Origin of the sequence: Streptomyces djakartensis, assembly GCF_014651075.1 — a bacterium.
GTDB lineage: Bacteria > Actinomycetota > Actinomycetes > Streptomycetales > Streptomycetaceae > Streptomyces > Streptomyces djakartensis.
Genome location: NZ_BMWE01000007.1, coordinates 56640 through 112054 on the forward strand (window position 1 = coordinate 56640; position 55415 = coordinate 112054).

56 protein-coding genes and 1 pseudogene (2 of these 57 cut by a window edge) are annotated in these 55415 nt (G+C 72.5%); 25 read left to right on the forward strand and 32 right to left on the reverse strand.

Annotated elements, in window-relative coordinates; translation table 11 throughout:
• Positions 1-511 carry the final stretch of a hypothetical protein gene (locus tag IE212_RS13555; protein WP_190198057.1) on the forward strand. 551 nt of this gene lie to the left of the window's left edge, so only the last 511 of its 1062 coding nucleotides appear in the window; the start codon falls outside the window, past its left edge; its stop codon occupies positions 509-511.
• A gap of 112 nt (positions 512-623) precedes the next feature.
• Here the strand turns inward: IE212_RS13555 and IE212_RS13560 are convergent, their stop codons facing one another.
• Entirely contained in the window at positions 624-794 is a 171-nt protein-coding gene (locus tag IE212_RS13560; protein ID WP_190198058.1) for a hypothetical protein, read from the reverse strand.
• A 115-nt stretch (positions 795-909) separates the two neighbouring features.
• Here IE212_RS13560 and IE212_RS13565 point away from each other — a divergent pair, with 115 nt between their 5' ends.
• Positions 910-2253 (forward strand): helix-turn-helix domain-containing protein, encoded by a 1344-nt coding sequence (locus tag IE212_RS13565; RefSeq protein ID WP_190198059.1) that lies wholly within the window; start codon positions 910-912, stop codon positions 2251-2253.
• Positions 2254-2425: 172 nt separating this feature from the next.
• Positions 2426-3217: a GAF and ANTAR domain-containing protein gene (locus IE212_RS13570; protein WP_190198060.1), complete on the forward strand. Its 792-nt coding sequence runs from the start codon at positions 2426-2428 to the stop codon at positions 3215-3217.
• A 13-nt stretch (positions 3218-3230) separates the two neighbouring features.
• On the opposite strand, the gene IE212_RS13575 is transcribed toward IE212_RS13570, so the two are convergent.
• Positions 3231-4019: a hypothetical protein gene (locus tag IE212_RS13575; protein WP_190198061.1), complete on the reverse strand. Its 789-nt coding sequence runs from the start codon at positions 4017-4019 to the stop codon at positions 3231-3233.
• Between the two features lie 232 nt (positions 4020-4251).
• Between IE212_RS13575 and IE212_RS13580 the strand changes: the two genes are divergently transcribed.
• Positions 4252-5211, forward strand: a complete 960-nt coding sequence (locus IE212_RS13580; protein WP_190198062.1) for a nucleoside hydrolase — start codon at positions 4252-4254, stop codon at positions 5209-5211.
• Between the two features lie 63 nt (positions 5212-5274).
• Here IE212_RS13580 and IE212_RS13585 read toward each other — a convergent pair whose 3' ends face one another.
• A complete protein-coding gene (locus IE212_RS13585) occupies positions 5275-6219 on the reverse strand; it encodes an LAETG motif-containing sortase-dependent surface protein (protein ID WP_190198063.1) in 945 nt (314 codons plus the stop codon).
• A gap of 403 nt (positions 6220-6622) precedes the next feature.
• Between IE212_RS13585 and IE212_RS13590 the strand changes: the two genes are divergently transcribed.
• The gene (locus IE212_RS13590; RefSeq protein ID WP_229864279.1) at positions 6623-7384 is read left to right on the forward strand and encodes an Ig-like domain-containing protein; all 762 of its coding nucleotides are present in this window, start codon (positions 6623-6625) and stop codon (positions 7382-7384) included.
• On the opposite strand, the gene IE212_RS13595 is transcribed toward IE212_RS13590, so the two are convergent.
• The 3 genes from IE212_RS13595 to IE212_RS13605 all read right to left on the reverse strand — a co-directional run bounded on the left by IE212_RS13595 (position 7378) and on the right by IE212_RS13605 (position 8688).
• A complete protein-coding gene (locus tag IE212_RS13595; RefSeq protein WP_229864281.1) occupies positions 7378-7866 on the reverse strand; it encodes an FxLYD domain-containing protein in 489 nt (162 codons plus the stop codon). The genes IE212_RS13590 and IE212_RS13595 overlap by 7 nt on opposite strands.
• Positions 7867-7880: 14 nt before the next feature.
• Entirely contained in the window at positions 7881-8255 is a 375-nt protein-coding gene (locus tag IE212_RS13600) for a DUF6479 family protein (RefSeq protein ID WP_190198064.1), read from the reverse strand.
• A 70-nt stretch (positions 8256-8325) separates the two neighbouring features.
• The gene (locus IE212_RS13605; RefSeq protein WP_190198065.1) at positions 8326-8688 is read right to left on the reverse strand and encodes a DUF1304 domain-containing protein; all 363 of its coding nucleotides are present in this window, start codon (positions 8686-8688) and stop codon (positions 8326-8328) included.
• Positions 8689-8888: 200 nt separating this feature from the next.
• Between IE212_RS13605 and IE212_RS13610 the strand changes: the two are divergent.
• The 4 genes and pseudogenes from IE212_RS13610 to IE212_RS13625 form a co-directional block, all read left to right on the forward strand.
• A pseudogene (locus tag IE212_RS13610) lies at positions 8889-9234 on the forward strand (serine hydrolase); the annotation flags it as partial.
• 207 nt (positions 9235-9441) lie between these two features.
• Positions 9442-10008: a tellurite resistance TerB family protein gene (locus IE212_RS13615; protein ID WP_190198067.1), complete on the forward strand. Its 567-nt coding sequence runs from the start codon at positions 9442-9444 to the stop codon at positions 10006-10008.
• A gap of 20 nt (positions 10009-10028) precedes the next feature.
• The gene (locus IE212_RS13620; RefSeq protein ID WP_190198068.1) at positions 10029-10394 is read left to right on the forward strand and encodes a DUF952 domain-containing protein; all 366 of its coding nucleotides are present in this window, start codon (positions 10029-10031) and stop codon (positions 10392-10394) included.
• A gap of 21 nt (positions 10395-10415) precedes the next feature.
• Positions 10416-11072 (forward strand): DUF4328 domain-containing protein, encoded by a 657-nt coding sequence (locus IE212_RS13625; protein WP_190198069.1) that lies wholly within the window; start codon positions 10416-10418, stop codon positions 11070-11072.
• A gap of 31 nt (positions 11073-11103) precedes the next feature.
• Here IE212_RS13625 and IE212_RS13630 read toward each other — a convergent pair whose 3' ends face one another.
• The 12 genes from IE212_RS13630 to IE212_RS13685 form a co-directional block, all read right to left on the reverse strand.
• Complete coding sequence (locus tag IE212_RS13630; RefSeq protein WP_190198070.1) at positions 11104-12726, reverse strand: DEAD/DEAH box helicase; 1623 nt, start codon at positions 12724-12726, stop codon at positions 11104-11106.
• 88 nt (positions 12727-12814) lie between these two features.
• The gene (locus IE212_RS13635) at positions 12815-13018 is read right to left on the reverse strand and encodes a cold-shock protein (RefSeq protein WP_007502648.1); all 204 of its coding nucleotides are present in this window, start codon (positions 13016-13018) and stop codon (positions 12815-12817) included.
• 151 nt (positions 13019-13169) lie between these two features.
• Positions 13170-14066 (reverse strand): putative RNA methyltransferase, encoded by an 897-nt coding sequence (locus IE212_RS13640; protein ID WP_190198071.1) that lies wholly within the window; start codon positions 14064-14066, stop codon positions 13170-13172.
• A 196-nt stretch (positions 14067-14262) separates the two neighbouring features.
• The gene (locus IE212_RS13645) at positions 14263-14748 is read right to left on the reverse strand and encodes a hypothetical protein (RefSeq protein ID WP_190198072.1); all 486 of its coding nucleotides are present in this window, start codon (positions 14746-14748) and stop codon (positions 14263-14265) included.
• A complete protein-coding gene (locus IE212_RS13650) occupies positions 14732-15223 on the reverse strand; it encodes an RNA polymerase sigma factor (protein ID WP_190198073.1) in 492 nt (163 codons plus the stop codon). The genes IE212_RS13645 and IE212_RS13650 overlap by 17 nt, the downstream gene beginning before the upstream one ends.
• Positions 15220-15837, reverse strand: a complete 618-nt coding sequence (locus tag IE212_RS13655; RefSeq protein WP_190198074.1) for a class F sortase — start codon at positions 15835-15837, stop codon at positions 15220-15222. Before IE212_RS13655 ends, IE212_RS13650 begins: the two co-directional genes overlap by 4 nt.
• Positions 15834-16214 carry a Tat pathway signal sequence domain protein gene (locus IE212_RS13660; RefSeq protein ID WP_190198075.1) on the reverse strand — a complete coding sequence of 127 codons (381 nt, stop codon included), beginning with the start codon at positions 16212-16214 and terminating at the stop codon, positions 15834-15836. Before IE212_RS13660 ends, IE212_RS13655 begins: the two co-directional genes overlap by 4 nt.
• A gap of 135 nt (positions 16215-16349) precedes the next feature.
• The gene (locus IE212_RS13665; RefSeq protein WP_190198076.1) at positions 16350-17006 is read right to left on the reverse strand and encodes a response regulator; all 657 of its coding nucleotides are present in this window, start codon (positions 17004-17006) and stop codon (positions 16350-16352) included.
• Complete coding sequence (locus IE212_RS13670; protein ID WP_190198077.1) at positions 17003-18193, reverse strand: sensor histidine kinase; 1191 nt, start codon at positions 18191-18193, stop codon at positions 17003-17005. Before IE212_RS13670 ends, IE212_RS13665 begins: the two co-directional genes overlap by 4 nt.
• A gap of 5 nt (positions 18194-18198) precedes the next feature.
• Positions 18199-20406, reverse strand: a complete 2208-nt coding sequence (locus tag IE212_RS13675; protein ID WP_190198078.1) for an MMPL family transporter — start codon at positions 20404-20406, stop codon at positions 18199-18201.
• A 114-nt stretch (positions 20407-20520) separates the two neighbouring features.
• Complete coding sequence (locus tag IE212_RS13680) at positions 20521-22179, reverse strand: alpha/beta hydrolase (protein WP_373301386.1); 1659 nt, start codon at positions 22177-22179, stop codon at positions 20521-20523.
• A 122-nt stretch (positions 22180-22301) separates the two neighbouring features.
• Positions 22302-22736 (reverse strand): VOC family protein, encoded by a 435-nt coding sequence (locus IE212_RS13685; RefSeq protein WP_190198079.1) that lies wholly within the window; start codon positions 22734-22736, stop codon positions 22302-22304.
• A gap of 104 nt (positions 22737-22840) precedes the next feature.
• Between IE212_RS13685 and IE212_RS13690 the strand changes: the two genes are divergently transcribed.
• The 7 genes from IE212_RS13690 (at position 22841) to IE212_RS13720 (ending at position 29384) form a co-directional block, all read left to right on the forward strand.
• Positions 22841-23719: an alpha/beta fold hydrolase gene (locus IE212_RS13690; protein WP_190198080.1), complete on the forward strand. Its 879-nt coding sequence runs from the start codon at positions 22841-22843 to the stop codon at positions 23717-23719.
• A 34-nt stretch (positions 23720-23753) separates the two neighbouring features.
• Positions 23754-24752, forward strand: coding sequence for a prolyl aminopeptidase (gene pip, locus IE212_RS13695; protein ID WP_190198081.1), 999 nt, complete (start codon positions 23754-23756; stop codon positions 24750-24752).
• A 172-nt stretch (positions 24753-24924) separates the two neighbouring features.
• Complete coding sequence (locus tag IE212_RS13700) at positions 24925-26289, forward strand: erythromycin esterase family protein (RefSeq protein ID WP_190198082.1); 1365 nt, start codon at positions 24925-24927, stop codon at positions 26287-26289.
• 111 nt (positions 26290-26400) lie between these two features.
• On the forward strand, positions 26401-27615 hold the full coding sequence (locus tag IE212_RS13705) for a helix-turn-helix transcriptional regulator (RefSeq protein ID WP_190198083.1): 1215 nt from the start codon (positions 26401-26403) through the stop codon (positions 27613-27615).
• 121 nt (positions 27616-27736) lie between these two features.
• Entirely contained in the window at positions 27737-28159 is a 423-nt protein-coding gene (locus tag IE212_RS13710; RefSeq protein ID WP_190198084.1) for an ATP-binding protein, read from the forward strand.
• On the forward strand, positions 28156-28353 hold the full coding sequence (locus IE212_RS13715; protein WP_190198085.1) for a hypothetical protein: 198 nt from the start codon (positions 28156-28158) through the stop codon (positions 28351-28353). Before IE212_RS13710 ends, IE212_RS13715 begins: the two co-directional genes overlap by 4 nt.
• Before the next feature lie 101 nt (positions 28354-28454).
• Positions 28455-29384 carry an amidohydrolase family protein gene (locus IE212_RS13720; protein ID WP_190198086.1) on the forward strand — a complete coding sequence of 310 codons (930 nt, stop codon included), beginning with the start codon at positions 28455-28457 and terminating at the stop codon, positions 29382-29384.
• A gap of 27 nt (positions 29385-29411) precedes the next feature.
• Here the strand turns inward: IE212_RS13720 and IE212_RS13725 are convergent, their stop codons facing one another.
• Positions 29412-29795, reverse strand: a complete 384-nt coding sequence (locus IE212_RS13725; RefSeq protein WP_229864284.1) for a VOC family protein — start codon at positions 29793-29795, stop codon at positions 29412-29414.
• Between the two features lie 155 nt (positions 29796-29950).
• Here IE212_RS13725 and IE212_RS13730 point away from each other — a divergent pair, with 155 nt between their 5' ends.
• Complete coding sequence (locus tag IE212_RS13730) at positions 29951-30301, forward strand: VOC family protein (RefSeq protein WP_190198088.1); 351 nt, start codon at positions 29951-29953, stop codon at positions 30299-30301.
• Positions 30302-30339: 38 nt separating this feature from the next.
• Here IE212_RS13730 and IE212_RS13735 read toward each other — a convergent pair whose 3' ends face one another.
• Positions 30340-32394: an RICIN domain-containing protein gene (locus IE212_RS13735; protein ID WP_190198089.1), complete on the reverse strand. Its 2055-nt coding sequence runs from the start codon at positions 32392-32394 to the stop codon at positions 30340-30342.
• 289 nt (positions 32395-32683) lie between these two features.
• On the opposite strand from IE212_RS13735, the gene IE212_RS13740 reads away from it, so the two are divergent.
• From IE212_RS13740 to IE212_RS13755, 4 genes are all read left to right on the forward strand, one after another.
• Positions 32684-33685, forward strand: a complete 1002-nt coding sequence (locus IE212_RS13740) for a LacI family DNA-binding transcriptional regulator (RefSeq protein ID WP_190198328.1) — start codon at positions 32684-32686, stop codon at positions 33683-33685.
• 259 nt (positions 33686-33944) lie between these two features.
• Positions 33945-36158 (forward strand): MMPL family transporter, encoded by a 2214-nt coding sequence (locus IE212_RS13745; RefSeq protein WP_190198090.1) that lies wholly within the window; start codon positions 33945-33947, stop codon positions 36156-36158.
• Between the two features lie 111 nt (positions 36159-36269).
• Positions 36270-37541 carry a sensor histidine kinase gene (locus IE212_RS13750; RefSeq protein WP_190198091.1) on the forward strand — a complete coding sequence of 424 codons (1272 nt, stop codon included), beginning with the start codon at positions 36270-36272 and terminating at the stop codon, positions 37539-37541.
• Positions 37538-38215: a response regulator transcription factor gene (locus IE212_RS13755; RefSeq protein ID WP_190198092.1), complete on the forward strand. Its 678-nt coding sequence runs from the start codon at positions 37538-37540 to the stop codon at positions 38213-38215. Before IE212_RS13750 ends, IE212_RS13755 begins: the two co-directional genes overlap by 4 nt.
• Positions 38216-38227: 12 nt before the next feature.
• On the opposite strand, the gene IE212_RS13760 is transcribed toward IE212_RS13755, so the two are convergent.
• The 4 genes from IE212_RS13760 to IE212_RS13775 all read right to left on the reverse strand — a co-directional run bounded on the left by IE212_RS13760 (position 38228) and on the right by IE212_RS13775 (position 42181).
• Positions 38228-39400 carry a serine hydrolase domain-containing protein gene (locus tag IE212_RS13760; RefSeq protein WP_190198093.1) on the reverse strand — a complete coding sequence of 391 codons (1173 nt, stop codon included), beginning with the start codon at positions 39398-39400 and terminating at the stop codon, positions 38228-38230.
• Positions 39401-39495: 95 nt separating this feature from the next.
• Entirely contained in the window at positions 39496-40209 is a 714-nt protein-coding gene (locus IE212_RS13765; protein WP_190198094.1) for a response regulator transcription factor, read from the reverse strand.
• Entirely contained in the window at positions 40206-41366 is a 1161-nt protein-coding gene (locus tag IE212_RS13770; RefSeq protein ID WP_190198329.1) for a sensor histidine kinase, read from the reverse strand. Before IE212_RS13770 ends, IE212_RS13765 begins: the two co-directional genes overlap by 4 nt.
• Positions 41367-41563: 197 nt before the next feature.
• Positions 41564-42181, reverse strand: a complete 618-nt coding sequence (locus IE212_RS13775; RefSeq protein ID WP_190198095.1) for a TetR/AcrR family transcriptional regulator — start codon at positions 42179-42181, stop codon at positions 41564-41566.
• Positions 42182-42301: 120 nt separating this feature from the next.
• Between IE212_RS13775 and IE212_RS13780 the strand changes: the two genes are divergently transcribed.
• The 3 genes from IE212_RS13780 to IE212_RS13790 all read left to right on the forward strand — a co-directional run bounded on the left by IE212_RS13780 (position 42302) and on the right by IE212_RS13790 (position 45769).
• Positions 42302-43321, forward strand: coding sequence for an aldo/keto reductase (locus tag IE212_RS13780; RefSeq protein ID WP_190198096.1), 1020 nt, complete (start codon positions 42302-42304; stop codon positions 43319-43321).
• A gap of 209 nt (positions 43322-43530) precedes the next feature.
• A complete protein-coding gene (locus IE212_RS13785; RefSeq protein WP_190198097.1) occupies positions 43531-44478 on the forward strand; it encodes an RNA polymerase sigma-70 factor in 948 nt (315 codons plus the stop codon).
• A 94-nt stretch (positions 44479-44572) separates the two neighbouring features.
• A complete protein-coding gene (locus IE212_RS13790) occupies positions 44573-45769 on the forward strand; it encodes an NAD(P)/FAD-dependent oxidoreductase (protein WP_190198098.1) in 1197 nt (398 codons plus the stop codon).
• Positions 45770-45784: 15 nt separating this feature from the next.
• Here the strand turns inward: IE212_RS13790 and IE212_RS13795 are convergent, their stop codons facing one another.
• Positions 45785-46360, reverse strand: coding sequence for a TetR/AcrR family transcriptional regulator (locus tag IE212_RS13795; protein ID WP_190198099.1), 576 nt, complete (start codon positions 46358-46360; stop codon positions 45785-45787).
• Positions 46361-46447: 87 nt separating this feature from the next.
• Between IE212_RS13795 and IE212_RS13800 the strand changes: the two genes are divergently transcribed.
• Positions 46448-46870: a DUF1707 SHOCT-like domain-containing protein gene (locus IE212_RS13800; RefSeq protein ID WP_190198100.1), complete on the forward strand. Its 423-nt coding sequence runs from the start codon at positions 46448-46450 to the stop codon at positions 46868-46870.
• Between the two features lie 59 nt (positions 46871-46929).
• Here the strand turns inward: IE212_RS13800 and IE212_RS13805 are convergent, their stop codons facing one another.
• The 7 genes from IE212_RS13805 to IE212_RS13835 all read right to left on the reverse strand — a co-directional run.
• Entirely contained in the window at positions 46930-48909 is a 1980-nt protein-coding gene (locus tag IE212_RS13805) for a protein-arginine deiminase domain-containing protein (RefSeq protein ID WP_190198101.1), read from the reverse strand.
• Between the two features lie 77 nt (positions 48910-48986).
• Complete coding sequence (gene tgmB, locus IE212_RS13810) at positions 48987-49919, reverse strand: ATP-grasp ribosomal peptide maturase (protein WP_190198102.1); 933 nt, start codon at positions 49917-49919, stop codon at positions 48987-48989.
• Positions 49920-49933: 14 nt separating this feature from the next.
• Entirely contained in the window at positions 49934-50125 is a 192-nt protein-coding gene (tgmA, locus tag IE212_RS13815; protein WP_190198103.1) for a putative ATP-grasp-modified RiPP, read from the reverse strand.
• Between the two features lie 149 nt (positions 50126-50274).
• Positions 50275-51075 (reverse strand): hypothetical protein, encoded by an 801-nt coding sequence (locus tag IE212_RS13820; RefSeq protein ID WP_190198104.1) that lies wholly within the window; start codon positions 51073-51075, stop codon positions 50275-50277.
• Positions 51060-51797 (reverse strand): RNA polymerase sigma factor, encoded by a 738-nt coding sequence (locus IE212_RS13825; RefSeq protein WP_190198105.1) that lies wholly within the window; start codon positions 51795-51797, stop codon positions 51060-51062. The genes IE212_RS13820 and IE212_RS13825 overlap by 16 nt, the downstream gene beginning before the upstream one ends.
• A gap of 307 nt (positions 51798-52104) precedes the next feature.
• Positions 52105-53535, reverse strand: a complete 1431-nt coding sequence (locus tag IE212_RS13830) for an LCP family protein (RefSeq protein ID WP_229864285.1) — start codon at positions 53533-53535, stop codon at positions 52105-52107.
• Positions 53536-53553: 18 nt separating this feature from the next.
• A protein-coding gene (locus tag IE212_RS13835) for a bifunctional polysaccharide deacetylase/glycosyltransferase family 2 protein (RefSeq protein WP_190198106.1) crosses the window boundary here: on the reverse strand, positions 53554-55415 show its 3' portion. It continues 238 nt past the right edge of the window; 1862 of the gene's 2100 nt are visible here — the last part of the coding sequence; its start codon lies beyond the right edge, outside the window; the stop codon is at positions 53554-53556.

Below are 55415 nucleotides of genomic sequence, written 5' to 3' on the forward strand. Positions count from 1 at the left end.
GGAGCAGCTGCACCAGCAGGCGCTGGCCCGTATCGCGCCGGAGAGCGCGGGCACGGACATCGTGATCAGCACGTCGGGCCCGTCGGCGGGTGATCCGCACGCCGCCATCACCGCCGCCGTCCAGTCCGGCCGCCACTCCGAGGCCGACACGCTCGCCGCCCGGCACGAGCAGGCCGCCGTCGCCGCGCACGGGCCCGTTTCCGAGGAGGCCCTGCACTGGGCCGAGGTCCGGGCGGACCTGGCGATGTTCGCCGGGGACGCGGCCCGCAGCTGCCACACCTGGCTGACGGTGGCCCACGCCCGCCTGAACGCCGGGCAGGCGTTCGACGCGCCCGCCGTCGAGGCCGCGGTGGACCGGGCCCACCACCAGTGGGGCCAGGTCCGCGACACCGCCCGCGCCCGCGAACTGGGCGCCGCGCTCGTCGAGTTGCGGGAGCGGGTCCCCGGGCGGCGCGAGGGCGCCCTGAACCACGTCCAGCGGCAGTTGCGGCAGTTGCAGGCCCAGGGCTGAGTACGCGCGGGCCATCCCGCCTCGATTTCGCGCTGACCAGGCAAGTCGCGGACACCGGTCCGCGGCCTCCTCGAGCATTCCCCGCCCGATCCGGCCGCCGGGTCGGCGCCCCTTAGGGGGTGTCCCCGGCTCCCTGGGCCTCGAACCGGACACCGGTGGGTTCCGGGGGCCCCGCCGCTCTCGCCGGACCCGCGTTCCCCGCCAGCAGCAGCGTGGCGATGGCCACGGCGGCGGCGGTGAGACCTCTGGCGTACCGCTCGGCGGTGCGTGTGCGTTGGAGCACGGCGACCTCGCAACTGGGGCGGTGACTTCGACAGCAGAGGGTTAAGCGTGCTTAACCCTCGGTTTAACCTAGGGGCTGTCCGAGCCGAACGGCAAGAGGCACAAGGGGAGTTGGCGTGGGGGAGCGTGACGATCCGGGGACCATCGGGCGCCGGGTGCAGCGATTGCGTGTCGAACGGGGACTGACGCAACGGCAGCTGGCGGAACCCGTGTACACCCCCGCCTACATCTCCACCCTGGAGTCGGGCCGGGTGCGGCCCTCCGACGACGCCCTGCGGCATCTCGCCGGGCGGCTCGGCGTCGCCTTCGACGAGCTCGCCACCGGGCGCTCCGCCCGGCTCGTGACCGAGCTGCGGCTGCGGCTGACCGAGGCGCAGCGGACCCTCGCGGCGGGTGAGGCGGAGGCGGCCGCGGAGCAGTACGGCACGCTGCTCGCCGAGGCCGAGGCGAACGGGCTGGTGGCGGAACAGGCCGCCGCGCTGCTGGGACTCGGCGAGTGCGCCCTGGAGACGGGCGAACTCGTGGCGGGCCGGCAGTACTTCGAACGGGCCGAGGAACGCCTGGCCGGCGCGCCGCTGCCCGCCCGGGTGCCCGCCCTGCGCGGCCGGGCCGTCGCGCACTACCTCGCCGGGGAACTCCGGTACGCCGTCTACCTGCTGGAGTCCGGCATCGACGAGCTGAACCGTGGTGGACTGCACGACCCTGACGCGCTGCTGCTGCTGTACGCCAGCGCCATCGGTCCGTACATGGACATGGGCGCGCACGCGCGAGCCGCCCAGGCCGCCGAACTGGCCCTCGCGCTCGCCCCGCGGTCCGGCGACCCGGCCCTGGTCGCCCGCATGCACCGTTCGGTCGCCCGCACCCTGGTCGCCGAGGGCCGGCACGCCGAGGCCGACGCCTCACTCGCCAAGGCCGCCGAGCTGTACCGCGGCCTGCAGATCCGCACCGAACTCGCCAACTGTCACTGGATGCGCGGTTACGTCTACGCCCAGGACGGTCGACTGGAGCGTGCGGAGAGCGAGTTGCGGGAGGCGCTCGGCATGCTGTCGGCCAGGCGCGCCGCCCTCTACAGCAGTCAGGTCACCGTCGAGCTGGCCGACGTACTGCACCGGAGCGGCAAGTCGGACGAGGCGGCGGCCCTGCTGCACGGGGTCCTCGACGACCTGTCCCCCGAGCGCGGCGCCGTCCACTCCGCCGCCGCGCACCGGCTGCTCGGCATCATCGCCGAGGACGCCCGCCGGACCGAGGAGGCCGAGGAGCACTACGTGCGCGCGCTGAGCCTGCTGGAGCGGGCGGGCGCGGCCGGTGACCTGGCCGACCTGTGCCGGCTGCTGGGTGACCTGCTGCGCCGCACCGGGCGGGTGGAGGCGGCCCTGGACGCCTACCGGACCGGCCTCGGCCACCGCACGGCCCCCGGCACGACCACGCTGGGCCCCGCACCCGCACAGCCTCCTCTGTGAGGGGCCGCGTCGATGCCCCGAGGGGGAGGCTTGGCGCCTGCGAGAAGCGCTGCGCGCCGTGTACCGGCCGGGGCTTGCGCGCACGGGTTTCGCCCCACCGGCGACGGGTAGTCGGGCCACGTTCCGGGCGCGGACTCGTCGACGGTGCGGGCCGGGACGAGGGAAGGAGGCGGTGGTCGTGCGGCCCAGGGACGACTCCCCAGGCGCCTGCGGCGACGGCCCCGACCCCCGCCGCGCCAGGGACGGTGAGCCGGACTCCGACGCGTTCGCGGCCGCCGACGCGATCGCCGCACGAGTACGCGGTGCCGAACCCGAAGAGGTGCCGGGGCGGCTGTGCGAGGTGGCGGTGGAGCTCCTGCCGGTGACCGGCGCGAGTGTGTCGCTGCGCAGTGACGGCATGCCCGTCCAGGTGAGCGCGAGCAGTGAGCGTGCCGCGCACCTGGCACAGATCCAGGCGACGCTGGGTGACGGACCCTGCCGGAGCGCGGTGGAGGAGGGGGCACCCGTGCTCGCCTGCGACCTGACGAGCCCCCGGGACGCCGGCCGCTGGCCGGTCTTCGCCCAGCAGGCGACGGCGGCCGGGGTGCGTGCCGTGTACGCGGTGCCGCTGGGCAGCGACGCGGTGTGCGTGGGGACCCTCGACCTGTACCGCGACAGCCCCGGCGCGCTCACCGACCGCCAGCTGGGCGTGGCCCGCCTGGTGGCCGGTGCCATGACGGCGGAGCTGATGTCGCTGCCGCGCGGTGACGAGGCGGAGTCGCGCGGCGGGCAGGCGTGGCTCTGCGGCCTGGCCGTCGGCCACGACGAGGTCCACCAGGCCGTCGGCATGATCATGGCGCAGCTCGGCGTCGGCGCCGACGACGCGCTGGCGCGGCTGCGGGGAGACGCCTTCGCGCGCGGGTGCACGGTCCTCGAGGTGGCGCACGACGTGATCACCCACCACAGACGCCTCGAGCGGGAGTAGCGGCCGGAGCCGGTCAGATCTGTGCCCGGCCCTGCTTCCTGATCTCGGTCAGGCGCTCCGCCCCGAGCCGCACCGCCTGCTGAGTGATCTCCGGATACACCTCGTCGAGTCCGGCGTGGGTGACGGTGATCGCCTCCTCGCCGACGCGTACGGCGGCGACGTCGACCGTGAGGTACGTCAGCTCCCTCTCCTCCGTCTCGCCCGCCATGGTGACCCGCAGGGCCTGGCGGGCGTCCCCCGCGGGAGGCAGCGGCATGTCGGTGACCTGGACGCCCAGGACGTGGCCGCGCGTGGTCGTGGCCGCGAACTGGCCGCACCGGCGCGGCAGGGACTTCAGCCAGGCCAGGGTGCGGTCGACGTCCGCCGGGGCGTGGGCGGCGATCTGGTAGCGCAGCTGGGCGTCCGTACCGGCGGCGTCCAGCGCGGTCATCGCGCTCGGGCCGGTCGGGACGCCGAAGAGTTCCTCCGTGTAGAGGGAGTCGAGCAGCCGCTGGCAGTCACGGTCCTCCGTGCGCCCCTTGAGCACGCCGTCCCGCCAGGTCTTGGCACCGCTCGTCGGTACCCACGGCATCCCCAGATCGGCCTCGGTGACCAGCGCCGCCTGGGCCTGGGCCTGGGTGAGGCCGGCCCCGGAGCCGGGGGGCCGCTCACCGGCGGGCGAGGCGCTGGTGTGGGTGGCGGAGGCGGAGAACCACCGGGGCCGCGGCTCGTCCCGGAGGGAACAGGAGGCCGTGGACAGCAGGGCGGTCACGGACAGCGCGGAGGCGACGAGGGCGCGGGAGGTGGCCGGAGGGCAGGGCATCGGGGTGCCTCCTGAGGGGGCGGGGCCCGGTGGGAGCGGGCACTCCGAGATCGGGTACGTGCTCTCACGGCACCACCGCGCCGGACGGCAGACCAGCGCGACGGGCTGTTCGGGTGAGACAGGCGCGGGGCGGGACAGGCGTGGGGCGGAACAGGCCGCTCGTGTGGCTCCCGCGGCAGGCCGTAGGGTCGTCGGCACGGAGTCCCGTGGGACCGGTGGAAGGAGCCTCGCCGTGACGGACGGTCAGCGCATTCCCGTGATCATCGACTGCGACACCGGCGTCGACGACGCCCTGGCCCTGCTGTTCGCCGTACGGCACCCGGCGCTCGACGTCCGCGCGATCACCTGCGTCGCCGGGAACACGGACGTGGACGGCGTGGTCCGCAACACCCTGACCGTGCTGGAGCAGGCGGGCGCCGGTGACATCCCCGTCGCCCGGGGCGCCGAGCGGCCGCTGATCGAGCCCGTGCGGACCGCTCGGCACGTGCACGGGCAGGACGGCATGGGTGACCTGGGGCTGCCCGCCCCGACCCGGGTACCGGTCGACGTGGACGCGGTGACGCTGCTGCGCCGCGAGATTCTCGCCTCACCGCGGCCGGTCACGATCATCCCCATGGCGCCCCTGACGAACATCGCGCTGCTGCTGCGGACCCACCCCGAGGTGACCCGCAACATCGAGCGGATCGTGTTCATGGGCGGCGCGGTGGCGACCGGGAACGCCACGCCGGTCGCGGAGTTCAACGTCTGGCACGACCCGGAGGCCGCCGCGGTCCTGCTCACCGCGGGCGTGCCGATCACGATGTACGGCCTGGACGTGTTCAAGAAGGTCCTGGTGCCCGCCGGCGATGTGCAGCGGCTGCGGGCCAGTGCGGAACCGAGCCTGCGGATGGCCGGCGAACTGCTCGCCCACCGTGACCCGGCCACCTCCGGCGACCCCACCCCCATGGGCGGCCTCGGCGACGCGGGCGCGGTCTGCGCGGTCGTCGACCCGAAGGGCATCACCACCGAGCCCCTGCCGGTCGAGGTCGTCCTGGCCCCGGGCCCCGCCCGCGGCCAGACGATCGTCGACCGCCGCCCCCGGCCCGGCGAGTCCGAGATCCACCACGGCACCCGCGAACAGCCCCTGGTGGACGTGGCTCTGGGCGTCGACGCCGAGCGGTACGTGCGGCTGTGGCTGAAGACGGTGGAGTAGGCCGCCCGTACTCCCGCGGAGCAAGAGGGCCCGGGACTGTCCAGCCCCGGGCCCGTCACCGCGTCAGGAGCGCGCGGCGCGCTTCCTGCGGGTCACGACCAGCATGGCCGCGCCGCCCGCGAGGAGCGCGGCGGCACCGAAGGCGATCGGGCCGGTGCTGCTGTTCGCGCCGGTCTCGGCGAGGTCGCCGCCGCCGCCGTTCGGCTTGGGGGCGGTGGGCGTCGACTCGGAGGCGGACGGGGTGGGCGTGTCCGTGTCCGTCGCGGGCGGGGACGCGGGCTCGGTGGGCTCGGCGGGCTCCGAGGGCTCGGCCGGGGGCGTCGTCTGCTCGGCCGGCGGCTCCGAGGGGTTCGCGGGCGGGCTGGACGGGGGCTGGGTCTCGGCCGGCGGGGGCGTCGCCGTGCAGTCCTTCGTGCCGCCGTTCCAGGCCGCGATCAGCTTGTCCTTGATGACCGGGCGGTCCGGGCCCTTGGGCAGCTCACCGTGCTCGAAGCCGTCCTTCGCGTCGAGTTCGCCGTCGAACCTCACCGCGCCCCGGTAGAGGTCGATCTGCCCGAAGCAGCCCTTGTCGGGGATGGCGATGTCGAGCGACTCGGTGCCGCCCGGCTTGACCGTCACCGTGTCGAAGTCGACGAACACCTGCTCCCCGGAGGTCGCGAAGGTCGCGCCGTGCGCGAGGTAGGAGGCGAGGGAGGCGGTGCAGGTCGCCGCGTCACCGGCGGCGCGCACCTTGATGTGCACCTTGCCGTCCTCGGTCGGCTTCAGGTTCTGGTCGTCGACCTTGACCGAGTCCTGGAAGTTCGTGCCGTCGAGCGAGAACTGGCAGCGGTCGGTCCCGGTCTCCGTGCCCGCGCCCGTCCCCGGCGTGTAGCTGCCGCCGGACGACCAGCCGTCGCCCCCGGGCGCCTCGGAGGCGAACGCGGTGGTGGCGGAGGCGGCGCAGAGGGCGAGGGCCGCGGCGCCCGTCCCCAGCAGGCGTCGGGCGGTGACACGTCTCGCTATGGACATGCGGATCCCATTCTTGGCGTGTGCAGAAACCCGGGCGACGGCACGCGGGCAGCGCGCGGCATACGGCTGCCGGGGCCGCACCGGGAGTAAGTGGTCGTAGAAACACCGGGCCCATTGGTCACATGCGCCTCAGTGCGCCACCATCGTGACCGCGCCACACCACCCTGTCAACCTGCGGCGATGCAAAGGCAGTTGCTCTGTCATCACACTTCCATCACAGCAGGAATGGATCACTCCGATCGGCGCGATGCCTCCTCTTCCCGGCGTTCCGCACGGAATACGCACAGATGCCGCCACGGATGCGGCCACCCGTACGGCCCACCAGCACGCGCCTCCCGCGGGGCGCCCCGCCAGAATCGCTGGCAGAGTGCCGTCGGCGTCCGCACAGGGAGTCCCGCCCGTGATGAACCTGATGAGCCCGGTGAACAGGTCCTGGAAGGCGGCAGCCGTCGAGGGGGTCCTCCTGGCGGGGATGCTCGTGTTCCCGGGCGCGTCCGCGGCGGCCCGGGACGGCGGGGTGTGGGGTGCCGCGACCATCGCACCCGGCCGGGAGGGCGTCGTCGAGTTCGCGGGCCGGCCGGGAGCGCCGCCCGGCGCGGGCGCGACCGTGACGCTGACGGCGCCCCGGGGCGCCCGGGTCACGGCCACGCCGCTCGACACGGCCGGCTACCGGGGCCGGGTCGCCGCCGGCGGACGCCACGGGACGTACACCGTCACCGGCGAGGGGGCGGGCCGGCCGTGGCAGGGCCGTACGTTCCCCTTCGTGCTGGCGGTGCCCGCGGACGCCGTACCGGGCACCCGGCTGCGCGGCTGCTCCCTGCGGATCACCGACGGGCGGGGCGTACGGCAGGCCGCCGGCCGCTGTTCGGTGACCGTGGGCATGGCCGGGCCGACGCTGAGCCACCCGCAGTCCGGCCCCGCGCTTCAGGCCCGGCCGCGGATCTCCGGTACCGCGCATCCGGGCGCGCGGATCACCGTCCGGGACAAGGACGACCACGCGGTCTGCGCGGCGACCGCGGCCTCCGACGGCACCTGGTCCTGTATCCCGCGCTCGGCCCTCCCGGCCGGGACGAACCGGCTCCAGGCCGTCGCCACTCTGAACGGGATGAGCGCCGAGAGCGAGCAGATCGACATCTCGGTCGGGGACACCGGCGCCGGTCAGTAGCGCACGGCCCGGGCCACCTCCGCCCTGACCTCGCCGGACAGATCGTGGGTGCTGCGGGCGGTGGCCGTGGCGGAATCGCCCGCCTGCACGTTGTTCACGGTGACGATGACCGTGTCGGTCAGCGCGCCCTCGGCGTCGGTGAAGTCGATCTGGACGGCGAAGGACCTGGCCGAGTCGCCGGTGTTGTGGACGGTGACCTCGGTCCGGGCCCGGCCGTCGGAGCCGACGGTGGGCGCGGCGGCCTTCACGTCGGCCTTGGCGTCGATGCCGCCCTTGATGTCGTCGAGCCGGCGTCCGGCCTCCGCCGTGGCCGACTCCACCGCCTCGGAGGCCTGCGAGGCGATCGACCCGACCGCCGACTCCGCCTCGCGGGCGGAGTCCGAGGGACTGTAGCCGCCGCAGCCGGTGAGCACGGCCGCGCCCAGGGTGAACGTCAACGCCGCTCCGAGCGTCGCCCGGCGCGTCCGGTGGCGGGCAGCCATGTCGCCTCCGAGGCTCACGTGCGTCCGAGGCCGCCGCCGCCGAAGGACCCGCTGGATCCGGGCGACCAGCGGCGCGGCTTCTGGTCCTTGCCGGTCCGGGTGCTCGCGCGGTGCAGCTCGTGGGGCAGGAGCCGCTTGCCGTCGGGCGCCATGATCGGCACGTCGTCGGGCTCGCGCATCTCCCGCGTCTCGCGGACCGGCCCGCCGTCCGGGAGGTGCGGCTGCTCCTCGGGACCGGGGTGGTGGGTGTCCTTGTCCATGACGCGCATCCCGACCCGCACGCCCCAGATCAGCGCGCAGGCGACGATCAGGCCGCCGACGAAGGCGATGGCCACGGCGACCGCGTGATCCGACGACGCCGCCAGCAGTTCGTACGTTGCCGTCTTCATGCCCCGATTATCGCCGACGTCATGCGATAAAGCGCCCGGAATGTCCGGCCGTATTGGTCAGCGGGACAGGTCAGCGGGCGAGCAGGACCAGGGCCAGGGCGATGAGCGCCGGGACGGTCTGCACGAAGAGGATCTTCCGGCTGGCGGTCGCGGCGCCGTAGAGCCCCGCGATCGCGACGCACACCAGGAAGAACAGCGACACCTGGAATCCCACCGGGTCGGAGGCCACCGCGCCCCACAGCAGACCGGCGGCGAGGAAGCCGTTGTAGAGGCCCTGGTTCGCGGCCAGGGCCTTCGTCTCGGCCGCGAACTCGGCTGTGGTGCCGAACGCGGCGCGAGCCCGCGGGGTGGTCCACAGGAACATCTCCAGCACCAGGATGTAGGCGTGGAGCGCGGCGAGGGCCAGCACCGCGATGGTGGCGAGAGTCGACATGCGCGCATCATCCCAGGGCCGCCCCACCGTCCTCGTTCGGGCTTCCCGGGAGGCGGCGCGGTGTGCCGGGTGGCAGATTGCGGACAGTGGAAGGCCGGTACGGGCCGTCGCGTCCCCGCGTGTGCCGCTCGGGAGCCCGTCCCGGCCTTCCCGCCTGCCCCGGGATGCGCCGCCCTCGAATCTGAGGCTCCATCCCCGCGTACATCAAGGGCCCGCACTCGCGCATGTGCGAGTCGTGGTTCGGCCTGATCACCCCGCCCCGCGACTACAGCGTCTACGACATGTCGTGGGCGTCGACGGCGGGCGCGGTCGTCTCGACCACCGACGACCTGAACCGCTTCTACCGCGCGCTGCTCCGCGGCAAGCCGATCGGCGAGGCCGCCCTCGACGAGATGACACGCACCGTCCCGGTGAGCGGTCTCCCGGCCTACGGCCTCGGCATCTACGCGGTGGACCTGCCCTGCGGCCGCTTCTGGGGCCACAGCGGCGCCGTGTTCGGCGCCGGGGTCCGCCCTGTCCAGCCCTGACGGCAAGCGCCAGCTCGCCCGGCAACGCCTGAACCGGCGCCCGCCTCTTCGCCGTTGGCCGACAGCCTCACGTTCGACCAGCTGTCTCCCAGGCCCGGCCGACTCTGATTCACCACCGGCGCCGCCGGTGTTTTGCGGAACCTTTGCCTGGGGGGTGGGCGTTGGACGGGTGTGCGCGCGTGAGCGGGTGCGTTGGGCAAGGCTGACGAGTACCGAGGTGACGTCGATGGCAATGTGGGACCGGCTCAAGGACCAGGCCAAGGCTTTCCAGCAGTCGCAGGGCGGGCACGGCGGGCACGGCGCGGCCGGCGGGCACGGCGGGCACAGCGGCGGGGCACGGTCCGGCGGTGGCAGCCGGGCCCAGCTGGTGGGTCTTCTGAAGACGCAGCTCGGTTCGCTGAAGACCGAGTTGAAGAGCGGGGCGTACCGGGACGCCAGCATGGCGATGTGCGCGCTGGTCGCGGCGGCCGACGGGCAGGTCGACCCGGCCGAGCGGCAGCAGGTCGAGTCGATGATCCTCAGCAACGAGGTGCTGCAGAACTTCCCGCCGGAGCAGCTGCGGCAGCGTTTCAACAAGCACGTCGACCAGCTGACCAGGAACTTCCAGCACGGCAGGAACGAGGCGATGCAGGAGATCACCAAGGCCGCCAAGAAGCCCACGGAGGCCCGGGCGGTGATCCAGACCGGCATGGTGATCGCCGGTGCCGACGGTCACTTCTCCCAGGCCGAGGCGACGGTCCTGCGCGAGGCCTGTGGGGTGCTGGGGGTGTCGCCCGCCGAGTTCCAGCTCTGACCCGGGGCTATAACGGGGGCATGATCTATCACGTCGTACCGCTCACCGTCTGGAACGCCGCCCCGGGCCAGGCGTACGCGCCCGCATCGCTCGCCGAGGAGGGCTTCGTGCACTGCTCCCCGGACGAGGCGACCACGCTGGCCGTCGTCAACGCCTTCTACCAGGACGCGCCCGGACCCCTGCTGGTGCTCGCCCTCGACGAGGCACGTCTGACCTCGCGGGTGGAGTGGGAGGCGGCGGCCCCCGCCCCGCCGCCCGGGGTCTGCGGTGACGTCCTGTTCCCGCACGTGTTCGGCCCGCTCGACCGGGACGCCGTGGACCACGTCCTGGAGGTGCGCTGGGACGACGAGGGCCGGGCTGCGGGGCTGAGTGACACGGCGGGTTGATCAGTACGACAGGATGACCGGGTGAGCGATCAGGAAACCCCCGTCACCACCCGGACCGCGGCCTCCGCCGCCATAGCGGCTCTCGCCCTCGCCGGAGTCGCCTGGGTCGTCCGGGCGGTCTGGCACATCCGGCTCGCGGCGGCGGGCGAGCCGGCTTCCGGGCCGCTCCACCAGGGCGGCGGCGTGCACCGCCCGCCGATCGCGCTGGAGGACTCCTACCACCTGGTCAGCTCGGCGGGCGACGCCGTCACAGTGGTCTGCGCCGTCGTCTTCCTGCTCTGGCTGGACCGCGTCCGGGACAACGCCCGCGCCCTCTCGGGCTCGAAGCCGCGGTACGGCTACCCCTGGCTGTTCCTGGGCTGGATCGTGCCCGTCGTCAACCTGTGGATACCCCGGGGCATGGTCGCGGACGTCCACCGGTCGGTCTTCCCCGACCGGCGGCTGCCCGCTGTCGTGAACTGGTGGTGGGGCCTGTGGCTGGCCGGTCTCGCCGGCGGCGTGGGACTCCTCTACGCGGACTCCACGGACGAGGTCATCACCCGCGCCTACACCGAGGTGGCCCCCCTGCTGGCCGCCGACGCGGTGATCGTGGCGGCGGCCGTGGCCGCCGCCGTCATGATCCGCACGCTCACCGCGGCCCAGCAGCAGCGTATGGACGCCGCTGGCCAGCAGGAATAGCGAACCGCGACAGGATCACCAGGCGGGATCACTAGGTGGCAGAGGCGCGGCGGCCGCCTCGGCGGTCGGAACCGCGGCCGCCGGTACCGGCAGCGCCGTCCTTGGCTCCGCCGGCCGTCGTCCGCCGGCCGGATCCGCGGCCGGAAGCGCGGCCTCCGGTCGCCGAGGCGCCACCGGATGCTGTCGTGCCGGCCGCGGACCGACGCTCGGGGCTCCGCCCCCCGGCCCTGGGCGCGGCACCGGTGACGGCCGCGTCGGATCCGCCGCCGCTCCGGCGGCGGCGGCCCGATCGTCCGCCGGGCTTGGCGCCGGTCTTCCTCTCCGGGCGGGACGCCGTCGAGGCCGCCGACTGGGGCACCTCGATGGTGACGGCCACACCGGAAGGCTCGCGGGCCCCGGTGATGGTGGCCAGTTCCGTGTCGCCCGACGTGACGCGGGCCGCCCGGGGGCGGATGCCGGCGTCCGACATGAGCCGGGTCACGTCCCGCTTCTGGGTGGGCAGCACCAGCGTGACCACGCTGCCGGAGCCGCCGGCGCGGGCCGTGCGGCCGCCCCGGTGGAGGTAGTCCTTGTGGTCGGTGGGGGGATCGACGTTCACGACGAGGTCGAGGTCGTCGACGTGGATGCCCCGGGCCGCGACGTTCGTCGCCACCAGGGCGGTGACCTGGCCGTTCCTGAACTGTTCCAGGGTGCGGTTGCGCTGCGGCTGGGAGCGGCCTCCGTGCAGGGCCGCCGCACGGACACCGACGGCCAGGAGCCGCTTGGCGAGCCGGTCCGCGGACCTCTTGGTGTCGAGGAAGAGGATGACGCGGCCGTCCCGGGCCGCGATGCGCGTGGTGACGGCCTTCTTGTCGGTCTCGTCCGCCACGTACAGCACGTGGTGCTCCATGGTGGTCACCGCTCCCGCCGACGGGTCCACGGAGTGCACCACGGGGTCGGTGAGGAACCGCTGCACCAGGCGGTCGATGTTGCGGTCCAGGGTGGCCGAGAAGAGCATGCGCTGCCCGTCGGGCCGCACCTGCTGGATCAGCTTGGTGATCTGCGGCAGGAAGCCCATGTCGGTCATCTGGTCGGCTTCGTCCAGCACGGTGATCCGTACGCTGCCGAGCTCGCAGTCCCCGCGTTCCACGAGGTCGTTGAGCCTGCCGGGCGTCGCCACCAGTACCTCGGCGCCGCGCCGGAGCGTTCCCGCCTGCTTGGTGATGGAGAGCCCGCCGACCACGGTGGCCAGCCGGAGGTTCACCGCCGTCGCGTAGGGGGTCAGCGCGTCCGTCACCTGCTGCGCGAGTTCACGGGTGGGCACCAGCACGAGGGCCAGGGGTGCCTTGGGCTCGGCGCGCAGTCCGGCCGTGCGGCCCAGCAGCGCCAGCCCGAACGCGAGGGTCTTGCCGGAGCCGGTGCGTCCCCGTCCCAGCAGGTCCCGGCCCGCGAGCGAGTTGGGCAGTGTGGCGGCCTGGATCGGGAAAGGGGTGGTCACGCCCTGCGCGGTGAGGGTCTTCAGCAGCCCCGCGGGCATGTCGAGACCGGCGAAGTCCTCGACGGCGGGAAGGGCGGGTGTGGTGCCTTCCGGCAGCCGGAATTCCCTGCCCTGCGACGACGCGGACGGTGGGGGTGACGAGGCGCGCCGGTTCGGCTTCTGGGGCCTGCGGGACATACCGTTATCTGCCTTCCTGGAAACAGCACAAACCGGGGTCCGCACCATGACGGTGCGGACCCCGGTGAGCGGAATACGCGTCCGGCGGTCAGGCGGGGACGATGTTCTCCGCCTGCGGGCCCTTCTGGCCCTGCGTGACGTCGAAGGAGACCCGCTGGCCCTCCTGGAGCTCACGGAAGCCCTGGGTCGCGATGTTCGAGTAGTGGGCGAAGACGTCGGGGCCGCCGCCGTCCTGCTCGATGAACCCGAAGCCCTTTTCAGAGTTGAACCACTTCACGGTTCCCTGTGCCATGACATTCTCCTTCTGTAGGCAGAGGCCCCATCCGGAGATGCCGGAAACAAATAGTGCGCCCGAAGGATGAACATTCCCGTCAGGCGCACATAAGTTCATGGGTACCACAACTGCAACGCTGACAGCCTAGCACGGCTCGGCGGCTCGTGGGTCATGACACGGCACGGAGCCCCTGCCCCTGACGACCGGTCGGCCGGTACACCGACACGGCGAACGAGGCGGTCACGCGCACGGGCGCACCCAGCTCGCCGATACGGTGCCGCAGTTCCGCGGGGACGACGTGGTGCGCGGCCGGACCCATGGCCACCAGGTTGGTGGCGTCTTCCGGGGTGAGGCTCATGGCGTACTCCATCGACTCGGTGCGCGCGTGCCGGAAACCGGCCGCGAGGGTCCGGCTCAGGCGTTCCTCCTTCCTGGGGTCGACGGCCGGCAGACCCAGCGGCTCCCGTAGTTCCCGCAGGTGCCGGCCCGTCGGTGTGACGACGAGCAGGGCGCCGTCCGGCCGGAGGACGCGGTGGAACTCCGGCCCGTTGCGGGGCGCGAAGACGTTCAGCACCAGGTCGGCGCAGCCGGTGCGGACGGGCCACGGCTGCCAGACGTCCCAGCCGACGGCCTCCCCACGGGCGTGCGCGCGGGCGGCGGCGCGCAGGGCGTGGACGGAGCTGTCGAGCCCCAGGCCCAGGGCCCCGGGCAGGGCGTCGAGGACCGCCGCGAGGTAATGGCCGGTGCCCGCGCCGGCGTCCAGGACGACGGCGTCGGGCGGGGCCAGTTCCGTCGCGAGCTCCATGAGGGTGCGGGCGAGCGGGGCGTAGTGCCCGGCGCGGAGGAAGGAGCCGCGGGACCGGACCATGTCGGCGGAGTCGGCGCTCACGGCACGCCGCCGGCCGGTCAGCAGACTGATGTGGCCGTGGCGGGCGATGTCGAACGTGTGCCGGTCGGCGCACCGCAGGGCACCGTCGGCCCGTACGAGGCCCAACTGGCAGTGGGGGCAGGTCAGGACGGTCAGAAGCCGGTCGGACGGCAGGCGTCGGGCAGGACCCGAAGGCATGGATGCTCCTTGACAGCGCAGCCCGGCGCGCTGAAGCGCCGGGCCGTGTGTGCGGGGGACGGTGAAGTCGTCGGCGCCCGCCGGTGGCGGGCAGGCCGGGCAGGGTGATGTGAGGGGGACTCACATCACCGTGCTCACCGCGGTGTCACAGGAAGCAGTGCGGGATGCCGGTGCGTGCCATAGCCATACGGCAAGGCTACCGCCGGCCGCCGAACGGCCGGTCCGTGGCCGGGCGGGTGGCCGAGGGAACCGGACGGACCGCGGAGGGGGCGGCCGACGGGAGGCGGGAGGAGGGCGTCGGGGCCGTGGCGCCGCCGGTGTCCTGCGCGGTGGGCGTCGGAGCCTTGGACGCGGGCCCGGAGGGGTACGGAGAAGGGGACAGAGAAGGGGAGGGGTGCGGAGGGGCCGTGGTCCTGGACGGTGGAGCCATCGGGACCGTCGGGGAGGCGGGGCGCTCCGGGGCCGTGAGGCGCACCGGGAGGGCGATGAGGGCGGCCGTGGCGCAGAGCAGGCCCGCTCCGGCCGCGGCACGCAGCAGGCGGCGGCGGGCCGACCTGCGGCGGATCGCCTCGTAGTGGCCGGGGGGTGCGCTCAGGTAGTCCGGTGAGGAGGGGCGCAGGATCACGGCGAGCGGGTCGTCGGGGCCGAACTCCGGCCCGTCGTCGTCAAGGCGTGTGGTCAAGGCTTCTCCTCAGATGGACGCGGAGCAGTTCCCGGGCCGCGTGCAGGTCGGCCTTGACGGTTCCTTCCTTGCGTCCGGTCAGTACCGACACCTCCCGGATCGGCATGTCGGCGTAGTAGTGCAGGAGCAGCGGCACGCGGAGTCGTTCGGGGAGCGACTGCACCAGCAGGCGCACCGAGGGGTCGGCCTGTTCGGGATGGGGGCGCACCGCGGCTTCGGAGGTGACGCGGTGCATGGCCCGGCGTTCGCGCTCCAGTTTGCGCCAGTGGTCGCGCACGAGGTTGGCCGCGGTGACGTAGAGGAATCCGCGCGGCTCCGCCACGGACGTCCAGCGGGCCCAGAGCCGGGTGAACGCCTCCGAGGCGATCTCGTGGGCCGTCTCGTCGTCGTCGACGAGACGGCGGCACCAGCCGGCGAGGCGCGGGTAGAGGGCGGCGAACAGCTCGGACGCGGCCTTCTCGCGGGACCGCTTCAACGCTCTGAAGGGGTGGGGGACCCGGTGCCGCCCTGTGCGGCGAACACGATCACGTTGTCCGCGTATCCGTCGCCGGTCCGCACCCCGCCGCACGTGATCAGCCGCAGCTCCGGGCGGTCCACGTTCCCGTAGACGTCGTCCGCCGGGAATGCGGTCTTCGGGACCGTGCGTACGGCCGTGACGGCGAACTCCGCCGCCGTGCCGTTCTCCAGGCGCGCCACGATCCCGTCGCCCCGGCGCAGCCGGGAGAGGTGCCGGAAGACACCGTCGCCGTACGGGCCGACCGTGACATGGCCGAGGATCACCGACGGGCCGGTCCGGCCGGGCGTCGGCGAGTGGCGGTACCAGCCCGCCCGGTCATGGGCCGTCACCGGCGGTACCTCCACCGTGCCGTCGGGCGCCAGGCCCAGCCGGATGACCGGGGTGTCGACGCCGATCGCCGGGATCAGCAGCCGGACCGGCACCGAACGGGCCGGGGGACGCCGCCGCCCGGCCGGGACCGGCGGCGGTGGGGTCCGGGAGGCGTGCCCTTCCGTCGCGGTGCCACCGCCGCAGGCCGTCAGCAGGGACGTCAGGGCCGCGGCGGTGAACGCGCGCCTGGAGAACGCGGTCATGCCCCGGGCGCCCGGCGGCGGCGTACCACGAGGACGGTGCCGCCGCCGAGGGCGAGCACCGCGGCGGCGCCCGCGCCGATCGCCGTGCCGTCGGCACCGGAGCCCGCGGACTGAGCCGTCACGCCGGTGTCGGGCGCGCCGCTCGGCCGGACGGCGACCTGGTCCTCGGCCGGTGCCCGGGTCGGTTCGGCACTCGGCACCGGACGGTCCGGCTCGTCACCGGCCGTCGGTGCGGCGCTCTTCGTCGGCTGGACGGTGGGTGCGTCGGTCGCCGGGACAGGGCTCGGGGTCGTGGTGCCGCTCGCGAACGCGGGGCCCGTGCCCACCAGTACGGCGGTGCCCGCGAGGGCCAGGGCGCTGAGGAGGGTTCGGCGCATGGGGTCGCACTCCTTGGTCGGTCCCGCCTCTTGATCGGCGGGGTGCGGCGCCCGGTGCCGGCGGCCGGGCGGTGTGAGGTTCGTGCGGAGAGACGAGGCGGCCACCCGGCAGGTTGTAAAGAGAAGGCAAAGTCCTCAGGGGTCCTCGGTGGCGGCGGACCTGCGCAACAGCCCGCGTTCCATCGCCACCACCACAGCCCTCGTGCGGTCGTTGACGTCGAGCTTGGCGAACAGGCGGAGCAGATGGGTCTTCACCGTGGCCTCGGCGATGACGAGGCGGCGGCCGATCTCGGCGTTGGTGAGGCCGTCCGCGACCGCGTTCAGGACGTCCGTCTCGCGGGACGTGAGCGGAATCCGGTCGGGCTGGCGCATCCGGGCGACGAGCCGCTCGGCCACCCGGGGTGCCAGTACCGTCTCGCCGCGGGCCGCGGCGTGGATCGCGTCGGCCAGCTGTTCACGGGTGGTGTCCTTCAGGAGGTAGCCGATCGCGCCGGCCTCCACCGCGCGCTCGATCTCCGCGTCCGTGTCGTACGTGGTGAGGATCAGTACCCGGGTGCGGGGGAACCGCGCGACGATCTCGGTCGTCGTGGCCACTCCGTCCAGTACCGGCATCCGCAGGTCGACCAGGGCGACATCGGGCTGGTGACGCTCGACGAGTTCGAGGGCCGCGCGGCCGTCACCGGCCTCGCCGACGATCTCGATGCCGGTCCCGGAGGCCAGGAGAGCCACCACTCCGGCCCGCATGACCGTGTGGTCGTCCACGACGACGATGCGCAGCGGCCCGTTCGTCATGCCGTGGCCCCCAGCGGTATCAGCGCCAGCACCCGTGTCCCGTCGCCCACCGAACTCGTCACCGTGAGCCTCCCGCCCAGCTCCGCCAGTCGTTTGCGCATGCCGTCCAGACCGAAGCCCGACGATTCCTCCACCAGGAACCCCGTCCCGTCATCGGTGATCTCGAGCTCCACCCCGTAGGGCTGCCGGGTCAGGACCACACCGACCGTGGAGGCGCGGGCGTGTTTGCGGACGTTGGCGAGGGACTCCTGGGTGCAGCGCAACAGCGCGATCCGGGTCTGCTGGTCGCACTCCAGGTCCTCCAGCTCGGCGTCGACCGTGAGGCCGGTGTCCTCGGCGAAACGGTCCAGGGTGCGGCGGAGGGTCCGGGCGACCGAACCGGCCGCGGCCCCGCCCGCAGGCCGGGCCGAGCCGACCAGCTCCCGTGCCTCGGCGAGGTTCTCCCGTGCGGTGGACTCGATCGACCGCAGCTGCTGCGCACTGCGGGCCGGGTCGGAGTCGAGCCCCGCCCGGGCCGCCTCGGCGAGCACGACGATCGAGGCGAAGCCCTGCGCGAGGGTGTCGTGGATGTCCCGGGCCATCCGCTCCCGTTCGTCCGCCGCGCCCTGGCGCTGGTACGCCTCGGTCAACTCGGCCTGCGTCTCCTCCACTTCACTGATCAGCCGGGCCCGTTCGGCGCTCTGCGCGACCACCGAGTGCGCCCACAGCCCGATCAGTGCCCCCACGGCGACGACCAGCAGCGTGGACACGAGCGTCTCGGTGAAGAACTCCACCGTCCAGCCGTCCTCCCGCAGCACGCTCCCGCCCAGGGTCGCGGCCGTGGCGAGCCCCAGGAACACCATCGAGGCCCTCGGCGTCCGCCCGAACATCCAGTAGTGCGGCAGCGTCACCATGAACAGGGCCGCGTAGTTGCCGCGCAGATACGCCAGCCCGCCCAGCGCGACCACCAGCACCGACAGGTACACGTGCGGCCGTACGACGGGGTTGGCGGGGAAGCGGTCGAGGACCGCGTAGCACAGCACCACGCCGCCCAGCAGAACCAGCGCCGCGTACTTGCTCCCGTCGGGCCGGTCGATGGCGACCAGCCCGACGGCCATTACGGCGAACAGCAGCCAGCACACCGCGTTCCAGCGGCGCAGCGAGACGGCCCAGAAGGCGTCGGCGGTGGTCCCGGCGAGAGCGGTCATGCCGGTCAACGTACGTCGACCGCCGGGCGGGAGGGGCTCCTTTTCCCGGGAGCGGCAGCCGTCGTCCGCCGCGGCGTTCGCGAGGGCCACCAACTCGCCTCGCCCAGCAGCAGCATCGCCGCCGGCAGCACCAGGACCCGGACCACGAACGCGTCGATCAGCACGGCCGCCGCCAGGACGAAGCCGATCTGCTTCATCTCGATGATGTGCAGGAAGACGAAGCCGGCGAACACGGTCGTCATCACGACGGCGGCGCTGGTCACCACGCTCGCCGAGGACCTGATCCCGTCCAGCACGGCCTGCCGGGTGGGCACTCCCGTGAGCACCGCCTCCCGGATCCGGCTCACCACGAACACCTGGTAGTCCATCGACAGCCCGAAGAGGATCACGAAGAGGAACAGCGGCACCCGCGAACCGATCGACCCGGTGGAGTCGAAGCCCAGCAGGCCTTCGGCCCAGGTCCCCTGGAACACCAGCACCAGCAGCCCGAGCGCCGCGGCCGCGGACAGCAGGTTCAGCACGACGCCGAGCAGCCCGAGCACCACCGAGCGGAACGCGTACACCGTCATCCCGAACGTCACCAGCAGCAAGGCCACGAGCACCAGCGGCAGTTTGGCGTTCTGATGGGCGGGATAGTCCGTGTAGCGGGCGACGTCACCGCTCACGCCGTACTCGGCACCGGCGATCAGGCCGACGGTGGCGGGCAGGAAGTCGTCCCGCAGCCGGTCCAGGGACTCGTGCGCCTCGTCGGAGTTGCCGAGGTGGGGCACCTTCAGTTCGAGGGTGCTGGTGCGGTCGTCGGCCGAGGTCCTGATCCTCGACGCCCCGGTGAACAGCGGATCGGCCTGCGCCCGCCGGACCACCTCCCGCAGTGCGGCGGTCACCTCCGCCGACCGTGCGGCGTCGGCCCGCACGACGACCTGGTGGGTCACCCGTTGCCCGGGGAACGCGTCGTTGAGCCGGTCGTACACCTTCATCGCGGGGATGTCGCGGGAGTGCGTGTCCCGGCTCATCTCGGTGATCTTCAGTCCGGCCAGCGGGAAGACCAGTGCCAGCAGTGCCACGACCGACACGCACAGGGTGGCCAGGGGATGCCGGGCGGCGGGCCGCAGCAGCGCGCTCCACACCCGGCTGCCGCCGCCCTCGCCCCGCACCCGGCGTGCGGGCTTCCCGCGCTCCGCCCGCCGCAGCGCCCGGCGTTCCGCCCGCCGCCCCAGCTTCACCAGCAGTGCGGGCAGCGCGGTCAGCGAACTGGCCACCGCGACCAGGACGACCACGATGGTGCCGGTCGCGAGGGAGGAGAAGATCACGTCGGAGGCGAGGTACAGCGTCGCCGTGGAGGCGACCACCGCGAGCCCGGAGACCACGACCGCCCGGCCCGAGGTCGCGGCGGCCAGCTCCACGAGGGCCTCGGAGGAGAGCCGGCCGCCGGAGCGGGCCCGTTCCTCCCGCTCGCGCTTGAGGTAGAAGAGCGTGTAGTCGACGCCGACCGCGAGACCGATCATCAGGATGACGTTGGTACCGACCCCGGCGTCGGGCGACACGTGCGAGACGACCATCGACAGCCCGACCGCGGCGGCGATCGACGACAGCGCCAGCAGCAACGGCACCGCGGCCATGGTCACCGACCCGAACACCACCAGCAACGTCACCAGGGTGACGGGAAGGGTGATCGCCTCGGACAGCGCAAGGTCGTCGCCGCGCTGCTTGTCGACCCCCTTGCTGACGGAAGGGCTTCCGGTCTCCTCGAGCAGCAACCCGGGGTGGCTCTTCTGCACCGCGGCGGTCTGCGCCAGCAGCGCGTCGACCTTGTCCTTGGCGTCCCGCTCCTCCCCCTTCAGCGCCACCTCGACCATCAGGACCCGTCGGTCCCGGGACAGCAACGGATCGGCCACGCCCGCGACTTCAGGCAGTCGCCGCATCCGCTCGGCCAGCTCCTCAGCGGCGGCTCGGGCGGTGCCCTGGTCCAGGGCACCGCCCGAACGGGATGAGATCAGCACCTGCTCGGCGGACCTGCGCTCCAGATGCGCCTCGGCCGCGAGGGCCTCGGCACGGCCCGCCTCACCGACCCGGTAGTCCGCCGTCTTCGCACTGTTCACGCCGACGGCGCTGCCGGCCCCCAGACACAGCACCACGAACACCAGCCAGCCGGCGATCGCCCGCCAGGGGTGCCGCGCGCTCTGGCGTGCCACCCGCACAGATAATGAAGTCATGCCCAAAAGCATCGCTGAGCTGGGCAGTTGTCGGACAGAGGCACTCGGTTGAACCTGCCGTCCACCGCTCGGTGGACGGCAGTCCTGGGGGAATCCCCACCCCCTGCGGGTGGCTCAGCGCATGTCGCCGAGTCGTTCGAGCCGGTCGCTGACGCCGTGGCGGAGTGCGCCGAGTGTCGTGCCGGGCGGGGCCACCTTCGGCGTGACGGACGGCGGCTGGGTCTCGTCCGCGCAGGTCGTGCCGCGGGCGGGCACCTTCAGGTCCACGAGGTAGCCCGTGACGGCCTCCGTGGCGCAGACGCTGCGCCCGAACGCGGTGTGCCCCTCGGCCTGGAAGGTGAGCAGCCGGCCGTTGTCCAGCTGCCGGGACAGGGCGACGGCGTCCTGGTACGGAGTGTCCGGGTCGCCGGTGGTGCCGAGGACGAGGATCGGCGCGGAGCCCTCGGCACGGAAGGAGCCGTCGTAGCGGCTGACCCTCTCGGCCGGCCACTGGGTGCAGGTGGTGGCGTGCTGGTGGTCGTAGAGCGGCGGGCCGTAGGCGAGGGCCGGTCCGAGCAGCGGTGCCGCCTTGGCGAAGGAGGTCACCTTCCACTTCAGCAGGTGCGCGTCACGCGGGTAGTCCCGGTCGACGCACTCGACGACCACGTTCGGGTTGAGGAAGTCGTAGCTGGCGGCGGACGGCGGCCGGAGCAGGAAGGACGTGTTGTCGCGCTGCTGGGCCTTGCGCAGGGCCTCACCGAGGGACGGCCAGATGACCTTGCCGGCGTTGATGTTGAACAGCAGGCGGTAGACGAGGGTGTAGCCGTTCGCCTGACCGCCGTTCGCGGTCGGTACGGGGCTGGCGTCGAGGTCGGCCTTGAGCTTCTGGAACGCGCCCCGGGGGTCGCCGTCACCGAACCCGCAGGTGGCCTGGTCCGCCGCGCACCAGTCGAGGAACCGGCTCATCGCGCCGTCCAGCGCCAGGTACTGGGACCGGTCGGAGGCGTAGGGCCGGTTCGTGTGCAGCTCCGGGTCGTACGCGCCGTCGAGGACCAGGGCACGCACCCGGTCGGGGAACAGGGCGGCGTAGACGGTGCCTATGTAGCTGCCGAACGAACGGCCGTAATAGGTGAGTTGGTCTTCTCCCAGGGCCTGGCGCAGCAGGTCGATGTCGCGGGCGACGTACTCGGTGCCCACGTACGGCAGCAGTTCGCCCGCCTTGTCCTGGCAGGCCTGGGCGAACGCGGCGGCCTGCCGCACCGCGGGCTCGTAGGCGTCCGGGCCGGGGACGCCCTTGGCGGCGGTGATGGCCTGGGTGTACGTCTGGTCGTCCCAGCACTCGACCTGTGAACTGCGCCCGACGCCGCGGACGTCGTATCCGAAGACGTCGAAGGAGTCGCGCATGGCGGCCGGCAGGCCGGCGTAGTTGCCGCGTACGAAGTCCACACCGGAGTTGCCGGGCCCGCCGGGCTGGAGGAAGAGGGTGCCCTTCTTCTTCGCCTGGTCCGGGGCCTTTTTGCGGATCACGGCGAGGGTGATGGTCCTGCCCTGCGGATCGCGGTAGTCCAGCGGTACTCGGGCGTCGGCGCACTCGAACCCGCCCTGGCAGTCGGACCAGGACAGGGACGGCACGGGCGGCTGCCCCGTCGTCCCGTCCGGCTGGGTGGCCATCGCGGGTGCGGCGGTGCCGGCGATGGCGAAGGAGACGGCGGCGGCGAGGGCGGTCCGCAGACGGGGAAGGCGTCTGCCCGCCCTGCCGCCGGACCGGCCTGGTCTGTGCTCTGGTGTGGTCACTGTCGGGTTCCCCTCGGGCGCGTGCGCAGCGGCGCGTTGCCGGTGCGGACGGGTCGGTCGCTGAGTGCGGCTCACTCGTGGAGAGAAGAGGGGAGAGGGTGGCCTCGCGGTTGCGTCCCGGCTCAGTCGAGGCAGAACTCGTTGCCCTCGATGTCCTGCATGACGATGCACGACTCGTTGACGCCGTCGGCCAGCAGGGTGCGCACATGTGCCGCGCCGAGCGCCTCCAGTCGTGCGCGTTCGGCCTCCAGCGTGGCCAGGCGCTCCTCACCCACGAGTCCGGTGCCGGCCCGCACGCACAGATGCACCCGGTTCTTGACGACCTTGCCTTCGGGGACGCGCTGGAAGAACAGTCGCGGTCCCACACCTGAGGGATCGACGCAGGCGAACCACTTGCCCTGGTCCTCGGACGGCAGTGTGCGGTCGAAATCGTCCCAGGAGCCGAACCCCTGCGGAGGCGGCGGGACGACATACCCCAGCACCTCGCACCAGAAGCGGGCGACGCGCTCGGGTTCCGCGCAGTCGAAGGTGACCTGAAACTGTCTGACCGATGCCATCGGCCCACCGTAGCAGCAGGTCTTCGCCGCTCAAGTCCCTTTTCGCAGCCACCGGTTGAGGGGAAAACGACCTTTGGGAATGCTCGTCGGACTAGGGTCGGTGCGTGAGCAGACAGATACCGCAGCCGACCTTCGTCCTGGTCCACGGCGCCTTCGCCAACTCCTTCTCCATGGCGCCGCTCCAGGCGGAACTGGGCCTCCTCGGTCACCGTTCGGTCGCCGTCGACCTGCCCGGGCACGGATTCGGGGCGACGTACACCCGCGCCTACCAGGCACCGCAGGACGCCGAGGGTCTCGCCTCCGCCCCCGGTTCGATCAAGGGCGTCACGCTCGCCGACAACGCCGCGCACCTCATCGGAATCCTGGAGCGGGCCAAGCGGAACGGCCCGGTGATCCTCGTCGCCCACAGCCGCGGCGGCCTCACGGCCACGGTGGCGGCCAACGCGCGGCCGGACCTGATCGACCGGATCGTCTACGTCGCCGCCTGGTGCCCGGTCGACCTCGACGTCGCCGCCTACTACGCCGAGCCGGAGATGGCCGGCGTCGACGCCGCGTCACTGGCCCTGGCGATGGTCGGCGACCCGGCGGAACTCGGCCTGCTCCGCGTCAACTTCCGCACCGCCGACCCGGACGCCCTCGCGGCGCTCAAGGCGGCCTTCCTCGCCGATGGCACCGACGAGGAGTTCCTGACCTTCCTGAGCACCTTCCAGCCCGACGAGAACCTGGACGCCGGCACCTCCGACGACCGGGCGCGGGCGGCGACCTGGGGCCGCGTCCCGAAGACCTTCGTCCGGCTGTCCGGCGACGCGAGCATGCCGCTCGCCATGCAGGACCGGCTGATCCGCGAGGGCGACCGGCTGACCCCGGACAACCCCTACGACGTCCGCACCCTGGAGAGCAGCCACCTGAAGTGGCTGGTCGATCCGGCACCGGCGGCCCGGGTGCTGGGAGAGCTCGCCGGGCTCGTGCACGGCACGGACTGAGGACAGCCGAGGCAGGTCAGGGAGGACGTCTCACATGGCCGGGCTCTACCCCGCAGGCATCGAGCCGTACGAACACGGCATGCTCGACGTCGGCGACGGCAACCGCGTGTACTGGGAGACCTGCGGGAACCCGGCCGGCAAGCCCGCCCTGGTCCTGCACGGAGGGCCGGGTTCCGGCGCCGGACCGTCCTGGCGCCGGCTGTTCGACCCCGAGGCGTACCGCATCGTCCTCTTCGACCAGCGCGGATGCGGCCGGAGCACACCGGACGCCGCCGATCCGCTGACCTCGCTCGACGCCAACACCACCACCCACCTCATCGCCGACATCGAGCTGCTGCGGCGGCACCTCGGCGTCGACAAGTGGCTGGTCCTCGGCGGCTCCTGGGGCGTGACCCTCGCCCTGGCCTACGCCCAGCAGCACCCCGGGCACGTGTCCGAGCTGGTCCTGTTCAGCGTCACCAACACGACGCGCCGCGAGGTGGAGTGGGTCACCCGGGACATGGGGCGGATCTTCCCCGAGGAGTGGGCCCGGTTCCGCGACACCGTCCCCGAGCCGGAGCGCGACGGCAGCCTGGCCGACGCGTACGCCCGGATGCTGGGCGACCCCGATCCGGCCGTGCGGGAGCGCGCCGCGCGGGCCTGGTGCCGGTGGGAGGACGTGCATGTGTCCACCGACCCCGGGCACCGGCCCGACCCCCGCTTCCAGGATCCCCGCTTCCGGCTGCGCTTCGCCCGCCTGGTCACGCACTACTGGCGGCACGCCGGCTTCCTGGAGGACGGGGCGCTGCTGCGCGGCGCCGGGAAGATCGCCGGCATTCCCGGCGTGATGGTCCACGGGCGGCTGGACATCAGCGGGCCCGCGGACGTCGCGTGGCGGCTGGCCCAGGTGTGGCCGGACGCGGAGCTGGTGCTGATCGGCGCCGAGGGGCACGGGCTGTCGGGGGATGCCACGACGGAGGCGCTGGTCGCGGCCACGGACCGGTTCCGGCCGGCCGGCGCGACGCGGCAGCCGTCTCGACGCCGCGTGCCCTGACCACAGCGCGGTCATCCGGGGCGGCGACCAGCCGTCACCACCTCCGGTGCGTGACCGCATCGGCCGAAACCGGGTGCGGGGGAAAACCCCCATGCCCGCGTGGAGGCTTCCCCACTTCACGCGGGTGGTCTGCCGCATGGTTTCCGTGATCGTGGGCCGGGAGCCTTGGATCATGACATGGCATCGGATCGCCAGCGCTCTGACCCTGCTCGTCACACTCGGCGTCGTCGCGGCCGGGACACCGGCCACCGCACACACCACCGAGCCCGCCTCCACCGTCGTCGATGCCCTCGACCGCACCTCCCACCGCCTGCGCACCGTCGAGCCGGGTGGGGACACCCGCGACCTGCGCCCCCTCGACCGCATGATCGGTGACGCCCGGGTCGTCGGCCTGGGCGAGGCCACCCACAGCTCGCACGAGTTCTTCACCCTCAAACACCGCGTCTTGCGCCACCTCGTCGAGAAGCGCGGCTTCCGTACCTTCGCCCTGGAAGCCCCCTGGAGCACCGGCCTGCGCCTCAACGCCTATGTGCTGCGTGGCGAGGGGGACCCGCGGCGCATCATGCGGGAGGAGTTCCAGCGGGACTACCTGTGGTGGAACAACACCGAGTATCTGGCGCTCGTGGAGTGGATGCGGGCGTACAACCAGCGGCACCCCGACGACCCGGTCCGGTTCATGGGCGACGACTTCGCCTGGGCCGGGCCCGAGCTGTACGACGAGGTCACCGCCTACGTGGCCCGCACCCACCCCGGCCTCCTCGCCCGCTTCACGGCGCTGTACCGGGGGTTGCGGCCCACGACGGCGGCGGGTGCGTACATCGAGCAGTACCTGAACAGCCCGTACGCCGAACGCAAGGAGAGGGCGGAGCGGACCGGTGAGGCGCTGGAGCTGCTGAGGCGGCAAGGGCCGGGTGCCGACCCGGAGGCGTACGACTGGGTGGTGCGGCAGGCCACGGCCATCGACCAGACCGCGCGCGGCTACGCCTTCGACTTCGGGGACGCGGAGCAGCTCCGGGCCGCCATGCGCTTCCGCGACTCGGTCATGGCCGACAACGTGGCCTGGTGGGCGGAGCACACGGGAGACAAGGTCCTGCTGTCGGCGCACAACGCCCACGTCTCCTATGTTCCGGTCGACCCCGCCCACTACCCGAAGGTGCAGGGCGAGTTCCTGCGCGACCGGCTCGGCGACGCGTACGTCAGCATCGGGTTTACCTTCGCGCGGGGTTCGTTCAACGCGACCGGACCCGAGGACCAGGTGCGCCGGTTCGCCCTCGGCCCGGCGGGACCCCGCAGCAACGAACGGACACTCGACCGGGTGCGCCACCGCGACTACGTCGTCGACCTGCGGACCGTGCCGGGGCCGGCCCGGAAATGGCTGCGGGAGGCCCGGCCGACCCGCAGCATCGGCACCGCGTACCCGGAGCCGGAGCACGACGTGGCGCTCGCCCGCAGTCATGACGTGCTGATCCACCTGCACCGCGTGGAGGCGGCTCACCTGCGCGACCGGAAGCCCGCGCCCGGCCCGGTCGACCGGTAGGAGTGGACTCGTGCGGTTGCGCACCGGGACCAGTGGTAGGTCGTGCCGGGTTCGCCCCTCTGCTCTCGTCTTGGCGCTGTTCCGGCCGGTACGGCGGCGTACGGTGGCGGCGTGGCAAACGAAGACCTGGGGCGGACTTTGCGCCGCTTGCGCCGTCTGGCCTCCTTGACGCAGGAAGAACTGGCCGAACGCTCCGATGTGTCGGTCGATGTGATCCGCCAGCTGGAACAGGGGCGGAAGCACTCGGCGCGCCTTCCCACCCTGCACGCGCTCGCCAGCGGTCTGGGTGTGGAGCTGACCACGCTGCTGGGCGATCCGCCTGCCGTCTCGTCAACGGGCGAGAACGACGGGCCGCGCTTCGTGGCTGTGCGTCGCGCCATCATGCCCGTGCTCTGGGGACGTGACCCGGAGCCACCTGGCCCCGGCTTTTCGATGGAGCGTCTTCGAGAGCAGATCGCGGACGGCTGGACGCAGTACCACGCGGCCGAGTTCGACGCGGTGATGAAGGCCCTGCCGGATCTCATCTCGGATGCGCGAACCGCCACGGCCGCGGAGAACGACGACGACCGCAGGGCCGGTTTCGCCGCCCTGGGCAAGGCGCTTCAGCTGGCCGGACACGTCGCCGTGCGGATGGGCAAGACCGACCTTGCCCTGACGAGTCTGGAGCGCGCGATAAACGCCGCGGAGCAGTCCGACGACCCGCTGCTCGTGCCGATGATCGTCAACTCCACGGCTTGGACGTACCAGCGGCAGGGCCGCCTGGATGACGCGCTGAGCATCGCGCTGCGTGCCGCAGCCGACATCGCGGACGCAGCGCTGACCGAGGTGGCTGACGGACTGAAGGTATGGGGGGCGCTGACCATGAGCGCCGCCACGTCGGCCGCGCGGAGCGGCGACTACGAGCGTGCGGCGGCGATGATGCAGGCGGCGGAGAAGGAAGCGGCCCGGGTCTCGAAGCTGCCCGACGGTGGCGACAACCGTATGGTCAGCGTGTTCAGCCCGTCGTCTGTCCGTATCGAACGCGTGCGCCTGGCCGTGCAGTATGGCCACCCGCACGATGCGTTGGCGCTGGCCAAGGGCATGCGGTTGAGCAAGGACACCCCACCGTCCTGGCGGACGTGGCTGCTGCTGGACGTGGCCCGAGCTCACACGGACATCGGTGACGCCGCCGGGGCGGTCAAGACCCTGGAGTCCCTGCGCCGAGTGGCCCCGACGTGGATGCAGCACCACACCTTGGCCGTGGCGATCGTGCGCGACCTGTGGGCACTTCCCAACCACCCTGTGGGACTCCGCCCGTTGGCGGAGTTTCTGGGGATCGGCACATAGCGTGCCGAAAGTGGGACGTTGCGCCCCTGTCCGCGTCCCCGGCAGGCCGCTTACATGACGGACAGCGCCCTGGTGACCGCGACCGGTCCCGGGGCTGGCCGATCTGAAAGAGCAGACCGACATGCCGCAATCCACGACCCGGGCGCGTCCTACCGGCTGCCCCGGGTACAGCGAGACCCTTCTGCGCAGGCCCGAGAGTGTGGGCATGGCCCGGCGCCTGGTCCGTGTCGCGCTGGCCGCCTGGAGCCTGAACGACTTGGCTGACGACGGCGTGCTGATCGTTTCCGAGCTGGTGTCCAACACCGTCCAGCACGCGCGATGTCGTTCCATCCGCGTCACGATCACCCGGCCGGAGCCGGTGCGGGTACGCATCGGCGTGGTGGACAGATCCAAGCGGTTACCGGAACCGCAGGTGCCGCGAAAAGGCGACGAGAGCGGGCGCGGACTTGTGCTCGTCGGAGCGCTGGCCAAGTGCTGGGGCACGGATCAGCTGCCGTGGGGCAAGCGGGTGTGGGCGGAGCTGCACGAGGAGGAAGGCGGATGACTGGCAGGCGGGAGCCCTGGGTGGGCGACTTGGTCCATGACGAGGTCGCCGACCGGCGTGGCGTCGTCACCGATGTGCGTGGCGGCACGGTCTGGGTGCTGCGGCCGGAGTCCGGTCCGGGACAGTGGACTTCGCGGCGGCCGGACCGCCTGCGTGTGTTGAAGCCCCGTGAGGAGAGACTGCTGCCGTCGTGACACCTCGCTCCCACTCCGGCAAGCCCAGGTGACGGATCCCTCACGAGCCCCTCGCGCGAAGGAGTGGTCTCGCCGCCCACCCCGGGCCGATCGTGGGCGACATGTGTGATCACCGTGCCGTACCCGCCGATCCCGCAGGCGCTGAAGGGCCCAGGAGCGCGGAGGCCGATGAGGTCCGCCGCTTCTGGGGCCGGCTGGGGCTTCCCGGGCTGGTGGACGTGCACACGCACTTCATGCCCGAGCGCGTACTGCGCAAGGTCTGGGGCTACTTCGACGCGCTCGGTACGCTGACCGGCGGGCTGGAGTGGCCGATCACCTATCGGCAGGAGGAGGCGGAACGGGCGGGCATCCTGCGGGAGTTCGGGGTGCGGGCCTTCACGGCGATGCTCTACCCGCACAAGCCGGGCATGGCCCGCTGGCTGAACGGCTGGGCGGCCGGCTTCGCCCGCCGCACCCCCGACTGTCTGCACACCGCCACCCTCTTCCCCGAGCCGGGCGTCGAGGCGTACGTCCGGGAGGCCGTCGAGGCGGGCGCGCGGGTGTTCAAGGCGCATGTGCAGGTGGGTGCGTACGACCCGGCCGACGAGCTTCTCCGGCCGGCCTGGGGGTTGCTGGCCGAGGCCGGGATACCGGTGGTGATCCACTGCGGCTCCGGGCCCGCGCCCGGCGAGCACACCGGCCCCGGGCCGATCGCCGGGGTGCTGGCCCGGCACCCACGGCTGCGGCTGGTCGTCGCCCACATGGGGATGCCCGAGTACGAGGAGTTCCTCGGCCTCGCCGAGCGGTACGGGCAGGTGCGGCTGGACACGACGATGGCGTTCACCGACTTCGCCGAGAAGCTCGCGCCGTTCCCGCCCGGCGCGCTGCCCCGGCTGGCCGACGCGGGCGACCGCATCCTGCTCGGCTCGGACTTCCCCAACATCCCGTATCCGTACGTGCATCAACTGCACGCCCTGGAGCGGCTGGGGCTCGGGGAGGAGTGGCTGCGGGCGGTGTGCCACGACAACGCGGCGGAGTTGTTCGGGCTGTGAGGGCCGCCGGTGGCTGACCGGCCGGGGTCAGCCGGGCACCGTCGCCCGCTCCTCTTCCGCCCGCAGCACGCAGAACTCGTTGCCCTCCGGGTCGGCGAGGACGACCCAGCCCCGGCCGTCGGGCTCGCGGCGGTCGTCGACCAGGGTGGCACCCAGCCCCAGCAGCCGCTCGACCTCCGCCTCCCGTGAGGTGTCCGGGCGCAGGCACAGGTGCAGCCTGTTCTTCACCGACTTCGGCTCCGGAACCTCGTTGAAGTACAGGGCCGGGCCACCGGGCAGCATGACCTGGGTCTCGGGGTCACCGGGCTGAGCCTCGGGGTGCGGCGGCTGTCCGGTCACCTCGCTCCAGAAGAGCGCCAGTCGGTAGGCGTTCGCACAGTCGATCGCGATGTTCTCCACCGTTGAGGTCACGCGAGCGATCATCGACGAGCCGCGCCTCCGCCCGCCACCGGAATACGGCCATGGCTGCCGGGTGCTCCCGCCACCGACAGCTGGTGTGCGGCAGTTGACGTGTCGTAGTACTCCTGGGAAGACAGAGACACCTTCCTTCTTGTTTGGAGTCGCCGATGGCCGTTCGCCGTGTCGTGCCCAACATCCAGTCGAAGGCCGCCCCGCAGGAGAGCCGGGAGTTCTATGGCCTGCTGGGCTTCGAGGAGGTCATGAACCACGGCTGGATCATGACGCTCGCGTCCCCGTCCAGCCCGGCGGCGCAGATCAGTGTCATGACCAGCGACAAGACTGCGTCGGTCGCCCCTGACATGAGTGTCGAGGTGGACGACGTGGATGCGGCTTATGCGGTCATGCGGGCGAGCGGCGCGGAGATCGTTCACCCCCTGCAGGACGAGGAGTGGGGCGTGCGGCGGTTCTTCGTTCGTGACCCCAGCGGAAGGGTGGTCAACGTGCTGGGTCACCGCTGACGCCCCCCCCGGGCGGACGACGCGACTTTGCGGACCCCCTAGGAGTTCGTCACGTCCGTGACCTTCCAGCGCTGGTTCGCCCCGGAGTTCGGCTGCCACACGCCCACACTCGCGCCCTCGTTCGTGGACTGGCCCGAGACGTCCGGGAGCTGCCCGGTCGCTGCGTTGACGAGGGTCCAGGTGCCGTCGCCGGTCGTGGACGTGATCCACTCGGCGGCGGCGTCGCGGCGGCCCTCGTCCGGCTCGGCGACCAGCGCGCCGTCCCGGATCGCCAGGCGCTTGTCGGTGGCGGTCTCCGTGAGGACGTACCGCTTGCGGTTGTCCTTGCCGCGGACCTGCTCGACCCGCCACTGCTGACCGGCCGGGTCGGCCGCGTTCGCGCTCCGGATGACCAGGCCCGTGCCGTTGCCGGCGATGGTGAGGTCCTTGCCGCTCTGGGCGCCGGTCAGCCGGTAGGTGTGGCCCTCGCGCAGCTCGGCCGCGTCCTTCGCGACGCCCGCGACGCCCTTGACGAGGAAGGACGTCACCGACTGGGCGGGCACGGTGAGGGTGGCCTGCTTGCCGGTGACGCGGACCGGCCGCTGCTTCTCCAGCTTGCCGTCGGGGCTGGTCACCACCGGGGTGACCGTGGCGCGGGAGGAGACCCGGCCGAACTTCGACAGGTCGAGGGTGACCTCGCGTGCCTCGGTGGCGCTGTTGACGTGGACGACGGTCGCCGCGTCGCCCTTGCGGGAGACCGCCGCGGTGCTGGACGTGTCGTTCGTCTTGATCAGCCGGTCGCCGGGCCTGATGAAGTGGGTGAAGTTACGGGCCGTGTCGAACTTGGTGTTCGTGTAGACGGGGCAGGTCTTGAGCGTGTCCTTCGAGGTGCAGCTGAACGGGAGCTGGATCTCGCCCCAGTTGCCGCCCTTCGCGGACTCGCCGCCCGGCTTCATGTTGTCGTAGTCCTCGACCGGCTGCCAGAACACCCAGGCCTTGGGCTCCAGTTCGCGCAGGTCGTCCACGATGCGCTGGGCCAGGCCCAGTCCGGGCCGCATGTCCGTGAAGCTCTGGCCGTCGCCCCAGTCGCCCTCGACCTCGCTCATCCACAACGGCTTGTCGGCGGCCTTGGCCAGGTCGCGGACGGTGGTGCGCTGGCCGGTGCCGTAGGTGTGGACGTTCATCTGGGCGACGAGGTCGCGCACGTCCTGGGGGTAGGAGTTCCAGTTGGTGGCGAAGGTGCCCGGGTTGGTCTCGTCCATCGCGGAGATCTCCGCGTGGCTGCGGGACTTCTCCAGCACCGGGCCGAGCGCGCGGATCACCTTCTGCTGGAGCTCGGGGCCGATGTGGGCGCCCTCCTGGCGGCCGCCGACGGGCTCGCCGTCGGGGCCCAGCTTGGTGCCCCAGTAGTCGGTGTTCGGCTCGTTGAACGGGTCCAGCGTGTCGACCTTGATGCCGTGCGCCTTCTCCAGCCGCTCGGTCGCGCCCACCAGGTACTTGGCGAAGTCCTCGACCGACCCGGGCTTGAGCTGGTCCTTGCCGGCGTCGAAGTTGCCGGATACGTAGCCGCTCTCGGTCATGAACCAGGGCGGGGAGTTGCTGAAGGTCTCCCAGTGGGTGATGTCCTTCTTGATGCGGTCGACCCACCAGCGCTGCGTCTTGTCGGCGTGCTTGTTCCAGTCGCCGGGGTCGTCGGCGTCCCACCAGTCGACGTCCTCGCGGGTGGTGCCCGCCGGTGCCTTCCACCAGCCCTCGACCGCGCCGCCGGCCCGCAGGTAGTCCTTGACGTCGGGGGCGTTGCCGCCGCCGATGTTGTAGCGGGCGATGTTCAGGGCGAGGCCGTCGTCGCCGAACAGGAGCTTGTAGAGCTTCTCGCGGATCGCGGGCGGGTAGTCGCCGGTGGCGTTGGCGAACCAGACCAGGCTGGTGCCCCAGCCCTCGAACCTCTCCCCCGAGTAGGAGGGGTCGGGCCGGACGGTGACCCCGGCGGCCGCGGCCCGGGCCGGCTCGGCGTGCGCGGCGGGCAGGGTCGTCGTGGCCAGGATGGTTCCGGTCGCCACGGCGGTGACGCCGATGGCCCCGAGGAGCCTTCTCTTACGGGTGCGGTGTGCCATCTCGAGTACTCCAGCTCTTCTGCGTGCCGCGCGTCCCGGCGGGGCAGAGATCGGGGCCTACGTGGAGCGAACGGGGCGGTTATGACGCCTTTTACTGCGGTTTCGGCTGGGCAATGTTTACGTAAACATCCGCTGGCGGGATGTCTACACTGTCCGAATCTCAGGGGTCAAGGAGTTCTTCCGGACCGGTTGGCGCGAGGGGCAGGCGGGCACAGTGGGCGGCGTGAGCGAACCGAGGGGCACGAGCGTGACGAGAAGACGTGCGGCCCGGCCCCGCCAGGGCGCCTCCATGGCCGACGTCGCCCGCCTCGCCGGTGTCTCCTCCCAGACGGTCTCCCGCGTCTCCAACGGCTTCGCCGGGGTCACCGAGGACACCCGCCGCCAGGTCCTGGATGCCATGCGCGAACTGGGCTACCGCCCCAACAGCGCGGCCCGGGCCCTCAGACGGGGCGAGTTCCGCACCCTCGGCGTGATCACCTTCTCGCTCTCCACCATGGGCAACATCCGCACCCTGGAGGCCATCGCCACCTCCGCCGCCCAGCACGGCTACGCCGTCACGCTGCTGCCCGTCGCCGTCCCCACCCAGGACGAGGTCAACGGCGCCTTCTCCCGTCTCGGCGAACTCGCCGTGGACGCCGTCATCGTCATCATGGAGATCCACCTGCTGGACGCCGCGACGGTCTCCCTCCCGCCCGGCGTGCAGGTCGTGGTGGCGGACTCGGACGCCGGCGACCGCTACACCGTCGTCGACACCGACCAGGCGGGCGGCGCGCGGGACGCCGTACGGCACCTGCTGGACCTCGGTCACGAGACGGTGTGGCACCTGGCCGGGCCGGAGGACTCCTTCGCCGCCCAGCGCCGCGCCAACGCCTGGCGCGACACGCTGACCCGGGCGGGCCGCATCCCGCCGCCCCTGGTCCGGGGCGACTGGTCGGCCGAGTCCGGCTACCGGGCCGGTCTGCTGCTGGCCGACGAGCCGGACTGCACGGCGGTGTTCGCGGCCAACGACCAGATGGCCCTGGGCCTGCTCCGGGCGCTGCACGAACGCGGCCTGCGCGTCCCCGGCGACATCAGCGTCGTCGGCTTCGACGACATCCCCGAGTCGGCGTCCTTCCTCCCGCCCCTGACCACCATCCACCAGGACTTCGCGGAGGTGGGGCGGCTGTGCGTGGAAGGCGTCCTGAGCAAGATGCGGCAGGACGGGGAGGACGAGGCGGAACACGGGACGACGCTGGTGCCCACGCGGGTGGTGGTGCGGGAGAGCACGGGGGTGCCGGGGCGGGAGCGGTGACCGTTTGTGCTGCTCCCGGTCATCACCGGAACCGGCCTCGGGGCGTCAGCCGGCCAGTGCGGGGACGGCGGCGTCGAGGGCGGCTGTCCCGTGTATCCCCGCTGCTGCGCGGACACCTGTAGTCCCCGGGTCGGATCCTCCCACCGCCTCGTACTGCGTTCCGAGTACGCCGGATTGTCGGCAGCCGCACGACGACAGGACACCCCCCTCGCGGCGAGCCTTGGCAGACGATCGACACCAGATGTGGAGACCTGCTGCCGTGGCTACTTTCCTGTATCGAGTGGGCCGTCTGGCCTTCCGGCGACGCTGGTACGTCGCCCTGGTCTGGGCGGCCGTCCTGGCCGCCGTGGGGCTGGGCGCGCTCAGGGCGCCGGGGGCCGCCGCAGAGGAGTTCTCGATGCCCGGCATCGAGTCCCAGAAGGCGTTCGACCTGATGGAGGAGCGGTTCCCGGGGGCCACGGCCGACAGCGCCACCGCACGGGTCGTGTTCATCGCGCCGGACGGCGAGAAGGTCACCGCCGCCGGGAACAAGCGGGCCGTCGAGAAGACCGTGGCGGGACTCGGCGACGGCACGCAGGTCGCGAGCGCCGTCGACCCGTTCCGGGCGAAGACCGTCAGCAAGGACGGCTCCACCGCTTTCGCGACCGTCACCTACAAGGTCGGCGCCCACGACCTCACCGACGCCAGCCGCACCCACCTGCAGCGGACCATCGACGAGGCCCGCGAGTCCGGCCTGACCGTCGAGGCGGGCGGCACCGCGCTGGCCGACGAGGGCGGGCCGGGCGGCACGGCCGAGGTGATCGGCGTCGCCATCGCCGCCGTCGTCCTGCTCATCACCTTCGGCTCCCTGGCCGCCGCCGGTCTGCCGCTGCTGACCGCCGTCATCGGCATCGGCGTCAGCATGTCCACCATCCTCGCCCTGTCCTCCGCGCTCGGGCTCTCCACGACCACCGGCACCCTGGCCATGATGCTGGGCCTCGCCGTCGGCATCGACTACGCCCTGTTCGTCGTCTCCCGCTACCGGGAGGAGCGCGCCAGGGGGCGGACGCCGCAGGAGGCGACCGGGACGGCCGTCGGCACCGCCGGTTCGGCGGTCGTGTTCGCCGGGCTCACCGTCGTCATCGCGCTGGCCGGGCTCGCCGTGGTCGGCATCCCCATGCTCACCAAGATGGGGCTGGCCGCCGCGGGCGCCGTCGTCGTCGCCGTGCTGATCGCGCTGACGCTCGTCCCGGCGTTCCTCGGCTTCTGGCCGAACGCCGTGCTCACCCGGCGGGCCCGCCGCAGCGGCCGGATCGAGGCGAGCGGCGAGACCAACGGCGGCACCCGCTGGGCCCGGTTCGTACTGGCCCGCCCCCTGCCCGTCCTGCTCCTCGGCGTCCTCGGCCTCGGCGCCCTCGCCCTGCCCGCGGCCGGTCTCCAGCTGGGCATGCCCGGAGACGAGGCCAAGCCCGCCTCCAGCACCGAACGCCGGGCCTACGACGCGCTCGCCGAGGGCTTCGGGCCGGGCTTCAACGGTCCGCTGACCGTCGTCGTGGACGCCAAGGGCGACGCCGACCCCAAGGGCGCCGCGGACACCATCGCCCAGGAGATCGGCTCCACCGAGGGAGTCGTGTCCGTCTCCCCGGCCCGCTTCAACGACGCCGGTGACACCGCCGTCTTCTCCGTCGTGCCGTCCACCGCGCCGACCGACGAGAAGACCAAGGACCTGGTGACGACCATCCGCGACGAGCGGTCCGGCATCGAGGCCGGCACGGGCGCGAGCTACGAGGTCACCGGCACCACCGCGATGAACATCGACATCGCCGGCAAGGTGCAGGCCGCGCTCGTCCCGTACCTGGTCGTGGTCGTCGGACTGGCGATCGTGCTGCTGCTGGTGGTGTTCCGGTCCCTGCTCGTGCCGCTCAAGGCGGCCCTCGGCTTCCTGCTGTCGGTGCTGGCCTCCCTCGGCGCGGTCGTGGTGGTCTTCCAGCAGGGCCACGGCGCGGAACTGTTCGGTGTGGAGCAGACCGGCCCGATCATGAGCCTGATGCCGATCTTCCTGGTGGGCATCGTCTTCGGCCTCGCCATGGACTACGAGGTGTTCCTCGTCTCCCGGATGCGGGAGGCGTACGTCCACGGCGAGTCGCCTGCCCAGGCGGTCACGTCCGGCTTCCGGCACAGCGCCCGGGTCGTCGTGGCGGCGGCCCTGATCATGATCGCGGTGTTCACCGGGTTCATCGGCGAGAGCGACTCCATGATCAAGATGATCGGCTTCGGGCTCGCCTCCGCCGTCCTGTTCGACGCCTTCGTCGTCCGCATGACGATCGTGCCCGCCGTCCTCGCCCTGCTCGGCCACAAGGCCTGGTGGCTGCCGAAGTGGCTGGACCGGATGCTGCCGCGGGTCGACGTGGAGGGGGAGGCGCTCGGCCGCGGGCCGGAGACGGAGACGCCGGCCACGGACGCCACTGCCGACCTGGAACCGGCGCGCACCTGACCCGGACCACTCCCGACCAGGGCCGCCCGTGGCGAAGGACACGGGCGGCCCCTCGGGCGTCGACGTCCCGAGTCGGCCACGATGGTCCCAGCCCCACCCCCGGAGAACCCATTGAGTATCAGTCTGGAGCGGCGCTACACGGATCGCCTCGAGAAGTTCTCGGCCCGCCACGCGTTCCTCGTCGACCTGGCCATGGTCCTGGCGCTGATGGGCTGCGCGACCCTCGGCGGCTCGCTGACCATGCCCGGAGCCGCCCCGCCGGACCAGGACAGGACCGCCACCGTCCTCATGGGGGTGGCCTGCCTGGCCCTGCTCAAGCACCGCCTGCACCCGCGCACCGTCGTCGTCGTGGCCGGGGGCTGCACGGTGACGGCGATCGCGCAGGGCTACCTGGTCACGCCGCTGCTGCTGGCCCCGCTCATGGCCGCCCTGTACTGGCTGTCCGCGCTCACCGACCGCAGCTCCACCCGCGCCCTCGGCCTCACCACGCTGGTGGCGGTGACGCTCGCGGCCGTGGTCTCCGACTCCATGAACCACATCTCGCCGCTGCTCAGGACGATCGGCCCGGTCTTCTGGCTGATGCTGCCCCTCGCCGCCGGCAAGATGACCCAACTTCGGCGCGCCTACCTCCAGTCGGTGCAGGCCCGCGCCGAGCACGCCGAGCGCACCCGGGAGGAGGAGGCCCGGCTGCGCGTCACCGAGGAGCGGATGCGCATCGCCCGGGAGCTGCACGACGTCGTCGCCCACCACATGGCCCTCGCCAACGCCCAGGCCGGCACGGCCGCGCACCTCGCCCTCACCCACCCCGAACAGACCCGGCGGATCCTCACCGACCTGACCGGCACCACGTCCTCCGCGCTCCGTGAGCTGAAGGCGACGCTCGGCCTGCTGCGCGAGAACGACGACGCCCCCGGCGCCGCGGGACTGGAACCGTCCCCGGGGCTGGCCCGCCTGCCCGAGCTGGTCTCGGCGTGCGAGTCGGCGGGCCTGGCGGTCACCGTCACCACCGAAGGGGAGCCGCAGCCGCTCTCACCGGGCGTGGACCTCACGGCCTTCCGCATCGTCCAGGAGGCACTCACCAACGTCACCAGGCACGCCGCCGCCGACGCCGCCCACGTACGCCTCGAATACACCGGCTCCCGCCTGCTGATCACGGTCACCAACGACGGCCCCACCGACGACGGCCCCACCGACGACGGCCCCACCGCCGCCGAACCCGCGCGGGGCCGCGGCTTCGGCGTCATGGGCATGCGCGAACGCGCCCTGTCCATCGGCGGCGAACTGTGCGCCGGCCCCCGCCCGCAGGGCGGCTTCGAGGTCAGTACCGCGCTGCCGCTGCAGCCCTCGCCCGCCACCCACCCCGCTGAGGGAACGACACCATGACCATCAGGGTGCTGCTCGCCGACGACCAGGCCCTGCTGCGGGCCACCTTCCGGATCCTCATCGACTCCTGCGCCGACCTGGAGGTGGTCGCCGAGGCCTCCGACGGGGCGGAGGCGGTGGAGCTGACCCGCGTCCACCGCCCCGACATCGTCCTCATGGACATCCGCATGCCCGGCACCGACGGCCTCACCGCCACCGCCACCCTCTGCGCCGACCCGGAGCTGTCCGCCACCCGGGTCCTCATCCTGACCACCTTCGAGACCGAGGACTACGTCGCCCAGGCACTGCGCGCCGGTGCCAGCGGCTTCCTCGGCAAGGACGTCACCGCCGACACGCTGCTGGCGGGCCTGCGCACGGTGGCCTCCGGCGAGGCCCTCCTCTCACCCGTCGCCACCCGCTCCCTCATCACCCGCTTCCTCCTGTCCCCCGCCCCCGACACCCACCTGGCACCACCGGAACGCCTGGCCGACCTCACGGTCCGCGAACGCGAGGTGATGGCCCTGGCCGCGGAAGGCAGGTCCAACACCGAGATCGCCGAGGACCTGACCCTCAGCCCGCTGACCGTCCGCACCCACATCCACCGGGCCATGACCAAGCTGAACGCCCGCGACCGCGCCCAACTGGTCGTCATCGCCTACCAGACGGGCCTGGTACGGGCCACGCCCCCGGCGTGACGCGGTGGGGCGCTACGGCCTGCCGAACGCCGCGACCATGATGTCCTGCGCCACCTTGTTCATGTCCTGGCCCTTGGCGTCCGTGGAGTTGACGCTGTAGACGAGGGTGCGCGACCCGTTGAGCGTGGAGGCGATGGCCGCGTTGTAGCCCCAGCGCCCGCCCGTCTTGCCCCACACCTCGCGGCCGCCCAGCTCCTTCATCGACAGGCCGACCGAGTACGCGGCCGGCTTCCCGCTCCTGAAGTCGGTCACCTCCGGCAGCGTGAACATCTCCTTCAACAACGGCCCGCGCACCACCCGCCCCGCGAACAGCTCCTGCGTGAACCGCTCCAGGTCCGCCGTCGTGGACACGAGGTCACCGGCCGCCCAGGCGTCCGTCGCCCCCCACACGGACACGTCCCGGAGCCCGGTCGTCCCGTCGTCCAGCCGCATCCTCTGGTAGCCGTGGTTGTGCGGCCCGGCGATGCGCGGGTTCGCCCCCGGGAAGTACGTGTCGCGCAGTCCCAGCGGCTCGAGCACGCGCCGGGCGACCTGCTCCTCGTACGAGTCACCGGTGACGCGCTCGATCAGCAGACCGGCGATCGTGTAACCGATGTTGAGGTAGTGCTGCCGCTCACCCGGCGCGAACTCGGGCTCCTTCGAGGTCGCCGAGCGGACCATGTCCTCGGGGTCGTGGACCCGGAAGCGGTTCGCGTACCACTCCTCGACGGTGGTGCCGGGGAAGTCCGGGGCCGGGATGCCGTGCGTGTGGTCGAGGAGCTGCCGGACGGTGACACCTCCGTACGACGCCGGGATCAGCTCCGGCAGGTAGGAACGGGCGCTGCGGTCCAGGTCCAATTCGCCCTCGGCGGCCAGTTGCAGGGCGACGGCGGCCGTGAAGACCTTGGTGACGGAACCGGCGCGGAAACGGGCGTCCGGGTCGGCCGGCCGATGGCTCCGCAGATCGTGTACGCCGGAGCTGCCCCGCCAGACGCCCTCGCGGCCCCCGACGCGCACCAGCGCCGCGGTCGCGACGGCGCCGGGCAGGCCGGCGATGGCGGCGGCCAGACCGGAATCCTGGTGCCGGGCGGACACCTGGGCGGCGGCGGGCACCGTCGGGGCGGACGCGGCGGCCGGGTGGGCGGACGGCCCTGCCACGAGCCCCACGAGGAGCGCGGCGGCCAGCAGGGAAGCGGTACGGGACATGGTCAACTCCGTTGAGGTGAGCCGAGGTCAGCGACGGATCCATCCTCTTCAGCGGCAGCGGAAGACGGATCGCCCGCGCGGGCGGTCCCGCGGAGTCAGTTCCTCGCCGACGAGGGGGATGAGCCGGCCCGGGGCGCTCCCCCGGGCGAGGGATCCCCGGCCGCGACGAGCCCCGTCTCGTACGCGAAGATCACGGCCTGGATCCGGTCCCGCAGCCCCAACTTGGCCAGCACGTTGCCGACGTGCGTCTTGACGGTGTGGTCGCTGACCACCAGTTCCGCCGCGATCTCGGCGTTCGACAGGCCACGGGCGAGCAGCAGCAGCGTCTCGCGCTCCCGGCCGGTCAGCACGTCGAGCCGGGGATCGGGCCGCCGGGGCCGGGCGGCGGAGGGCCGCGTGTACTGCTCCACCAGACGCCGGGCCACCGACGGAGCGAGCAGCGAGTCGCCCCGGGCGACCACCCGTACCGCATGCACGAGATCGTCCCGGCGGACGTCCTTGAGCAGGAAACCGCTCGCGCCCGCGTGCAGCGCGTCGTAGACGTACTCGTCGGAGTCGAACGTCGTCAGCATCACGCAGCGGCAGCCGCTGGTGCGACTGATCTCCCGGCAGGCCTCGATCCCGTCCACGCGCGGCATCCGGACGTCGAGCAGCGCCACGTCGGCCGCGTGCCGCCGCACCGCCGTCACGGCCTCGGCCCCGTCGCCCGCCTCCGCGACGACCTCGATGTCCGCCTGGACGTCCAGGATCAGCGCGAAGCCGCTGCGCACCAGCTCCTGGTCGTCGGCCACGACCACCCGGATCGTCACCGCGCCATCTCCTCGGCGGCCGGTAGGGGCAGACGCACCGACACCTCGAACCCCCGCCCGTCAGCTCCCCGCCCGATCACCGCGCTCCCTCCGTGCGCCACCGCCCGCTCCCGGATCCCGACGAGCCCGTGCCCGCCCCCGCCGGAACCGGATCGCGGCCCCCGCCCGTCATCCGTCACCCGCACACACAAGTCGCCATCCCCGTAGATCAGTCGCACGGTCACGCTACGGGCGTCCGCGTGCCTGACGGTATTGGTCAGGGCCTCCTGGACGACCCGGAAGACGGTCGCCGCGACCGCCCCCGGCAACGGCCGGACGACCCCGGCCGTCCCGTACGCCACATCGAGCCCACTGCCCCGCACCCGTTCGAGCAGCTCGGGCAACTCCGCCAGCCCCGGCTGCGGCCCGCGCGGGGCGGCACCACCGCCCTCGTCCTCGTTCTCGCCCTCGCGCAGCACCCCCAGCATCCGCCGCAACTGTGTCATGGCGTCCCGCCCGGCGGCGGAGATGGCGTCGAAGGCCGCCTCGGCCCGCTCCGGCGCGGCCCGCACCGCCACCGGCCCCGCCTCGGCCTGCACGACCATCAGGCTCACCGCGTGGGAGAGGATGTCGTGCATCTCCCGGGCGATCCGGGCCCGTTCACGCGCGGCGGCCCGCTCGGCCTCGACGCGGTTGGCCCGCTGCCGGGCGTCGGTGAGCCGTCCGAAGACATAGGCGGCCGCGAACACGAAGAGTGAAAAGGTCAGTTCACGGGCGGACCGGGTGTTGAGCCAGACCCCCACCGGCACGGCGACCAGCAGCACGCCGCCGGTGACGAGCCGCTTGCGAGCCGACGACAGCGCGGCGATCGTGTAGACGACCACCAGCCCGGTGTACGGCAACGGCTGCCCGGGCCCGTCCAGGGTGAACCGGTACAGGGCGTTGGTGGCCAGCACCGCGAACAGCATGGCGACGGGGGCGCGCCGCCGCCAGACCAGGGGCAGCACGGTGAGCGTGCTCAGCCCGTACGCACCCCAGGTCGCGGGCGGTGCCCCGGCCGCTCTCGGCACGACGAACGGCATGGTCATCGCGCCTTGGACCAGGAGCGCGATGCCGATGTCGACCACCAGTGGATTGGCCGCCCCGAGCGCCCGCGCGCGCTCCCACCACTCCCGCATCTCCCCGCGTATGCCCCCCACGCCGCGACACGGTAGCGCGTGGATGGGACCAATGATGCGCGCCGCACTGCTCGACACTTCCGGCCTGGTCCGGCTCCTGGCAGTCGGCCTGGTACGACGCGATCGACGCGGGGGTCATCGCGTCTGGGAGAAGCCCGGCAAGCACCGCCGGTCACCGTCGAGGTCTTCTGACGGCGTCAGGTCCGGCGTAGCCCCGCGATGAGGAGGCCGACCAGCCGGCGCGGGTCGTAGCGGGCGTCGGTGTCCGCCCCGATGCACAGGTTGCCGACGCCGCGCATCAGCTCGTAGGCGTCGATGTCCGGGCGGATCTCGCCGGCCGCGGCAGCGGCTTCCAGCAGTTGCGCGCAGACGGGGACGAGCCGATCGATGAAGTAGGCGTGCAGCGTGTCGAAGCCGGTGTCGTCGGAGTGCAGTGCGGCGGCGAGGCCGTGCTTGGTCGCGAGGAAGTCGACGAACTGGTCGATCCAGCGGCCGAGCGCGGTGTGCGGGGACGCGCTGTCCGCCAGCAGGGCCGGGCCGGCCTCGGCGCAGGCGTCGACCTGGTGCCGGTAGACGGCGACGATGAGGTCCGCCCGGGTCGGGAAGTGGCGGTAGATCGTGCCCACCCCGACTCCGGCCCTGGCCGCGATGTCCCGCACCGGTGCGTCGACGCCGGAGACGACGAAGGCCGCGGCGGCCGCGTCGAGCAGGGCCGCCTTGTTGCGCCGGGCGTCCTTCCGCCGGGAGGGGGCCGGGGGGCCGTCCGGGGCCGGGCGTCCGGCGTCCTCGTCGTTGTCGTTGCCGCTGTCGTTCATCGCGCTGCTCCGTCCGCGTGCGTGCTCCATCATGCCTTGCGAAAACGGAACCGTGTTCCGTATCGTTCTTTCCGGAACGGGGTTCCGTTTCATCATGATGCCAGAGCAGGAGACACAGTCATGCAGTACCGCACGTTGGGCCGCACCGGTGTGCAGGTCAGCTCCCTCGCGCTCGGCGCGATGAACTTCGGCGCGATCGGGCGCACCACCCAGGACGAGGCCACCGCCATCGTCGACGCCGCTCTCGGCGCCGGGATCAACCTCATCGACACCGCCGACATGTACGGCGGCGGTGAGTCGGAGGAGATGGTCGGCAAGGCCATCGCCGGCCGCCGCGACGACATCGTGCTGGCCACGAAGGCGGGCATGCCGATGAGCGACGAGCGCAACCATCGCGGCGGTTCACGCCGCTGGCTGGTCACAGCGCTCGACAACAGCCTGCGCCGGCTCGGTGTCGATCACATCGACCTCTACCAGATCCACCGCTGGGACCCGGACACCGGCGACGAGGAGACGCTGTCGGCGCTGACCGATCTGCAACGCGCGGGAAAGATCCGCTACTTCGGCTCCTCGACCTTCCCCGCGTACCGCATCGTGCAGGCCCAGTGGGCCGCCCGCGAGCACCGGTTGGGCCGCTACGTCACCGAACAGCCCAGCTACTCCATTCTCCAGCGCGGCATCGAGAGCCATGTCCTGCCCGTCACCGAGGAGTACGGGATGGGCGTACTGGTGTGGAGCCCGCTGGCCTCGGGCTGGCTGTCGGGCGCTGTCCGCGAGGGCCAGGACGTGACGACCCACCGCTCGGCGTTCATGCCGGAGCGCTTCGACACCGGCATCCCGGCCAACCGGGCCCGGCTCGACGCCGTCGAGCGGCTCGCCAAAATCGCCGACCAGGCCGGTCTGACCCTGATTCAGCTGGCCCTCGGTTTCGTCACCGCGCACCCGGCCGTGACCAGCGCGCTCGTCGGACCCCGCACACTCGACCACCTGCGGGCCCAGCTCGCCGCCGCCGACACCGTGCTCCCCGCCGACGTGCTCGACGCGATCGACACCGTCGTCGCCCCCGGTACCGACCTCGCCCCGCACGAGAAGCACGACACCCCGCCCGCCCTGCTCGACCCGGCCCTGCGCCGCCGCTGACCGGCGACGGAACCGCCCGCCCGGCGTGAGGGTGACAGCCGGGTGCTGAACGGCGCGCAGCGGGGTCGCCCGGCAGGCGCTGGGCGTCATGGGCGCGTACGAACTGGCCCTCGACCACGTCGTCCCTCTGTACCCGGGAGAGGTCGCCGCCCACCGCGAGCTGCACGGTTGACGAGACCGGCCGAGGAGCGCGGGCTAGGATCCCTGCCATGGCCCTGACCATGAACGACGTGGACCGGTTCGAAGCCTCCAGGCCGCGTCTGGAGGCCATCGCCTACCGGCTGCTCGGTTCGGCGAGCGAGGCCGAGGACGCCGTGCAGGAGACGTATCTGCGCTGGCAGGCCGCCGACCCCGGCCGCATCGAGGTCCCCGAGGCCTGGCTGACGAAGGTCCTCACCAACCTGTGCCTCAACCAGCTCACCTCGGCCCGCGCCCGGCGCGAGACATACGTGGGCCAGTGGCTCCCGGAGCCGCTGCTCGCCGGGGACCCGATGCTGGGCCCGGCCGACACCGCCGAGCAGCGCGAGTCCGTGTCGTACGCGGTGCTCGTCCTGCTGGAGCGGCTGTCGCCCAACGAGCGGGCGGTGTACGTGCTGCGGGAGGCCTTCGACTACCCGCACCGGGAGATCGCCGAGATCCTGGACATCTCCGAGGCGTCCAGCCAGCAGATCTTCCACCGGGCCAGGAAGCACGTCGCGGACGGCAGGGTCCGCACCGAGATCGACGAGGCCGCCGCCCGGCGGATCATCGACGAGTTCCTCACGGCCGCCACCAGCGGCCGGACCGAGCCGCTCGTGAAGCTGCTCACCCAGGACGCCATCGCGATCGGCGACGGCGGCGGGAAGGTCCCGGCCCGCGCCAAGGCCTTCGAGGGGGCTCTCGCGGTCGCGAAGTTCATGCGGGGCCTGTTCAAGCCCAGCAAGGCCAAGCGCGCCCTGCTCGGCGGTTCGCCCGAGGTCTACGCCACCACCGCCAACGGTGGTCCCGCCGTCGTCGTGGTCGTCGACGGGCGGGTCGTCGGCGTCATGTGCCTGGAGGTCACCCCCGAGGGCATCGCCGCGTTCCGCAGCCAGGTCAACCCCGACAAGCTCGAACGCGTGACCAGGCGGTGGACCGCTGCGGATCACGGAGAACCCCTGCTCAGCGACGCCTTCTGACTTGTGTGACCTGTATCACACACCCTTCCTGTCAGGAATCCGAGGGCTGCCCGGTTCAGGGGGCGAGACCCGCTCGAGACAGGAGAGCCAAGCCATGCAGCACCGCATCATCGTCCTCGGAGCCGGATACACGGGAGCCACCGCCGCCGGACGTCTCGCCAGGCGGCTGCACCGCGAGGACGTCGCCATCACCCTCGTCAACGCGGAAACCGACTTCGTCGAGCGCGTCCGGATGCACCAGCTGGCGACCGGTCAGGAGCTCCGGCCCCGGCCCTTCGCCGGCATGTTCGCGGGCACCGGCGTGGAGCTGAGGCCCGCCCGGGTCACCGGTGTCGACGTCGAGCGCCGGACCGTGGCCGTCACCGGCGAGCACGGCGCCGAGGAACTGGAGTACGACACCCTGGTGTACGCCCTCGGCAGCGGCTGGAACGACCAGGGCGTCCCCGGCACGGCCGAGTACGCGCACGAGATCGCGAGCCGTCCCGGAGCACTGCGGCTGCGCGAGCGCCTGGCTCGCCTGGACGCCGGGCAGCCCGTCGTCGTGGTCGGCGGCGGCCTCACCGGCCTGGAGGCGGCGACCGAGATCGCCGAGGCCCGCCCGGATCTCGACGTGGCCCTCGCCGCCCGCGGCGGCCTCGGCGACTGGCTCTCCGGCAGGGGCCGCGCGCACCTGCGCAAGGTCGTCGACCGGCTGGGCATCACCGTGCACGAGCACGCGGAGGTCACCGGCGTCGAGGCCGACCGCGTCACCACCGCCGACGGCACCTCCATACCGGCGGCCGTCACCGTCTGGACGACGGGCTTCGCCGTCCACCCGATCGCCCGGGCCACCGCCCTGGAGGTGACCGGCAGCGGCCAGATCGTGGTCGACCGGACCATGCGCTCGGTCTCCCACCCGGACGTGTACGCCATCGGCGACGCGGCCATGGTGACGGGACCCGGCGACAAGCCGCTGCGGATGTCCTGCGCCTCGGGCCTCCCCACCGCCTGGCAGGCCGCCGACGCCATCGCGGCGCGCCTGACCGGCGGGAAGATCCCGACCGTGCCGCTGCGCTACTTCAACCAGTGCATCTCGCTGGGCCGCAGGGACGGCCTGATCCAGTACGTCACCGCCGACGACCGCGCCGTCCGGGCGGCCCTGACCGGGCGGCTCGCCGCCGCCTACAAGGAACTGATCTGCAAGGGCGCGGCCTGGGGCGTCGCCCACCCGGTCCTGACGCCGGTGCGGCGCCGCCGCGTGGTGCGGGAGACCGCCCGGGCGGACGCGCCGGCGTCTCTCGCGCGGGTCTGACGCGACGGCCGTCGCTCACCCGCTCGCCGGGATCAGCGCGTCGAGCGCCCGCTCCAGCGCGACGAGCAACTGCTCGTGCTCCTGCGGGGCGTACAGCATGCGCAGGGCCAGGCCGTCGGAGAGTGCGATCACGGCGTCGGCGACGGCTGCCGCGTCGGTGCCGTGCCCGGCGGAGTCCAGCCAGGCGGTGAGCGCCTCACGGACGTCCCGGTCGACCTGGCGCCGGATCGCGGCGAGGCGGGGGTGGTGGGCCGCGTGGACGGCGAAGGCCAGCTGCGCGGTGGCCTCGGCGCGACGGTCCGCGTCCACCGGGAGCGTGGTCAGGATCAGCTCGCGCAGTGCCCGGCGCGGCGGCAGCGCGGTGTCGACGCCGGCCATCCGGCGCTCGACGCGCTCACCGGCCAGCTCGGCGGCGAAGGCGAGCATCTCGTCCTTGGTGCGGAAGTACTTCTGCACGGCGCCGGGGGAGCGCCCGGTGGCGGCGGCCACGGTGCGCACGCTGACCTCGTCGAGGCCGCGTTCGGAGACCAGTTGGAGCAGGGCGGCGCCGATCTGCCGGCGCTGTTCCTCCCTGTCGACGGTCCTGGGCATCGGTCACGCTCCCCTTTTTTGGAATACGGTCGTATTCTAAAAGCAGTCGAGGCTGAACGCCTCCACGGTGCGGGAAGGGGGACAGGGATGGACGGCCGAGGTGAGCACGTGCCCGCCGTGCGGGTGTCGGACCGGGAACGTGACGCGGCGCTGGAGGTGCTGGCGGCGGCGCTGGCCGAGGGGCGGCTGGACGCGGCCGAGCACGAGGACCGGGCGCGGAGCGCTCTGCGGGCCCGTACCGCCGGCGAACTGGCGGCACTGACACGGGACCTGCCCGCACCCGCGCCGGCCCGCTCGGAACGGGACCGCAAGGATCTCGCCGAGTGGCTGGCCGAGTGGCGCTACTGGCTCGGCGGGGCGGTGATCATGTCCGGGATCTGGGGCGTGCGCTGCGCCCGGGAGGGAGAGCTGGCGTACTACTGGCCCGTCACGCCGCTGGGGGTGTGGGCGGCCGTGCTGATCGCCTTCGCCATCTGGCCCCGCGAGGACGCGGACGGCGCGAAGGACTGAAGGCCCCCTTTCCTCCCCTCCCCTCCCCGAAGACAAGGGGAGGGGAGGAAAGGGCCGGCTCAGGCTGTCGCCGGAAGCCGCCACCACGCGCTCGACGCGTTCCGCAGGGTGTTGGTGCCGCAGTGCACCTCGCCCATGCCCAGGTGGTAGGTGTACCAGTCGTCGATGTACGACACCTTCAGACCGACCCGCCGGTACACGGCGGTGACCGCCTCCGTGAAGATGTCCTTGCCGTCGATGACGGGACCCCACTGGCGCGGCGCGAGGTAGCGGTCGCGGCCCAGCAGCACTCCGTTGACCGCTCCGGGCACGTAGGCGCTGGTCGTCACCGTCGCCGGGGCCTTGGCCCCCGGGGACGAGGCGGCCGGGTTCTTCGCGAGCCACTTCTGCTGGCCGCGGTCCTTCAGCGCGCCCACGAGGTCGGCGCCCGCACCCATCCGGGTCAGACGGGGCACGGGGACGTCCTGCCCGCCGGCGGCCGACGCCTCCGAGTCGCGGGTGTACAGCGCGGGCACCCGGACGACCTCGCCGTCGGTGACACCCGTCTCCCGCTTGAGGATCTCCAGGTTGGCCGCGATGCGCCGCGCCGCCATCTCGTTGTCGGCCACCAGATGGCGGTCGGCGAGCGCCTGGTCGATGGTCTCCCTGGGCGCCGGACTGTCGCTGCGGCCCGGCACGGAGAACATCTTCGTCCTGCCGTGCCCCGCGGCCTTGGCGTCGCGCAGCAGCCGCAGTCCCGCCTTCGGGTCGGCGATGCCGATGCGCCAGCCGCGCGGAGTGTCGGCGGGCAGGAACTGCACGAACTCGTCGACGTGCCCGACGCCCAGCCAGGAGGTGTCCAGCAGCAGCGGGTCCTGAAGACCCTGCGACTTCAGCAGCGTCCGCATCACCTTCGACGGGCGTGCCCCGCTGTCCTTGCGCTCGCCCATGATGATCCGCCCGGCCGGGAACGAGCGCCCGCCGTGCGCGTACGGCGGGATGGTCTCCAGGTTCCCCATGGAGTTGAGCGACCAGTCGTCGGGCTCGGCCCGGTCGGTCACCTGCACCACGCCCATGTCCCGGCCGCGCATCTTCTCGAACAGCTCACGTCCGGCGTCCCGGTCCGGCTGGGCGGAACGCAGCATCACCCGCATCACCTGCCGCTCACCGCCCGGCCCGGTCATGCTGACGTAGGCCGGTTCGACGAAGTCCTGGGCCCAGGGGTCGGCGTACTTCGTGAACTTGACGAGCGGCTTGGTGACCCCGGCCTTCCCGACCTCCTTCGCCAGTTCCCTGACGAACTTCTGCTGGAGGCGGCTGTACGCGCCCTGGCCCTGGACCTCGGTCACCATCACCTGCTGGGTGTCCTGCAGGTGATGCTGGGTCAGCAGCGGGGCGACGCGCAGGGTCACGGAGTCGGACGTGGTCTCGCTCCCGGCCTTCACCGTCAGCCGGACCACCGCCCGCCCGTCCCGCTTCGCGCTGTCCCGGACGACGTCGGTGCCCTCGACGCCGAGCTCCACGCCGGAGCGCAGCTCGGCGGCGGACAGCCTGGTCCGGGACGTCACCAGGACCCACTTCCCGGACCGCTTGACGAACAGACGCGCGTGCTTGCCTCCGGTGGTGATCTCCAGGCTGCCCTTGGCGTCCGCGCTGACGCCGGCCATGGGCACGGAATGGACCCGGGCGAGGTCGGAGGCGTCCGCGCTGCCGTTGACCTTCGTGTCCGTGGCGTCGTTGCAGGCGGCCAGCTTGGCGTCGGACAGGGGGCTGCCGCCCGGGCCGGTGACGGGGCACCGCTTCGTGTCGTCGTCGATGTTGGGCAGGAAAACGGCCCCGCGCCCGACGGACCAGCTGTCCTCGCCGGTCTTGTCGGTGCCGCCGGAGACGTCGACCTGGCCGTCGCGGTTCACATCGGCGCGGAGGTCGGCACGGACGGACGACCCGGTGGCGGAAGCCGGTCCGGCCGCCCCTGCCAGCACGGATCCGGCCGCGGCCAGCGCCAGGACGGCCGACCCGGCCGGAAACAGGCGTGAACGTCTGCGTATGGGTGGACGCACAGCGCGTTCCTCTCGATTGGGGGGTGTCGCTGTGCAAGAGGGGCAACGGCGCCTGTGCGTTCACTGTGCCGCGAGAGTCAACTCCGTGCCGGCCGGGACAGCCACCGGGCGACCGCCTCCGATACCGGCTGCCCGGTCTGCAGTTCCAGGAAGCCGAACTGGCCGCTCTGGTTGCACTCGAGGAACCACCAGAAGCCGTCCTCGTCCTCGGCGAAGTCGAAGGCGGCGTACGCCAGTCGGGCCATGTCGACGTAGTCGAGCACCGACTTGCGGATCCGGTCGGGCACCGGGACGGGCTCCCAGGTGTGCCCGGTGTCGCCGTAGCGTCCGTCGACCTGGTCCGGCTCGGCGGTCTTCCGGGCGGCGAACAGCCGGCTGCCGACGCAGGTCAGACGGATGTCGGCACGCTTGGGTATGTAGCGCTGCAGCAGCGCGGGACCGGCGGCGACAGCGGAGAAGTCCGAGTCGGGCCCGATCAGCGTCGTGGGCAGGGCCAGCGACGGTTCACCCGGCGGCGGCCCCGAGGCGGACTTCACCACCACCTCCCCGTACTCCTCGGCGAACTGCCGTGCCAGGCGCGGCAAGGTGGTGATGACGGTCGGCGGCACGGCGAAGCCGCTGAGATGAGCGGTCCTCAGCTGCCAGGGCTTCAGACGGGCCCGGTCGGCGTCGCATGGGTGGTTCATCCACCGCGCAGAGGCGGAGTAAAGCATTCCGAACAGTGCCTGGCGGGTCTCGGCGGTCAGCCAGGCGGAGGGCTCGTCCGCGTGCGCGGCCGGTTCACCGGGTCTGCGCACCCATACGGACCGCAGACCCCCCATGCTGACCACGTGCCCGTTCGCCGACAGCAGGCCCTCGAAGTCGCCTTGGGTGTAGTGCGCGGACAGCACGGTCTGGGCCGGCAGATCGGCCGGGTCCAGCCGCATGACGGGGACCGCCGCGTCGTGCAGCTTGGTCACCACCAGGTCGGCGGTGACATCGTCCTTGGCGGTGAGGATCAGTACGGTCATTCTGTCGCGGATCGTCAGTCGTCGAAGTGGGTCTTGGAACCGGCGGTGGACGCCGTCGTGCCGACCGCCAGGAGCAGATCCGGGTCGCTGATGGCCGGGCGGCCGTCGGGAAGCACGTTCAGCTGAAGCGACTCGTCGAAGCGGTAGGGCGTCACCACCGTGGGAATCGACCTGGGGAAGGCGTAGTTGAGGGTGAACGGTCGCACTCGGAACCTCCGGGTTCGCACGCTGCCCGCACGCGGACCCTCGCGTGCTTCCCGCACGAGGGGTCGCTCGTCACGTCTCTTTCACATCTCGGATATCGGCAGCGCTCGGTTTCTTCACTACTTACACACCGGATCCGGTGCCGGAATCGTCACTGGCCCCTGCCCTCGCCCGCCCGGCCCGTGCCGGGATTTCCGTTGCCCGGCGAACCGGGGTCGCCGGCGTTCCCGGCCACACCGCCGGCACCGCCCGCACCGGCCTCCGCGGCACCCTCGCCGGCCCTGCCCGCCTCGCCGGACCCGTCCGTGTCACCCGGCCCGCTCGGTGTGGCCGCCGGCCGCACCAGCCGTTCGGCGCAGTACGCGTCGACCTCGTCCTCGCCGCCCGCCACCGCGACGAGCCGCTGCCATGCCGTCGCGTCGAGCGTCTTCCCGCGGTCCTTGACTCGTGCGTAAGCGCGGCAGTGGGCCTCGGTGTCCCAGGCGGAGGACGAATCGTCCCCGGGGCCCCGGCTGCCGGAGGAGGACGGCGACGCCTCCGCGTCCGGCGGGGCGGGCGCGGTCGCCGAGGGATGCGCGGTCCTCCCTCCGGTGCCGTTCTCGGACGAACCGACCGATCCGATGGCCGCGACCGCGACACCGCCCAGGGCGATGCTGGTGAACACGGCGGCGAACGTCGCCTTCACCGGGCGCCCGCCACGGCGGACCGCGGGCGGCCGCCAGTCGTCCCGGTGCCGGGTGCGTGCCCGGTGCGTCCCCGCGTCGCGGGCGGTCCGGAAGGCCGCCACGGCCCGCTGCTCGGCTTCGGGGCCGGGATCATCCGCGAGCAGGGCGGTGGCCAGAGCCGCCTGCAGCGCGGCGTCGTCCCGCGGGTCCCAGGGGCCGGGCTCGGCATCGCCGGGGTGCGCGCGTCTAAGGCCTGTGCCCGCGTCGCGGCTCAGCCGATCACCCATGTCCGTTGTCCGTTCCTGCCCGAGCTGGTGGTTGGGCCCGGAAGACCGGGCTGTGCCGCAGGTCTGTCCGTCCGCTGACGCCGTCCTGACTCATTCCGACTTCCCAGCGTCCCGGAAGCCCCATCCGTCACACCGTCCGCCGCCTCCGCCCCGACGCCCAGCTGGCGGGCGAGGCGTTTCAGCCCCCGGTGGGTGGCGGTGCGCACCGCTCCGGGGCGCTTGCCCAGGACCCGCGCGGCGGCGGGGCCGTCCAGGCCGACGATGACGCGCAGGAGCACGGCCTCGGCCTGGTCGCGCGGCAGCCCGCGGACCAGCTCCAGGGCCCGCTCGGTGGAGACGGTCTCCAGGGCCTGCTCCTGGGTGCTGTGCGGGCCGGGCAGGTCCAGGACGTCCTGCTCGATGGCTCCCGGCCGGGGCCGTGCGCGCTGGCGGCGCAGATGGTCCAGTGCCCGGTGCCGGGCGATGGTCGCCGTCCAGCCGCGGAAACCGGCCCCGTCGCCCTTGAACCGCCCGAGGTCCCGGGCGATCTGCAGCCAGGCGTCGGACGCCACGTCCTCCGCGTCGTCTCCGACGAGCCCGCGCAGATAGCCGAGCAGGCCGGGCTGCACCAGCCGGTAGGCGACCGCGAAGGCCGCCTCGTCGCCCTGCTGCGCTCCCGCGACGGCCGCGCCCAGGTCGGCGTCGTGGGCCTGCGCGTGGCGCGGTTGCCGTTCCTGACCCAAGACCGTCCTCGTTCGCACCGGGTTCATTGCGAGTCCGTGACGGCCGACGCGCCCCGTTCGGCTTCGACGGCCTCATGGAGATCAGCGTGCGTTCTCACAGAAGTGTCACAACGCGACCGGTGTCCCACACGTTCGTGCCCTGCCGGGTGACGTTCTGCGCGGGCTGTGCGCTGTGTGAGTGTCGATGAACGACCCCCGCACCTCTCTCCGTGCCGCCCCTGACTCCCCCCGGGAGTGGGACGGAGAGGGACGGGGCGGCCGGGTTCCGTCCACTGCGCGGAGCCCGGCCGCCCCACTGCCCTGCCGCTCAGCCGTCCTCCTCGAGGCTCACCGGCCGGTCGCCGCGCAGCTCGGCGAAGAGCTTCTTCGCCTTCGCGTCGTCCCACTTCAGGGCACTCCGGGCGGCCGCGCCGGCCACGGGGATGTTCAACTGCCTGCCGGTGCCTCCCGAGACGCTCCGCATCGCCTGGAACAGCGACAGGAGAGTCGGCAGTTCCATGTCCTTGTCCACGACGAGGGTGTCCAGCCCCGCGCTCAGGGCGGGGTACGCACGGAACGGGTCGAGCACGACGCCCGGCGTGGCGGTCTTGCGGGCGAGGGCGGAGAGGAACTTGCGCTGGTTGCGGGAGCGCCCCAGGTCGCCGTCCGCCTCCTGGTGCCGTTGGCGGACGAACGCCAGCGCCTGGGTGCCGGTCAGGTTGTGACAGCCCTTCTTCAGGTCCAGTCCCGACTTCGGGTCCCTGATGTTCCGGTCCACGCACATGTCCACACCGCCGACCGCGTCCACGACACCGACGAACCCCCCGAAGCCGATCTCCGCGTAATGGTCGACACGCAGGCCCGTGTTCAGCTCGACGGTCCGTACGAGCATCCCGGGCCCGCCGAGGGAGTAGGCCGCGTTCAGCTTGTTCTTCGCCGCACGGTGAGACTTGCCGGTGTCCGGGTCGACGTACGACGGGATGGTCACCCACGAGTCGCGCGGCAGACTCACCATCGTGGTGCCGTGGGCGCCGGTGTGCAGGAGCATCATCGAGTCGGTGCGGCTGCCGCCGGCCGTGCCGGTGTGCAGTTCCTTCCTGGCCTGCTCGGACAGGCCGTCCCGGCCGTCCGAGCCCACGATGAGGTAGTTCGTTCCCTTCCCCCGCGGCGGACGGTCCGCGACCCCGCCCAGGTCGACGGACCTGTCGAGTCTGAACTCGGCCCAGGCGAAGGTGCCCGCGCCGGTGAGGGCCAGTACGCACAGCAGTGCCGCCAGCAGCCGCACCGTCCGGCGGAACCGGCCGGGGCGTTCCCAGGGGGTCCGGACGCTGGTGCTGTGCCCGCCACGCCCGGCGCCATGGCCCTGGCCCGGCGCGTCGGCGGGGCTGTCGTCCGTCACAGGGGGCGCGGGAGCCGGAGCGGGCGCCGGATACGGAGCGGGCGCCGGATGAGGAGTGGGTGCCGAATGAGGAGTGGGTGCCTGATAAGGGGCGGGTGCCCGGTACTGGGCGGCTCCCTGATGCGCGGAGGGCCCGAGGCCCGCACCGTCGGGACCGCCGTACGGGTACGGCCCGAGGTGGGCGTCGGGACCGCCGTACGGGTACGGCCCGACGATGTACCCCTCGTACGGCCGGGTGGGCGTCTGAAGCGGGGACGTGCCGCTCTGCCACACCTGCCCCGTGATCACCCGATGCCCTGATGCCTCCCCTTCCTCGTTCTGCCGGTCGCTTCCGGGCCACCAGCCCGGCCCGTCACTCATGGGATGGACCACCCTTCATCACCTCGTTGACAACTGGCGTTCGGCGACCGGGTTCCTGAGCTGCTGGGCGGCAGCCGTGCCGGAGCGCTGCATGCGATGCCACTTCAGGCGGGTGCCGAGCAGCAGGGCGAACACGGACTGGATGACGACCAGGTACATCAGCTGCCGGTAGACGAAGAGCTGGAACGGCATCGACCACAGCGCCCACAGCCGCTCGCCGTCGAGTCGCAGGGCGTAGGCCGCACAGATCAGCTGGACCCCGAGGAAGGCGATCCACACGCCCGCCGCCTGCAGGGGGTCGGCGAAGAGCGCCCCGTACACCGCGTAGAGGTCGACGACCGGCGCCAGCAGCGGCAGGACCACCTGGAAGACGGCCAGATAGCTCAGCCCGCGCCGGGCGAAACGACCGGCCGCGCCCACTTCGACGACGGCCCCGCGGTGCTTCCACATCGCTTGCAGGGTGCCGTAGCACCACCGGTAGCGCTGCCGCCACAACTGCCGCAGTGATGTGGGTACTTCGGTCCACGCGATGGCCGACTCCTCGTAGACCACCCGCCAGCCGGCCCGCCACAGGGCCATCGTGAGGTCGGTGTCCTCGGCGAGGGTGTCCTCGCTGACCCCGCCGACGCCCATGAGCGCGTCCCGGCGGAAGGCGCCGATGGCACCGGGAACCGTCGGCATGCACTCCAGCACCTCGAACATGCGACGGTCGAGGTTGAAGCCGAAGACGTACTCCAGGTGCTGCCATCTGCCGAGCAGCCCACGGCGGTTGCCGACCTTGGTGTTGCCGCTGACGGCGCCGACGGCCGGGTGCGCGAGCGGCTGCACGAGCCGGAACAGGGCGTCGGGCTCGAAGACGGTGTCGGCGTCGACCATCACCACGATGTCGTGGGACGCGTTGGCCAGGCCGGTGTTGAGCGCCGCCGCCTTGCCCGAGTTGGGCTGCCGGATCACCCGGACCCGGGGGTCGTCGATCCACGTGGCGAGGTCCGCCGTCCGGTCCGTCGAGCCGTCGTCGATCACGATGACCTCGAGGTAGGGGTGCGTGGAGGCGAGCAGCGAGTGGACGGTGGACTCGATGCCGGCCTCTTCGTTGTAGGCGGGGACGAGCACCGTCACCGGTGCGTTGACCTCCCGCAGCCAGGGCGCGCCGGGGCGGGTGCGGGTGAGGCGACGGACATGGGCGCGGGCGAAGAAGACCAGTGACAGCAGCCGCAGCAGACCCAGCGCCCCTGCCACGACCAGCACCCAGTTCATGACGTGCGTGAACGTACTTCCGGCTGCCACGGCCCAGTTCAGGACCTTGCCCTGCCACCGTTCCGCGGTGGACACCCGGGTGTCGGCGGGTGGCATGCCGACGGCGTCCGTCACGGTGGTGAAACGGTCGGCGCGTGGATCGTCGAGCAGCTTCTTCGCCTCGTCGTACGCCAGTTCCGTCTGGCTGAACTGCCGGATCAGGCCGTGCGCCGGGTCACGCGTCGGATGGTTGGCGGCGACCAGCACATAGCCGTCCGCGGCGGCCTTGCGGGCCGCTTGCCACTCGGCGCCGCACAGGGTGTCCACCTCGGTGGTCAGCGGCATCCGCAGCAGGTCGGTGCGGATGCCCGCCGTGCCCGCGAGGGTCTTCTGAGTGAGGCCCAGTTCCATCCCGAAGCGGACGCGCGACGAGGAGCCGAGGTCGGCTCCCGTGTACGTGTTCGAGCCGATCTCGTGACCCTCGTCGAGGATCCGCCGGACCAGGTCCGGATGGCGTGCCGCCTGGGTGCCGAACACGAAGAAGGTGGCGTGCGCGTGGTGCTCGCGCAGCAGGTCCAGCAGCCGGGGTGTCCACTCGGGGTCGGGTCCGCCGTCGAAGGTGAGGGCGACGGTGCGCGCGGGTG

Excerpts from the sequence above, each read along its gene's own strand:
- IE212_RS13820 (WP_190198104.1), bottom strand. The coding sequence starts at position 51,075 with ATGGGTGATCGGCTGAGCCGCGACGCGGGCACAGGCCTTAGACGCGCG.
- IE212_RS13665 (WP_190198076.1), bottom strand. The coding sequence starts at position 17,006 with ATGACGAACGGGCCGCTGCGCATCGTCGTCGTGGACGACCACACGGTC.
- IE212_RS13780 (WP_190198096.1), top strand. The coding sequence starts at position 42,302 with ATGCAGTACCGCACGTTGGGCCGCACCGGTGTGCAGGTCAGCTCCCTC.
- IE212_RS13675 (WP_190198078.1), bottom strand. The coding sequence starts at position 20,406 with ATGACTTCATTATCTGTGCGGGTGGCACGCCAGAGCGCGCGGCACCCC.
- IE212_RS13585 (WP_190198063.1), bottom strand. The coding sequence starts at position 6,219 with ATGTCCATAGCGAGACGTGTCACCGCCCGACGCCTGCTGGGGACGGGC.
- IE212_RS13770 (WP_190198329.1), bottom strand. The coding sequence starts at position 41,366 with ATGCGGGAGTGGTGGGAGCGCGCGCGGGCGCTCGGGGCGGCCAATCCA.
- IE212_RS13590 (WP_229864279.1), top strand. The coding sequence starts at position 6,623 with ATGAACCTGATGAGCCCGGTGAACAGGTCCTGGAAGGCGGCAGCCGTC.
- IE212_RS13595 (WP_229864281.1), bottom strand. The coding sequence starts at position 7,866 with ATGGCTGCCCGCCACCGGACGCGCCGGGCGACGCTCGGAGCGGCGTTG.
- IE212_RS13660 (WP_190198075.1), bottom strand. The coding sequence starts at position 16,214 with ATGCGCCGAACCCTCCTCAGCGCCCTGGCCCTCGCGGGCACCGCCGTA.
- IE212_RS13720 (WP_190198086.1), top strand. The coding sequence starts at position 28,455 with ATGTGTGATCACCGTGCCGTACCCGCCGATCCCGCAGGCGCTGAAGGG.
- IE212_RS13635 (WP_007502648.1), bottom strand. The coding sequence starts at position 13,018 with ATGGCACAGGGAACCGTGAAGTGGTTCAACTCTGAAAAGGGCTTCGGG.
- IE212_RS13735 (WP_190198089.1), bottom strand. The coding sequence starts at position 32,394 with ATGGCACACCGCACCCGTAAGAGAAGGCTCCTCGGGGCCATCGGCGTC.
- IE212_RS13710 (WP_190198084.1), top strand. The coding sequence starts at position 27,737 with ATGCCGCAATCCACGACCCGGGCGCGTCCTACCGGCTGCCCCGGGTAC.
- IE212_RS13640 (WP_190198071.1), bottom strand. The coding sequence starts at position 14,066 with ATGCCTTCGGGTCCTGCCCGACGCCTGCCGTCCGACCGGCTTCTGACC.
- IE212_RS13700 (WP_190198082.1), top strand. The coding sequence starts at position 24,925 with ATGACATGGCATCGGATCGCCAGCGCTCTGACCCTGCTCGTCACACTC.
- IE212_RS13755 (WP_190198092.1), top strand. The coding sequence starts at position 37,538 with ATGACCATCAGGGTGCTGCTCGCCGACGACCAGGCCCTGCTGCGGGCC.
- IE212_RS13830 (WP_229864285.1), bottom strand. The coding sequence starts at position 53,535 with ATGAGTGACGGGCCGGGCTGGTGGCCCGGAAGCGACCGGCAGAACGAG.
- IE212_RS13575 (WP_190198061.1), bottom strand. The coding sequence starts at position 4,019 with ATGCCCTGCCCTCCGGCCACCTCCCGCGCCCTCGTCGCCTCCGCGCTG.
- pip (WP_190198081.1), top strand. The coding sequence starts at position 23,754 with ATGGCCGGGCTCTACCCCGCAGGCATCGAGCCGTACGAACACGGCATG.
- IE212_RS13605 (WP_190198065.1), bottom strand. The coding sequence starts at position 8,688 with ATGTCGACTCTCGCCACCATCGCGGTGCTGGCCCTCGCCGCGCTCCAC.
- IE212_RS13685 (WP_190198079.1), bottom strand. The coding sequence starts at position 22,736 with ATGGCATCGGTCAGACAGTTTCAGGTCACCTTCGACTGCGCGGAACCC.
- tgmB (WP_190198102.1), bottom strand. The coding sequence starts at position 49,919 with ATGACCGTACTGATCCTCACCGCCAAGGACGATGTCACCGCCGACCTG.
- IE212_RS13730 (WP_190198088.1), top strand. The coding sequence starts at position 29,951 with ATGGCCGTTCGCCGTGTCGTGCCCAACATCCAGTCGAAGGCCGCCCCG.
- IE212_RS13600 (WP_190198064.1), bottom strand. The coding sequence starts at position 8,255 with ATGAAGACGGCAACGTACGAACTGCTGGCGGCGTCGTCGGATCACGCG.
- IE212_RS13630 (WP_190198070.1), bottom strand. The coding sequence starts at position 12,726 with ATGTCCCGCAGGCCCCAGAAGCCGAACCGGCGCGCCTCGTCACCCCCA.
- IE212_RS13740 (WP_190198328.1), top strand. The coding sequence starts at position 32,684 with ATGGCCGACGTCGCCCGCCTCGCCGGTGTCTCCTCCCAGACGGTCTCC.
- IE212_RS13800 (WP_190198100.1), top strand. The coding sequence starts at position 46,448 with ATGGACGGCCGAGGTGAGCACGTGCCCGCCGTGCGGGTGTCGGACCGG.
- IE212_RS13775 (WP_190198095.1), bottom strand. The coding sequence starts at position 42,181 with ATGAACGACAGCGGCAACGACAACGACGAGGACGCCGGACGCCCGGCC.
- IE212_RS13615 (WP_190198067.1), top strand. The coding sequence starts at position 9,442 with ATGGCAATGTGGGACCGGCTCAAGGACCAGGCCAAGGCTTTCCAGCAG.
- IE212_RS13715 (WP_190198085.1), top strand. The coding sequence starts at position 28,156 with ATGACTGGCAGGCGGGAGCCCTGGGTGGGCGACTTGGTCCATGACGAG.
- IE212_RS13790 (WP_190198098.1), top strand. The coding sequence starts at position 44,573 with ATGCAGCACCGCATCATCGTCCTCGGAGCCGGATACACGGGAGCCACC.
- IE212_RS13785 (WP_190198097.1), top strand. The coding sequence starts at position 43,531 with ATGGCCCTGACCATGAACGACGTGGACCGGTTCGAAGCCTCCAGGCCG.
- IE212_RS13795 (WP_190198099.1), bottom strand. The coding sequence starts at position 46,360 with ATGCCCAGGACCGTCGACAGGGAGGAACAGCGCCGGCAGATCGGCGCC.
- IE212_RS13655 (WP_190198074.1), bottom strand. The coding sequence starts at position 15,837 with ATGACCGCGTTCTCCAGGCGCGCGTTCACCGCCGCGGCCCTGACGTCC.
- IE212_RS13620 (WP_190198068.1), top strand. The coding sequence starts at position 10,029 with ATGATCTATCACGTCGTACCGCTCACCGTCTGGAACGCCGCCCCGGGC.
- IE212_RS13670 (WP_190198077.1), bottom strand. The coding sequence starts at position 18,193 with ATGACCGCTCTCGCCGGGACCACCGCCGACGCCTTCTGGGCCGTCTCG.
- IE212_RS13760 (WP_190198093.1), bottom strand. The coding sequence starts at position 39,400 with ATGTCCCGTACCGCTTCCCTGCTGGCCGCCGCGCTCCTCGTGGGGCTC.